The 57671-nt window shown below is 73.2% G+C and carries 46 protein-coding genes and 1 pseudogene (2 of these 47 only partly in view); 21 read left to right on the top strand and 26 right to left on the bottom strand.

Going from position 1 to position 57671, the window contains the following annotated elements; translation table 11 throughout:
* Together OG776_RS12220 and OG776_RS12215 are read right to left on the bottom strand one after the other, a co-directional pair.
* Nucleotides 1-2917: the 5' end (the start) of an SDR family NAD(P)-dependent oxidoreductase gene (locus tag OG776_RS12220; RefSeq protein ID WP_329320591.1), read on the bottom strand. It extends 4343 nt beyond the left edge of the window; 2917 of the gene's 7260 nt are visible here — the first part of the coding sequence; the start codon lies at nucleotides 2915-2917; its stop codon lies beyond the left edge, outside the window.
* Between the two features lie 301 nt (nucleotides 2918-3218).
* Nucleotides 3219-3419 carry a hypothetical protein gene (locus tag OG776_RS12215; protein WP_329320589.1) on the bottom strand — a complete coding sequence of 67 codons (201 nt, stop codon included), beginning with the start codon at nucleotides 3417-3419 and terminating at the stop codon, nucleotides 3219-3221.
* A 795-nt stretch (nucleotides 3420-4214) separates the two neighbouring features.
* Between OG776_RS12215 and OG776_RS12210 the strand changes: the two genes are divergently transcribed.
* A complete protein-coding gene (locus OG776_RS12210) occupies nucleotides 4215-5249 on the top strand; it encodes a cation diffusion facilitator family transporter (RefSeq protein ID WP_148012698.1) in 1035 nt (344 codons plus the stop codon).
* A 150-nt stretch (nucleotides 5250-5399) separates the two neighbouring features.
* Here OG776_RS12210 and OG776_RS12205 read toward each other — a convergent pair whose 3' ends face one another.
* Complete coding sequence (locus OG776_RS12205; RefSeq protein ID WP_329320586.1) at nucleotides 5400-6698, bottom strand: cation diffusion facilitator family transporter; 1299 nt, start codon at nucleotides 6696-6698, stop codon at nucleotides 5400-5402.
* A gap of 92 nt (nucleotides 6699-6790) precedes the next feature.
* Between OG776_RS12205 and OG776_RS12200 the strand changes: the two genes are divergently transcribed.
* Together OG776_RS12200 and OG776_RS12195 are read left to right on the top strand one after the other, a co-directional pair.
* Nucleotides 6791-7150: an ArsR/SmtB family transcription factor gene (locus OG776_RS12200; RefSeq protein WP_187286118.1), complete on the top strand. Its 360-nt coding sequence runs from the start codon at nucleotides 6791-6793 to the stop codon at nucleotides 7148-7150.
* Between the two features lie 42 nt (nucleotides 7151-7192).
* Nucleotides 7193-8035, top strand: a complete 843-nt coding sequence (locus OG776_RS12195; RefSeq protein ID WP_329320583.1) for an alpha/beta fold hydrolase — start codon at nucleotides 7193-7195, stop codon at nucleotides 8033-8035.
* Nucleotides 8036-8152: 117 nt separating this feature from the next.
* On the opposite strand, the gene OG776_RS12190 is transcribed toward OG776_RS12195, so the two are convergent.
* Nucleotides 8153-9313: a magnesium and cobalt transport protein CorA gene (locus OG776_RS12190; protein ID WP_329320581.1), complete on the bottom strand. Its 1161-nt coding sequence runs from the start codon at nucleotides 9311-9313 to the stop codon at nucleotides 8153-8155.
* Nucleotides 9314-9469: 156 nt separating this feature from the next.
* On the opposite strand from OG776_RS12190, the gene OG776_RS12185 reads away from it, so the two are divergent.
* Entirely contained in the window at nucleotides 9470-10807 is a 1338-nt protein-coding gene (locus OG776_RS12185) for a winged helix DNA-binding domain-containing protein (protein WP_329320579.1), read from the top strand.
* A 106-nt stretch (nucleotides 10808-10913) separates the two neighbouring features.
* On the opposite strand, the gene OG776_RS12180 is transcribed toward OG776_RS12185, so the two are convergent.
* The 3 genes from OG776_RS12180 to OG776_RS12170 all read right to left on the bottom strand — a co-directional run bounded on the left by OG776_RS12180 (nucleotide 10914) and on the right by OG776_RS12170 (nucleotide 16011).
* Nucleotides 10914-11705 (bottom strand): S1 family peptidase, encoded by a 792-nt coding sequence (locus OG776_RS12180; protein ID WP_148007338.1) that lies wholly within the window; start codon nucleotides 11703-11705, stop codon nucleotides 10914-10916.
* A gap of 374 nt (nucleotides 11706-12079) precedes the next feature.
* Nucleotides 12080-14920, bottom strand: coding sequence for an AAA family ATPase (locus tag OG776_RS12175; protein WP_443077264.1), 2841 nt, complete (start codon nucleotides 14918-14920; stop codon nucleotides 12080-12082).
* Between the two features lie 251 nt (nucleotides 14921-15171).
* On the bottom strand, nucleotides 15172-16011 hold the full coding sequence (locus tag OG776_RS12170) for a helix-turn-helix transcriptional regulator (RefSeq protein ID WP_329320577.1): 840 nt from the start codon (nucleotides 16009-16011) through the stop codon (nucleotides 15172-15174).
* Between the two features lie 101 nt (nucleotides 16012-16112).
* On the opposite strand from OG776_RS12170, the gene OG776_RS12165 reads away from it, so the two are divergent.
* A complete protein-coding gene (locus OG776_RS12165; RefSeq protein WP_329320574.1) occupies nucleotides 16113-17792 on the top strand; it encodes an AMP-binding protein in 1680 nt (559 codons plus the stop codon).
* Nucleotides 17789-19405 carry an AMP-binding protein gene (locus OG776_RS12160; RefSeq protein ID WP_148013139.1) on the top strand — a complete coding sequence of 539 codons (1617 nt, stop codon included), beginning with the start codon at nucleotides 17789-17791 and terminating at the stop codon, nucleotides 19403-19405. Before OG776_RS12165 ends, OG776_RS12160 begins: the two co-directional genes overlap by 4 nt.
* 61 nt (nucleotides 19406-19466) lie before the next feature.
* Here the strand turns inward: OG776_RS12160 and OG776_RS12155 are convergent.
* Nucleotides 19467-19871: pseudogene (locus OG776_RS12155) on the bottom strand (hypothetical protein); the annotation flags it as partial.
* A 1110-nt stretch (nucleotides 19872-20981) separates the two neighbouring features.
* Here OG776_RS12155 and gcl point away from each other — a divergent pair.
* Nucleotides 20982-22766, top strand: coding sequence for a glyoxylate carboligase (gene gcl, locus OG776_RS12150; RefSeq protein ID WP_148013138.1), 1785 nt, complete (start codon nucleotides 20982-20984; stop codon nucleotides 22764-22766).
* A gap of 219 nt (nucleotides 22767-22985) precedes the next feature.
* Here the strand turns inward: gcl and OG776_RS12145 are convergent, their stop codons facing one another.
* The 5 genes from OG776_RS12145 to OG776_RS12125 form a co-directional block, all read right to left on the bottom strand.
* On the bottom strand, nucleotides 22986-23597 hold the full coding sequence (locus OG776_RS12145; protein WP_148013137.1) for a TIGR04222 domain-containing membrane protein: 612 nt from the start codon (nucleotides 23595-23597) through the stop codon (nucleotides 22986-22988).
* Between the two features lie 186 nt (nucleotides 23598-23783).
* A complete protein-coding gene (locus OG776_RS12140) occupies nucleotides 23784-24008 on the bottom strand; it encodes a hypothetical protein (protein ID WP_148013136.1) in 225 nt (74 codons plus the stop codon).
* A 436-nt stretch (nucleotides 24009-24444) separates the two neighbouring features.
* The gene (locus OG776_RS12135; protein WP_329320569.1) at nucleotides 24445-25902 is read right to left on the bottom strand and encodes a catalase; all 1458 of its coding nucleotides are present in this window, start codon (nucleotides 25900-25902) and stop codon (nucleotides 24445-24447) included.
* 185 nt (nucleotides 25903-26087) lie between these two features.
* Nucleotides 26088-26978, bottom strand: coding sequence for a 2-hydroxy-3-oxopropionate reductase (locus OG776_RS12130; RefSeq protein ID WP_329320567.1), 891 nt, complete (start codon nucleotides 26976-26978; stop codon nucleotides 26088-26090).
* A gap of 106 nt (nucleotides 26979-27084) precedes the next feature.
* Entirely contained in the window at nucleotides 27085-27945 is an 861-nt protein-coding gene (locus OG776_RS12125; protein WP_148013133.1) for a TIM barrel protein, read from the bottom strand.
* Between the two features lie 417 nt (nucleotides 27946-28362).
* Here OG776_RS12125 and OG776_RS12120 point away from each other — a divergent pair, with 417 nt between their 5' ends.
* The 6 genes from OG776_RS12120 (at nucleotide 28363) to OG776_RS12095 (ending at nucleotide 34195) form a co-directional block, all read left to right on the top strand.
* A complete protein-coding gene (locus OG776_RS12120; protein WP_148013131.1) occupies nucleotides 28363-28731 on the top strand; it encodes a helix-turn-helix domain-containing protein in 369 nt (122 codons plus the stop codon).
* A 404-nt stretch (nucleotides 28732-29135) separates the two neighbouring features.
* Nucleotides 29136-29651, top strand: coding sequence for a 2-oxo-4-hydroxy-4-carboxy-5-ureidoimidazoline decarboxylase (gene uraD / locus OG776_RS12115; protein ID WP_148013130.1), 516 nt, complete (start codon nucleotides 29136-29138; stop codon nucleotides 29649-29651).
* Nucleotides 29648-30046 (top strand): hydroxyisourate hydrolase, encoded by a 399-nt coding sequence (gene uraH / locus OG776_RS12110; RefSeq protein WP_148013129.1) that lies wholly within the window; start codon nucleotides 29648-29650, stop codon nucleotides 30044-30046. The genes uraD and uraH overlap by 4 nt, the downstream gene beginning before the upstream one ends.
* 7 nt (nucleotides 30047-30053) lie before the next feature.
* A complete protein-coding gene (gene pucL / locus OG776_RS12105) occupies nucleotides 30054-31001 on the top strand; it encodes a factor-independent urate hydroxylase (RefSeq protein ID WP_148013128.1) in 948 nt (315 codons plus the stop codon).
* 125 nt (nucleotides 31002-31126) lie between these two features.
* Nucleotides 31127-32506 (top strand): 8-oxoguanine deaminase, encoded by a 1380-nt coding sequence (locus tag OG776_RS12100; protein ID WP_148013127.1) that lies wholly within the window; start codon nucleotides 31127-31129, stop codon nucleotides 32504-32506.
* A 357-nt stretch (nucleotides 32507-32863) separates the two neighbouring features.
* Nucleotides 32864-34195 (top strand): nucleobase:cation symporter-2 family protein, encoded by a 1332-nt coding sequence (locus OG776_RS12095; protein ID WP_329323698.1) that lies wholly within the window; start codon nucleotides 32864-32866, stop codon nucleotides 34193-34195.
* Nucleotides 34196-34293: 98 nt separating this feature from the next.
* Here OG776_RS12095 and OG776_RS12090 read toward each other — a convergent pair whose 3' ends face one another.
* The 4 genes from OG776_RS12090 to OG776_RS12075 all read right to left on the bottom strand — a co-directional run bounded on the left by OG776_RS12090 (nucleotide 34294) and on the right by OG776_RS12075 (nucleotide 38274).
* Entirely contained in the window at nucleotides 34294-35112 is an 819-nt protein-coding gene (locus OG776_RS12090; protein WP_148013126.1) for a chitosanase, read from the bottom strand.
* 388 nt (nucleotides 35113-35500) lie between these two features.
* Nucleotides 35501-36154, bottom strand: a complete 654-nt coding sequence (locus OG776_RS12085) for a hypothetical protein (RefSeq protein WP_148013125.1) — start codon at nucleotides 36152-36154, stop codon at nucleotides 35501-35503.
* Between the two features lie 48 nt (nucleotides 36155-36202).
* Nucleotides 36203-36802, bottom strand: a complete 600-nt coding sequence (locus OG776_RS12080; RefSeq protein WP_148013124.1) for a histidine phosphatase family protein — start codon at nucleotides 36800-36802, stop codon at nucleotides 36203-36205.
* Nucleotides 36803-37065: 263 nt separating this feature from the next.
* Nucleotides 37066-38274, bottom strand: a complete 1209-nt coding sequence (locus OG776_RS12075; protein WP_329320557.1) for a pyridoxal phosphate-dependent aminotransferase — start codon at nucleotides 38272-38274, stop codon at nucleotides 37066-37068.
* An 85-nt stretch (nucleotides 38275-38359) separates the two neighbouring features.
* Between OG776_RS12075 and OG776_RS12070 the strand changes: the two genes are divergently transcribed.
* On the top strand, nucleotides 38360-38992 hold the full coding sequence (locus tag OG776_RS12070; protein ID WP_148013122.1) for a winged helix-turn-helix transcriptional regulator: 633 nt from the start codon (nucleotides 38360-38362) through the stop codon (nucleotides 38990-38992).
* A 383-nt stretch (nucleotides 38993-39375) separates the two neighbouring features.
* Here the strand turns inward: OG776_RS12070 and OG776_RS12065 are convergent, their stop codons facing one another.
* Genes OG776_RS12065 through OG776_RS12055 form a run of 3 tightly spaced genes read right to left on the bottom strand, consistent with a single transcriptional unit; the run spans nucleotide 39376 to nucleotide 43003 of the window.
* Entirely contained in the window at nucleotides 39376-40191 is an 816-nt protein-coding gene (locus OG776_RS12065; RefSeq protein ID WP_148013121.1) for a hypothetical protein, read from the bottom strand.
* Complete coding sequence (locus OG776_RS12060; RefSeq protein WP_148013120.1) at nucleotides 40191-41456, bottom strand: VWA domain-containing protein; 1266 nt, start codon at nucleotides 41454-41456, stop codon at nucleotides 40191-40193. Before OG776_RS12060 ends, OG776_RS12065 begins: the two co-directional genes overlap by 1 nt.
* A 44-nt stretch (nucleotides 41457-41500) precedes the next feature.
* Nucleotides 41501-43003: an IucA/IucC family protein gene (locus OG776_RS12055; RefSeq protein WP_148013119.1), complete on the bottom strand. Its 1503-nt coding sequence runs from the start codon at nucleotides 43001-43003 to the stop codon at nucleotides 41501-41503.
* A gap of 102 nt (nucleotides 43004-43105) precedes the next feature.
* On the opposite strand from OG776_RS12055, the gene OG776_RS12050 reads away from it, so the two are divergent.
* The gene (locus tag OG776_RS12050; RefSeq protein ID WP_148013118.1) at nucleotides 43106-44689 is read left to right on the top strand and encodes an IucA/IucC family protein; all 1584 of its coding nucleotides are present in this window, start codon (nucleotides 43106-43108) and stop codon (nucleotides 44687-44689) included.
* Nucleotides 44690-44808: 119 nt separating this feature from the next.
* Here OG776_RS12050 and OG776_RS12045 read toward each other — a convergent pair whose 3' ends face one another.
* Nucleotides 44809-46038 (bottom strand): cytochrome P450 family protein, encoded by a 1230-nt coding sequence (locus tag OG776_RS12045; RefSeq protein WP_329320552.1) that lies wholly within the window; start codon nucleotides 46036-46038, stop codon nucleotides 44809-44811.
* 259 nt (nucleotides 46039-46297) lie between these two features.
* Here OG776_RS12045 and OG776_RS12040 point away from each other — a divergent pair, with 259 nt between their 5' ends.
* Entirely contained in the window at nucleotides 46298-47212 is a 915-nt protein-coding gene (locus OG776_RS12040) for a HipA family kinase (RefSeq protein ID WP_329320550.1), read from the top strand.
* Entirely contained in the window at nucleotides 47209-47499 is a 291-nt protein-coding gene (locus OG776_RS12035; protein ID WP_148013115.1) for a SelT/SelW/SelH family protein, read from the top strand. Before OG776_RS12040 ends, OG776_RS12035 begins: the two co-directional genes overlap by 4 nt.
* 4 nt (nucleotides 47500-47503) lie before the next feature.
* Here OG776_RS12035 and aceB read toward each other — a convergent pair whose 3' ends face one another.
* Together aceB and OG776_RS12025 are read right to left on the bottom strand one after the other, a co-directional pair.
* A complete protein-coding gene (aceB, locus tag OG776_RS12030; RefSeq protein WP_329320546.1) occupies nucleotides 47504-49129 on the bottom strand; it encodes a malate synthase A in 1626 nt (541 codons plus the stop codon).
* Between the two features lie 187 nt (nucleotides 49130-49316).
* Entirely contained in the window at nucleotides 49317-49916 is a 600-nt protein-coding gene (locus OG776_RS12025; RefSeq protein ID WP_148013113.1) for a nucleotidyltransferase family protein, read from the bottom strand.
* A 199-nt stretch (nucleotides 49917-50115) separates the two neighbouring features.
* On the opposite strand from OG776_RS12025, the gene OG776_RS12020 reads away from it, so the two are divergent.
* Nucleotides 50116-50430, top strand: coding sequence for a DUF5955 family protein (locus OG776_RS12020; protein WP_148013112.1), 315 nt, complete (start codon nucleotides 50116-50118; stop codon nucleotides 50428-50430).
* 194 nt (nucleotides 50431-50624) lie between these two features.
* Here OG776_RS12020 and yczR read toward each other — a convergent pair whose 3' ends face one another.
* Nucleotides 50625-52100: a MocR-like transcription factor YczR gene (gene yczR / locus OG776_RS12015; protein ID WP_329320544.1), complete on the bottom strand. Its 1476-nt coding sequence runs from the start codon at nucleotides 52098-52100 to the stop codon at nucleotides 50625-50627.
* Between the two features lie 378 nt (nucleotides 52101-52478).
* Complete coding sequence (locus tag OG776_RS12010) at nucleotides 52479-53294, bottom strand: IclR family transcriptional regulator (RefSeq protein ID WP_148013111.1); 816 nt, start codon at nucleotides 53292-53294, stop codon at nucleotides 52479-52481.
* A 295-nt stretch (nucleotides 53295-53589) separates the two neighbouring features.
* On the opposite strand from OG776_RS12010, the gene allB reads away from it, so the two are divergent.
* On the top strand, nucleotides 53590-54912 hold the full coding sequence (gene allB, locus OG776_RS12005; protein ID WP_148013306.1) for an allantoinase AllB: 1323 nt from the start codon (nucleotides 53590-53592) through the stop codon (nucleotides 54910-54912).
* Between the two features lie 199 nt (nucleotides 54913-55111).
* Nucleotides 55112-56227 (top strand): allantoicase, encoded by a 1116-nt coding sequence (alc, locus tag OG776_RS12000; RefSeq protein ID WP_329320542.1) that lies wholly within the window; start codon nucleotides 55112-55114, stop codon nucleotides 56225-56227.
* A 133-nt stretch (nucleotides 56228-56360) separates the two neighbouring features.
* Here the strand turns inward: alc and OG776_RS11995 are convergent, their stop codons facing one another.
* The gene (locus tag OG776_RS11995; protein WP_148014923.1) at nucleotides 56361-57365 is read right to left on the bottom strand and encodes a magnesium transporter CorA family protein; all 1005 of its coding nucleotides are present in this window, start codon (nucleotides 57363-57365) and stop codon (nucleotides 56361-56363) included.
* 241 nt (nucleotides 57366-57606) lie between these two features.
* Between OG776_RS11995 and OG776_RS11990 the strand changes: the two genes are divergently transcribed.
* Nucleotides 57607-57671 carry the beginning of a DMT family transporter gene (locus tag OG776_RS11990; protein WP_148014925.1) on the top strand. Its footprint extends 841 nt past the window's final position, so the window shows 65 of its 906 coding nt (coding positions 1-65); the start codon lies at nucleotides 57607-57609; its stop codon lies beyond the right edge, outside the window.

Here is a 57671-nt window from a genome sequence, read left to right as displayed (position 1 = left end):
CGAGCCCGACCTCGGCGGGCGAGACCCCCGCGTTGCGGTAGGCCCGGGTCAGCGCGTTGTACTGGCCCTCGGGCCGGGGAGCGGTCAGGCCCAGCGCCCGGCCGTCGCTCGCGCTGCCGACGCCCTTGATCACCGCGTACACCCGGTCGCCGTCGCGCTCGGCGTCGGCCAGCCGTTTGAGGACGACGCAGCCGACCCCCTCGCCGAGGGCGATGCCGTCCGCGGAGCTGTCGAAGGGCGCGGAACGCCCGGAGGGCGACAGGGCGTGCGCGGAGGCGAAGAGCAGGTAGTCGTTGATGCCGTTGTGCAGATCCGCGCCCCCGCACAGCACCAGGTCGCTCGTCCCGGCGGTCAGTTCCTTGCACGCCACGTCGACCGCGGTGAGCGAGGACGCGCAGGCCGCGTCCACGGTGTAGTTGGCGCCGCCCAGGTCGAGGCGGTTGGCGATCCGGCCGGCGATGACGTTGGCGAGGATGCCGGGGAAGGAGTCCTCGGTCAGCCGTGGCAGCCGCTCGTCCAGCGCGGGCGGGAGGGCGCCGAGATAGGAGGGCAGTACGGAGCGGAGGGTCATCGCGTTGGACAGGTCACTGCCCGCCTCGGCGCCGAACACGACGGAGGCGCGGGCCCGGTCGAAGGGCCGGCTGCCGTAACCGGCGTCCTCCAGCGCCCGGCGCGCGGCCTCCAGGGCCAGCAGCTGCACGGGCTCGACGGCGGGCAGCGAGGCCGGCGGAATCCCGTACCGCAGCGGCTCGAAGGGGATGGCGGGCAGGAAGCCGCCCCACCGGGACGGGGTCTTCTCGCCGGTGCCGGAGCCGTCGGCGGAGTGGTAGAGGCCGGCGTCCCAGCGGGTCGCGGGCACCTCGGTGACGGAGTCCTCGCCCGCCAGCACATTGGCCCAGAAGGTGGCGAGGTCGGGGGCGCCGGGGAACATGCAGGCCATTCCGACGACGGCGATGTCCAGCGGTGCGGGGGAGGACACGGTGGCCGGCCGTCCGAGGCCGAGGGCGGCCAGCCGGTCCGCCAGGAAGGCGGCGGCCCCGGTGGTCACGGAGGCGTGCAGGGCGGCGACGGTGGTGACGGCCGAGCGCAGCACGGCCACTTCACCGGCCATGAACATGCCCTCGGCGAGCTGTCTCTCCTCACCGACCTCGCGGAGTTCGCCCCCGGCCCGCTCGATCCCCTTGCTGGCCAGCCGCAGCCGGCCCACGTTGAGCCGCTCCAGTCGTTCCCAGGCCTCGCGGCCGGGCACGGCACGGTCGGCCAGGTCCTGCTTGACGGCCGCGAACTCGTCCGTGAAGGGGCTGCGCACACAACGGGTGGCGTGACCCGGCGCGGTCTCCAGCAGATCCGTGCGTTCGGCGGCGACCATCTGACGCTGGAAGAGCGGCAGTACGGCGCCCGCGCTCACCGCCTCCTCGGTGAAGAGATAGGCCGTGCCCATCAGCACGCCGACGGAGGCACCCCGGGCGCTCAGCGGTGCGGCGAGGGCGGTGACCATCGCGGACGACCGCTCGTCGTGCACCCCGCCCGCGAAGAGCAGCCGCAGTTCGGCCGCCGTGCCCTGCTTCGCCCCCGTCAGGAAGTCGTCCAGCACGCCGAGTTGAGCCTCCCAGAGCGGGAAGCTGTTGCGCGGTCCGACGTGTCCGCCGCACTCGGCGCCCTCGAAGACGAACTTGCGCGCACCCGCGTCGAGGAACTGCTTCAGCAGGCCCGGGGACGGCACGTGCAGGAAGGTGGCGATGCCCGCCTCCTCCAGCGCGGCGGCCTGCGCGGGACGGCCGCCCGCGATGATCGCGTGGGAGGGACGGATCTCCCGGACGACGGCGAGCTGCGCGGCCTTGATCTCCTCGTCCGCGAACCCCAGGACGCCGACGCCCCACGGCGCGTCGCCCAGCGCGTCCCTGGTCCGCTCCAGGACGGCGCGGGTCTGTCCGGCGTCGGAGAGCGCGAGCGCGACGAAGGGGAGCGCGCCGTGTCCGCTCACCGCGGCGGCGAACGCGGCCTGGTCACTGACCCGGGTCATCGGCCCCTGCGCCAACGGCAGTTCGGTGCCGAGCGCACGACCGCCCGCACCGGTTCCGCCGAGGGCGGGACCGGCGTCCCGCAGGGCGTCGAGGACGGCGTCCCGTACGCCGCGCACGGCCGCGCGGACGGTGCCCCAGCGTTCCTGGAAGCGGGCCGCGAGGAAGCCGTCCTGACCGATCTCGGGGGCCGGGGCGCCGTCCGGCGCGCCCCGGCGGCGGACGACGCGGCGGCCCGCCTCCACGGTGGTCTCGGAGCCGTCGAGTCCGGCCAGCAGGGCCCGGGTCCCGGCGGGCAGCCCCGCCTCCGCCTCGTCGAGCAGGGCGAGCTGGATGTCCAGGACGACCCCGGCCCCGCCGCCCGCCACGACGGCCGCCGCGGTGTACGGTCCGGCGCCGCCCCAGGCCCATACGGGCAGATCTGACCCGTCGTCGCCCAGCAGCCGCTGCATCAGGACGAAGGTGCTCAGCTCGCCCACCGAGCCGCCCGCCTCGTGGCCCCGGGCGATCAGTCCGTCCGCGCCGGCCGCGGCGGCCCGTGACGCCTGCTCGTGGCCGGTCACCTCGACGAGCACGCGTCGGCCGGGGAAGTCCGCGGGGGCGCAGGAGGCGTCGTCGGTCAGCAGCACGGTGTGCGCACCGGCGGGGAGATCCCGCGCGGGGAAGGCGCCGGTGTCCCGGAGCCGTACGCCGAAACCCCCGGGTGACCATTCCGCGGCGAGCGCGAGTTCGCCGGCCGCCCGGCGCCCGCCCGAGGTGAGGTCCAGCACGCCCAGACCACCGGCGCGCGTGGCGGCGGCGGTGACCCGTGCCGACGGGACGGCGAACGGGTTCACGGCGATGACGAGGTCGTCGGCGGCGAGCGGGCCGGATGTATCGATATTCGGGACAGGCACGCGAACGCTCCAATATCACACGGGAGTGAGGAATGGTGGGGGAGAGCGGAGAGCGCTTGCGCTTCACAAGAGGCCGCGGCCACTGCGAAGCACGCTCATGCTTATTGCGCATCCGCGTGGAAGTCAAACTCTCAAGGAGGCAGGTGTTACCGGACGTAACGCTGCTGACGCGATGGCTTCGGATTCCCGTGTGCTGGGGCAACAGGTGCTTTGTTCCTGGGTAGTTGAGCGGCTGGTCGACCGCCGTTCGGACGCTGGTCGCCCGCGGGGTCGGCCTGCGGAAATGACTCCTGACGAAAAGTCAAAAGGTGCCGCGCGAGGGCTCGCGCGGAAACGTATTGTTTCCCTCGATGTAAATTGAATCCTTCAACAGTTCCGCCCCGGATAATCGGAATTCGCGCCGGGCAAAAGGGTCTGATTCATCACTTGGGTGTGAATAGCCGCGATTCGTACCCGTCAGTAGGTTGGCTTGTTGAGGACCGTCCTCGGCGCTGTGGATCATGCTCTTTCGGCACCCGGATCCACTCGTGCGGACGGCCCGTCCCGGCCGGTCCGTCGGCGGCGGGAGGGGCGGTGACCGGAGGGGCGTACGGGGTGTCCGGGGACGGCCCGCTCCCGCGCGCCCCGGCGCGGGTTCCGGCGGCCCGGCGGAACCCGCGCCGGGCCGCCGCGCTCCCGGCCCGTGAGACCAGCTCACGCAGGGTGTCGTCAGGTGTTCCCTCCCGCACCGCGCCGAACGGAGCGGCGCCGTCCGCCGGACCGGGCGGCACGCCTCCGGACGGCCGACCCCGGGGCGGCCTGAGGCGCGGCCCTCCGGGCCGGGGCGGGCCCGAGGCCCGCGGCTCCCGCGGAGAACGGCGCGAACTCGCCTCCGTGGAGCCCGTGGGAGATGGGGTTTCCGGTCATCGGAGGGGCTACGGACACCGGAGAGGCGCCGGCGGACCGTCATCGGATGCCGCCCGCGCGTGACAGGTGCGTCGGCGCCGGGTCAGGGGTCCGTCCGCGGCGGGTCCCCGCCTCTCGTCCCGGGCGCGCGCCCGCCGGCGCCCGGCCTCACCCCCGCGCTGTGCCCTCGCCTTCCGCCACCGGGTGCTCGGCGGCGGTGGCCGGGGCCCGGCCGCGGGAAGGGCCGCCGACCGGCCGACCGTCGGCGGGTGCCGGGTGTGCGGCGCGTCGCCGCAGGTCGAGGCCGCCCCACCGAAGATGACAACGGTGACCGGTGCAGCCTTTGCCGAATGCCCGGAGGTGCGTTTCACTTCGATCGAGGCACCGGACGCACAGGGGGAACACGGACAGCATGAGCGCTCACGGCCATGACCACGGATCCGGGCACGCGCAGGGGCACGGCCCGGGGGGTCATGGCGCCCACTCGCACGGTGTGTCCGCGGGTGCGGACGGCCGCTGGCTGGCGATCGCCCTCGCCCTCATCACCGCGTTCATGGCGGTCGAGGTCGTCGTCGGTGTCCTCGCCGGGTCCCTGGCCCTCATCTCCGACGCTGCGCACATGCTCACCGACGCCGCGTCCATCGTGCTCTCCCTGATCGCCATGCGGCTCGCCGCGCGCCCGGCCCGCGGCGGATTCACGTACGGACTCAAACGCGCGGAGATCCTCTCGGCCCAGGCGAACGGACTGACCCTGCTGCTGCTCGGGACGTGGCTCGCGTACGAGTCCGTGCGCCGGCTCATCGACCCGCCCGCGGTCGAGGGCGGCCTGATGCTCGTCACGGCGCTCGTCGGTATCGCCGTGAACGTGGCCGCCACCTGGTGCATCTCCCGGGCCAACCGCTCCTCGCTCAACGTCGAGGGCGCCTACCAGCACATCCTGAACGATCTCTTCGCCTTCATCGGGACCGCGGTCGCCGCGCTGGTGATCGTCCTGACCGGCTTCGGCCGTGCCGACCCGATCGCCACGCTGATGGTGGTCGCCCTGATGGCGAAGGCCGGGTACGGGCTCCTGCGGGATTCCGGCCGCATCTTCCTGGAGGCCGCGCCCGCGGATGTCGACCCGGACGCGCTCGGTGACCGGCTCGTCGCGCTGCCCGCCGTCGTGGAGGTCCACGACCTGCATGTCTGGCAGATCACCTCCGGCCAGGCGGCCCTGTCCGCGCACGTCCTGGTCGAACCCGTCGGCGACTGCCACGCCGTCCGCCGGGACCTGGAGGAACTCCTGCGCCAGGACTACGGCATCACGCACACCACGCTCCAGGTCGACCACGCCTCGGAGCAGGTGCTTCAGGTGGCGCTCCCCGGGGAGCGCCCGCGTCTCGACGACCCCGGGCACTGCGAGGAGGCCCACGGGCCGGTGCACCGCGAGGAGCCGCACGAACACTGAGCGGGCGGGCCTCCACGGGATGCCCGGGCCGGGGTGCGACTCGGTGATCCGGCGCGTCGTCGTCACCGGCGGCCGGACGGCGGGCTCATTCGTCGGGCGGGTCCGAGACGTGCTCGGGCGGGCGGGACGGGGCCCGGTCCGGTGATCCGGTCAGGCCGGGGCGCGATCGGTCCGGGGCTGACCGGCCGGTGCGCGGAGGTGCCCTGTAGGGCGATGCGACACGGGGTGATCCGACAGGGAGGGATCGGACACGGGGGGATCCGACATGGGGTGATCCGACATGGGGTGATCGGACACGGGGCGAACCAACGTGTGGTGTGGCGACATGTGGTGGGCCAGGGCCAGGTGTGGATCGGCCTCGCCGGGAGCGACGGCCGGATCGGCGTGCACCAGCGCGGCGTCGAGTTTAGGCACCGCGTGCAGCAGCGCGTGCTCGCACGCGACCGCCACCGTGTGCGCCGCGCGGACGGACAGCTCCCCGTCGACGACGACGGCGACCTCCGCGCGCAGCCGGTGTCCGATCCAGCGCAACCGCAGTTCGCCCACCGCGCGCACGCCGTCGACCGCCAGCAGCGCCGTCTCCGCGGAGTCGACGAGGGCCGGGTCGACGGCGTCCATGACGCGCCGGAAGACCTCGCGGGCGGCGTCCCGCAGCACGAGCAGGATGGCCGCCGTGATCAGCAGGCCGACGATCGGGTCCGCCGAGCGCCAGCCGAGCGCCGCGCCGCCCGCGCCGAGCAGGACGGCGAGCGAGGTGAACCCGTCCGTACGGGCGTGCAGACCGTCGGCGACCAGGGCGGCGGAGCCGATCTCCCGGCCGACCCGGATGCGGTAGCGGGCCACCCACTCGTTGCCGGCGAACCCGGCGAGGGCAGCGGCGGCCACCACGGGGAGGTGCTCGACGTCCCGCGGGTCGAGCAGCCGGTCCACGGCGGCCCAGGCGGTGAAGACCGCGGACGCGGTGATCGTCAGCAGGATGGCGAGCCCGGCCAGGTCCTCGGCGCGTCCGTAGCCGTAGGTGAAGCGGCGGTTGGCGGCGCGGCGGCCCAGGACGAACGCGATGCCGAGAGGGACGGCGGTGAGCGCGTCCGCCGCGTTGTGCACGGTGTCGCCCAGCAGCGCGACCGACCCGGAGGCCACCACGACGGCCGCCTGGACGAGCGCCGTGGCACCGAGCACGGCCAGTGAGACCCACAGGGCGCGCATGCCCCGGGCGGAGGACTCCAGTGCCACGTCCACCTTGTCCGCCGCCTCGTGCGAGTGCGGCGCGAGGAGGTGCCGCAGCCGGTGGCCGAGCCGCTGCCACCGGTGGACCGTCGGCCCCGGTGCGACGGGAGGGTGCGGACGCGGATGTCCGTGCTCCCGCTCGTCCTCGTGGCCGTGCCGGAGGGTGTCGCCGTGCGGGTGGGCGTGGCCGTGCGGGTGGTGGTGTGCGGGGCGGTGGCTCACGAGGGTCCCCTCTCCGGGCCGTCCGGTACGCGGGCGGGAAGGCGGCGCGGCAACGGTGGACACGGCCGCGCCCACTCCTCCATTATGTGCATATGAGCGCACGCATGCATCTGTCACCTGCCACCGATGCGCACCCGCGTACACCGGGCGAGGAGCAGTTCGCCCTCGCCGCCGAGCTGCTCGCCCTGCTCGGCGACCGCACCCGTCTGATGCTGCTGCACGCGCTCGCCGGGGGCGAGGCCGACGTCACCACGCTCACCCGGGCCTGCGGTGCCGCCCGTCCGGCCGTCAGCCAGCACCTGGCCCGGCTGCGTCTCGCGGGACTCGTGACCACCCGCAAGGAAGGCCGCCGGGTCGTCTACGCCCTGCGCGACGGCCACCTGCGCCGGGTGGTGGACGAGGCGCTCGGCCTGGCGGACCACAGGATCAGCGACCGCCCCGTACACGACTGACACGTCCGACGGCCCGCGGCCCGAAGGGAGACGTCCGAGACCATGGCCACCGAGGTGACCGAGAGCGACCTGGACCTGCCCGGCGGGCGCCGGCTGCACGTCTACGACACCGGCGGGGCCGGGACCCACCGCCTGGCGGTCGTGTGGCACCACGGCACACCGAACATCGGAGCGCCGCCCGCGCCGCTCTTCGCCGCCGCCGAGCGCCTGGGCGTCCGCTGGGTGTCGTACGACCGTCCCGGTTACGGCGGATCGACCCCGTCGCCGGGCCGGACGGTGGGGTCGGCCGCCGCCGACGTCACCCTGGTCGCGGACGCGCTGGGCCTCGGCCGTTTCGCTCTCATGGGTCACTCGGGCGGCGGCGCGCATGCCCTGGCGTGCGCGGCCCTGCTGCCGGAACGGGTGCTCGGCACGGTGAGCGTGGCGGGTCCGGCTCCCTTCGGAGCCGAGGGCCTCGACTGGTTCGCGGGCATGAACGAGTCCGGCCGGGCGTCCCTGACGGCGGCGCTCGCGGGCCGGGAGGAGAAGGCGCGCCACGAGGCGCGAGCGACGTACGACCCGGACATGTTCACCGCGGCCGACCACGCGGCCCTCGCCGGTGAGTGGTCCTGGTTCCACGAAGTCGTCGGGCCCGCCGTCGAAGGGGGGCCGGACGGACTGATCGACGACGACCTCGCCCATGTCGCCCCTTGGGGGTGCGACCCACGGTCGGCCGAGGGTCCGGTGCTCCTCCTGCACGGCGGCCGGGACCGTGTGGTCCCCTCCTCCCACGCCCGGTGGCTGGCGAGCCGGTGCCCCCGCTCGGAACTCGCCCTGCACGCGGCCGACGGTCACCTCTCGGTCCTGCGCCATGCCGTCGCCGCGCTGGAATGGCTGGCGGGGTGACGAGCGGACCGGGACAGCCCTCAGCGCGTCACGCGCGAGGGCGGCCCGTCGCCCGGGACGGGGACCTCCCGGCTCCGGGCCGGCGGGATCCGCGGGGTGCGTGACGCGGGACAGCCCTCAGAGCCAGTCCCGGCGTTTGAAGACGAGGTACAGACTCACGCACACGACGCCCATCAGCCCGATCGCGAAGGGGTAGCCGAACCCCCAGTGCAGCTCGGGCATGTGGGAGAAGTTCATGCCGTAGATCGTCCCGACCAGGGTCGGGGCGAACAGGATCGCCGCCCACGACGAGATCTTCTTGATCTCCTCGTTCTGTTCGAAGCCGGCCTCGGCCAGGGCGCGCATCTCGGCGTTCTGCTGCTGGGTCACCAGGGTCGCGTTGACGGTGAGGATGTCGGCGAGGGCCTGGCGGAAGCCGTCGACGCGCTCGCTGGTGTGGGTGACGTGGTCGGCGACGTCGCGCAGGTAGCGCTGCAGCTCCTCGTCCGTGCCGTACTTGGCGAACCCGGCCATCAGGGCGTGCAGCATGCCCACGAGGGGGCGGGTGGCGCGCTGGAACTCGACCATCTCGCGGGAGAGTTCGTAGATGCGGCGGGAGACCGCGGGGTCGCCCCGGAAGACCTCGGTCTCGATCTCGTCGATGTCGTTCTGGACTCCGGAGACGACGGGCACGTACCCGTCGACGACGGAGTCGAGGATCGCGTAGAGGACGGCCTCAGGGCCGAGCTTCAGCAGCTCGGTGGTGTCCTCCATCCGGCGCCGCACCGCGGAGAGGTCGGGCGCCGCGCCGTGCCGGACGGTGATCAGGAAGTCGGGGCCCACGAACACGTGCAGTTCGCCGAAGTCGACCTCCTCCAGCGCGTCCACGTAGCGCGCGGCGCGCAGCACGACGAAGAGCGTGTCGCCGTACCGCTCCAGCTTCGGACGCTGGTGCGCCTCCATGGCGTCCTCGACGGCGAGCGGGTGCAGGTCGAACTCGGCGGCCAGGGAGAGGAGTTCGGCCTCGGTGGGGCGGGCCAGACCGATCCAGGCCATGCCGTCCGGCTGGTCGCGCAGTTCTCTGAAGGTGTCGGCGAGGGACGCGGGCGTCGAGACGCGCACGCCGTCGCGGTACAGGGCCGCCTGGACGACGCTGCCGGTGTCGGGGATCTCCGGGGGCGGCGGGTCGGTGCGGGGGGCCGGGGGTGCGGCGGGGGGTGTGGCCGGCGCGGCGAGGGTGCGCCGCCAGACCGACTTCTTGCCGTTCCTGGCGGCCGGGCGGGGGCGTCGCTCGGACATTGCGGCTGCCTCCCCTGCGGGTCCGTACATGTGTGTGATCAACGAGCAGGATATACGGGTCGAATGCCACGTGAAGGGGGCGGGCGCCCCGACCCGGCACGGATACGCCGGTCCTTGCGGACCGAAGGTGTCCGCAAGGCACGTCAGCATGAGCCCATGACGAGGACGAACGGGACGACGGCGGACTTTCCTGAGGCGCGGGGCCCCGGGACCCAGGGCACGGAGGCGCACGGCACCGAGGCCAACGGCGGCGGTACGCCGTCGAGCGCGCGGGCGACGACACGGGCGCGGGCGAGCGCACGTGGGCGGGCCGAAGCACGGACCGGTGTGACGGCCGGTGTGACGGCCGACGCGCAGGCCCGGCCGGAGGTCCCGTCGACGGCGCGCGCACGCGGGGCGTCGCCCACCGTGCCCGTGCTCGGCCCCCGCGCCCTCAACCGCGCGACCCTGGAGCGCCAGCACCTGCTGCGCCGGTCCGCGGCTCTCGGCGCCACGCAGGCCGTCGCCCATCTCGTCGGCCTCCAGGCGCAGAACGTGAAACCGCCGTACTACGCCCTGGCCGCCCGTATCGAGGGTTTCCGTCCGGAAGATCTGTCCACGGCGATGGCGGATCGGGACGTCGTCCGGATCGTCACCCTGCGCTCCACCCTCCACACGCACACCGCAGCCGACGCGCTCTCGCTGCGCCCGCTCGTGCAGGCCGCCCGGGACCGGGAACTCCACGCCTTCCGCAAGGGGCTCGCCGGTGTCGACCTGGAGCGGCTCGCCGTGATCGGCCGGGAACTGGTAGAGGCCGAGCCGCGCACCATGGGGGAGCTGCGGGAGGCCCTGCTCGCGCACTGGCCGGACGCCGACCCGTTCGCGCTCTCGGTCGCCGCGCGCTGCCGGCTGCCGCTCGTCCAGGTCACCCCGCGCGGACTGTGGGGCCGCAGCGGCCGGGTCGCGCTGACCACGGCCGAGCACTGGCTGGGCCGCCCCGCCGCGCCCACGCCCGCCCCCGACGCGACCGTGCTGCGGTACCTGGCCGCCTTCGGGCCCGCCTCCGTCCAGGACCTGCAGACCTGGGCGGGCCTGACCCGGCTCCGGGACGCGTTCGAGCGGCTGCGGCCCCGGCTCGTCACCTTCCGCGACGAGAAGGGAACCGAGCTCTTCGACCTCCCGGACGCGCCCCGCCCCGACGCGGACACCCCGGCCCCGCCGCGGTTCCTGCCCGAGTTCGACAACCTGCTCCTGGCGCACGCCGACCGCTCCCGCGTGGTGCCCGCCGCGCTCAAGGGAAGGACCTGGGCGGGCAACCAGGCGTACCGCACCCTGCTCGTCGACGGATTCCTGGCGGGCGTGTGGCGGCAGGACGGGAACGTCCTCACCGTCGAGCCCTTCGGCGTCCTCACCAGGAGGGAGCGGGACGAGGTGGCGGGGGAGGCGGAGCGGATGCTCCGGGCGATGTCGGGCGACGGGTCCTACGACATCCGCTTCGGGACCGTCACGGAGTAGCCGCCGGCGGTCCGTGGGGTGGAACAGGGGGCGTTGCGGGCCGCTCGTGGAGGCCCGCAACGCCCCCTGGTCGGTGCCTGAGCGATGCTCAGGAGCTCTGTGGTGTCTACGAGTCGACCTGTGCCGTCACCAGGTCCGAGAAGGACGTCAGGCGGGTGTAGACACCGGGGTGGCCGGCCTCCGCGCAGCCGTTGCCCCAGGACGTGATGCCGGCCAGCACACCGCCGACGAGCAACGGGCCACCGCTGTCGCCCTGGCAGGTGTCGGTGCCGCCGTTCGGGTAGCCCGCGCAGACCATGTCGGAGGCCACGTAGCCGGAGCCGTACGAACTCCTGCAGCCGGCGTCCGAGACGATCGGGACGGTCGCCGTGCGCAGCCGGTCGGAGGAGGCGCCGTTCTCCGAGGTGGTACCCCAGCCGACGATGCGGGCGGTGGTGCCGGCCGCGTACACGCGGGTGTCCGTGGCGCTGACGTACGCCGCCGGGGTGTACGGCATCGACGTCGACAGGGTGAGCACGGCCACGTCGTCGCCGCTGGTGGCGTCCGTGTAGCCGGGGTCGACCCAGATCCTGCTGACCTCGCCGACGGTGCCGTTCGTACCGTCGAGGTACGTCCTGCCGCCGACGACGCGGACACTGCCGGCCGTCTCGCCGGCCATGCAGTGGGCGGCGGTGACCACCTTGTTCGCGGCGACCAGCGTCCCGCCGCAGAACTGGTGCTGCGAGGCGTCCGTGATCTGCATCATGAACGGGTACGCGGCCGTGGTGGTCGTCGTGCCTCCGACGATCGGCTGCGGGGCGGCGACGGCGCCCGGTGCGCACAGCAGAGCGGTCGCGGCGGCGGCAGCGGCCGCCGTACAGAGAGCGGCCGCCCTGGTGGCGCGGTTGAGGCCGGACATGGAACTCCTCGGAATCTGCCGGTGGGGGGACGCACGGGCGTGGGGGGTCTACACGGCGTCCGCGGGCGGCCGCCGTGTGCCCGGGCGAGCGGCACGACGCTCACGCTAGAAGCGGGAGCGTCACGCCTCCAAGGGGGGAACTCCCTAGCGGAGTCGGGGAGGGAAAACCCTTGGCCGCGCGGACCGGGGTTTAGCGTAAGGTCCGGCCCCTCCGCTCGGCGCGCGCCGCCCTGCGGGGCGTCCTCAACACCCACCGGACGGCCCGATCCGCCCTGCCCACGATGTACATGACGACGCGTCAGCGCGTCAGCACACGGACGGGCGCACACCGGTGCGAGCCCGACGCCCGGCGGACGGCACTCCCGTCCGCGGATTCACCCGTTCCGGCGTCCCGCCGCCAACCGGACGATGTCCACCCGTGAGCGGATCCCCAGTTTCCGGTAGACCCGGGTGAGGGTGGCCTCCACCGTCTTCACGCTGATGAACAGGCGCGCCGCGATCTCACGGTTCGTGGCGCCCTCCATGACCAGGGCGGCGACCTGACGCTCCGTCACCGCGAGGCCGTCGAGCGCGGCGGGCGCCGGCACGGCCGGCAGGAGTGCCGCGGCGGGCGCCGACCCGGTCACCGTCGCGGCCGTCGCCGCCGCCTCCACCTGACGCAGCCAGGGCAGCGCGCGGCAGCGCCGGAACAGGCGGGTCGCCTCGTCGTACGAGGTCGGGCCCGGCCGGTGGGTGCGCACACCGGCCAGGGCGTACGCGGCGCGGGCCTCCTCCAGCCCGTAGCCCAGCTTGCCGAGCCGGTCCTGTGCCGCGGTCAGCTGCCGTACGGCGGGCTCCTGTTCGCCGCGCGCCGCGCGGACCAGCGCCTCGGCCCGGTCGAGCACCGCGAGCACGCTCTCGCGGCCGAGCCGCAGGGCGCGGGCCCGCGTGGCGTCGATGACGTCCTGCGCCTCGACCGTTTCCCCGATCCGCACGAGCGCCTCCGCGAGGTCGCCGTGCCAGCGGCCCCGGGCGGGGTCGGTGATCCCGAGCCGCTCCTCCAGTTCCCGCACCCGGCGCAGCGAACGGACCACGGCCGCCGAGTCCCCGGCGACCAGCTGGGCGTGTCCGAGCGCGCCGAGGGCGCGCGAGAGGTAGACGAGGTCGCCGTCGTCCTCGGCGCGGTCCACGGCCTCCCGCGCGAGCCCGAGCGCCCGGTCCACGTCACCCCCGGCGGCCTCCGCGAGCGAGGTGAACATGGCGGTCGCCGCCTCGCCGATCCCGGTGTCCCGGGCCAGCCGCAGGCTCTCGCGGGCCAGGTCCAGCGCCCGCCCGCAGTGCCCGGAGCGCAGCTCGGTCTCGGCGAGCCCGCGCAGGAAGTGCAGTTCGCTCTCGACCATCCCGCGCCGCCGCACCTCGCGCAGCAGCGCGGTGATCGTGGTGCGCGCCTCGGCGAGCTGATCGCCCATGATCAGCCAGCGGAAGCGGACGGCACCGGCGCCGTTGTGGTCGCACGCCACCCGGGGGTCCTGCGGCTCGCGCAGCGCCCGTTGGATGGTCGCGGGAGCGGCCGGGTGCCCCATCAGGGTCTCCATCTGCGCCTGGAACCCGAGCGCGAGGAGTTCGGTGGGCCGGTCCCCGGCGCGGGCGGCGAGCTGCGCGGCGATGGCGGCCTCCTCGCGGCCCTTGGTCATCTCGCCCTCGACCAGCAGGGCCCGCCAGGCGAGCTGGTAGCGCACGAGCGCGAGCAGCCGGGGGTCGTCACCCGCGTCCTCCAGCGCCTGCGGGAAGACGGCGTCGACCTCGGCCATGGCCTGTCCGGCCGCGTCGATGACGACCATCCAGGCCCGTACGCGGTCGGCGGGCGTGGTGACCCGGCGCAGGGCGTCGCGGGCGATGTCCCGGGAGAGGTCGGACTCCCCGGCGGTGAGCGCGTCCTCGGCGGCCTGCAGCCGGCGTTCGTCCGGGCCGGGCTCGGCGTCCACGGGCGTGTGCCGGGCGGCGAGCAGGCCGAGTCCGGCGGCGACCGACGGCGCGCCGCGGTCCCGGGCCGCGGCCGCCGCCTCCCCGAGCCGCGCGGCGACCTGCGGATCGGTGCCGGTCGTGGCGAGGGCGAGGTGCCGGGCCCGCTCGATGGGGTCGGAGGCCGCCGTGGACAGCGCGACGTGCGCGGCCCGGCGTTCGGCCGCGGTCGCCTCCGCGTACAGGGCGGCGGAGATGAGGGGATGCGCGAAACGGATGCCCGGTGTCTCGCGCTCGGTCGCCAGCAGCCCGAGCGAGGCCGCGTGCGCGGTCTCCGCCTCGGCGTCCTCGCGCCCGGCGGCGTGCAGCAGCGCCACCGTCGGCCTGGCCCCCGCGCTCGCGACGAGCAGGGTGCGGCGGGCCTCCGCCGAGAGCATCTCCAGACGGCTGAGGACGAGCGCGCGCAGCGAGGTCGGTACGGGCAGCGGTTCACCCGGACTCGGCCGGGTCGGGCTCTCGGCGAGCGCGCGGCCCAGCTCCAGGGCGAAGAGCGGGTTGCCGCCGCTGGTGCGGTGGATGTCCCGGACGGTGGAGCGCGACAGCCCGGTGTGGCCGCGGTGGCCGAGGAGTTCGGCGGTCTGCGCCCGGGAGAGCGGGTTGAGCCGTACGGCCAGGGTGTTCGGCGGGGACGCGCGTAGAAAGCGGTCCTGCTGTTGCTCCGGCGGGTCCGTGTCGGTGCGCACGGCGCACAGCATCCGTACGGGCATCTCGCCGAGCCTGCGGGCGGCGAAGCCGAGCAGCTCGGCGCTGGCGGGGTCCAGCCACTGCAGGTCGTCGGCGACGATCAGGACGGGGCCCCGCGAGGCCAGTGCCCGCAGCACGGAGAGGACCGCGAGCCGCAGGGCGAGCCCGTCCCGCTGCAGGGTCGACTCGCCGCGGCCGGTGAGGGCCGACTCCAGCGCGGTGCGCTGCGGGGCGGGCAGCCGGTCGGAGACCGTGTCGACCACCAGACCGAGCAGGTCGGTCAGCGCGAGGAAGGGCAGATGCGATTCGGACTCGGTCGCGGAGCAGCGCAACACGGTGTGCGCCGATTCGGCGCTTTCCGCGGCCAGCGCGCGCAGGACGGTCGACTTTCCAATTCCGGCGGGGCCGTGCACCAGCAGGCTGCCTCCGCCGGAGAGCTGCTCGCGCGCCGCGGCGAAGAGCTCCTCCCGGCCGATGACCAGGTCGGGGCGGGATCTTGCAGGTTCCTTGAAGTCCCCTCGCACGGTCACCGCTCCCCTCGCATGTCGTGTCCGGGCCAATATTAGGCAATGACTCTTTGAATATCGGACTCTCGGGGTGGTGAGGGAAATAACAGGGGCTATGCATAGGGTATTTCAGGCCGCGCACGCCTGAATGGAATGCTCCGGACGCCCCCGCCGCGGGGGACGCCCTCCCCGCCTCCCGCACCCGGCCTCCCACACCTCGACCCCCGCCTCCCGCACGCCGACCCCCGGGCGCCCGCCCCGGGAAGGAGCCCGTCCTAGGGCAGCAGTCCCGCCCGCCGTGCCGCGATCACCGCCTCCCAGCGCGTGTGGGCGCCGAGCTTACGCATCGCCGACCGCAGATAGCCCTTGACCGTCTCCGGCCGCAGCCCCAGCCGCTCGGCCGCGCTCCCGTTGGTGGCCCCGGCCGCCACACAGACCAGGACGTCCACCTCGCGCGGGGCGAGCCCGACCTGCGGCGCGCCGGACCCGGGAGCCGCCGCGCCGGCCAGGCGCCCGCACACGTCGAGGAGTTCGGCCCGCAGCGCCGGGTCGGCGATCCGGGGGGCCAGCGCCCGCAGCGCCCCGTGCGCCTCCCGCACCTCCTCCCACGCGGCGCCGCCCGCCACCGGCCCGGGCTCCCGCGCGAGGGCCAGCAGGCCGCGCGCCTCGTCCCGTACGACCAGCGCCTGCTCCACGTCCCGGGCCGCCGCCACGGCCGCGCCGAGCGTGCGGTCGCCGAGGGGCTGCGCCGTCCGCAGCGCGCCGTACAGCACCCCGCGTACCCGCCGGCGCACCACCACGGGCACCGCCAGCACGGAGCACAGCCCCTCGGTGGCGACCGCGACGTCGTACTCGTGGCTGATCTGCCGTGAGGCCGGGTAGTCCGTCACCGCGCAGGGCCGCGCGAGGGCCACCGCCTTGCCGCCCAGCCCGTTGCCCGAGGACACCGCGAGCGCGCTGAGCGCGGGCGTCGCCGTGCCGCTGAGCTCGCTGATGCGCACCCGCGCGCGCCCGGGCTCGACCAGGCCCCCGAACGCGACCGGCAGCCCCGTGGCACGGCGCAGCCGCACCAGTGCGGCGCGCATCTCCACCGCGTCGGCCGCTTCTGCTGCCACCTGTTCGCCCCCTCGTCGTGGCGCACCCCCGTTCGGGGGTAGTGATACCTCCCACACGGAATACACGATGTTAGGCGGTGGTCCGGCAACGAGGAGGACACATGACGGTGACGACGGACGCGACGGAGCGATTCCGTGCCGCGCGGGACTTCCTGCTGGAACACCGGGAGGACTACGCGACGGCATACCAGGGCTTCGAATGGCCGCGCCCGGAGACCTTCAACTGGGCGCTCGACTGGTTCGACGTCATCGCCCGGGACAACGACCGCACAGCCCTGCACATCGTCGAGGAGGACGGGGCCCGCGCCGAGTTCTCCTTCGCCGCGCTGTCCGAGCGCTCCGACCGCGTGGCGAACTGGCTGCGCGCGCGGGGCGTCCGCGCCGAGGACCGGATCCTGGTCATGCTCGGCAACCAGGCCGAACTGTGGGAGACGGCCCTCGCCGCGATGAAGCTGCGCGCCGTCGTCATCCCGGCGACCACCCTGCTCGGCCCGGCCGACCTGCGCGACCGCGTCGCCCGCGGCCGGGTCCGGCACGTGATCGCGCGCGCCGAGGACACCGGGAAGTTCGACGAGGTGCCCGGCCGCTTCACCCGGATCGCGGTCGGCGGTCGGCGGCCCGGCTGGCAGTCGTACGAGGAGGCCTACGCGGCCGACGCGGCCTTCGAGCCGGACGGGGCGACCCACGCGGACGACCCGCTGATGCTCTACTTCACCTCCGGCACCACCGCCCGTCCCAAACTCGTCGAGCACACGCACACGTCCTACCCGGTCGGCCATCTGTCGACGATGTACTGGATCGGGCTCAGGCCCGGTGACGTGCACCTCAACATCTCCTCGCCGGGCTGGGCCAAGCACGCCTGGTCCAACCTCTTCGCGCCGTGGAACGCGGAGGCCACCGTCTTCATCCACAACTACACGCGCTTCGACGCGGGCCGGCTGCTCACCGAGATGGACCGGGCCGGGGTCACCACCTTCTGCGCCCCGCCCACCGTGTGGCGGATGCTCATCCAAGCCGACCTGACGCAGCTGCGGACCCCGCCCCGCGAGGCCGTCGCCGCGGGCGAGCCGCTCAACCCCGAGGTCATCGAACAGGTACGGCGGGCCTGGGGCGTCACCGTCCGGGACGGGTTCGGGCAGACCGAGACGGCCGTCCAGATCTCCAACAGCCCCGGGCAGCGGCTCAAGACGGGGTCCATGGGACGGCCCAGCCCCGGCTTCCGCGTGGAACTCCTCGACCCGGTCTCCGGCGCGCCCGGCGTGGACGAGGGGGAGATCGCGCTCGACCTGTCGGGCGGGCCGGTGGGGCTGATGACCGGCTACCACGGCGACCCGGACCGCACCGCGGAGGCGATGGCTGGCGGCTACTACCGGACCGGTGACATCGGCGCGCGGGACGCCGACGGCTACATCACGTACGTGGGCCGGTCCGACGACGTCTTCAAGGCCTCCGACTACAAGATCTCGCCCTTCGAGCTGGAGAGCGCGCTGCTGGAGCACGAGGCGGTGGCCGAGGCCGCCGTGGTCCCGGCCCCCGACGAGCTGCGGCTCGCCGTGCCGAAGGCGTACGTCGTGCTCGCGGCGGGCCACGAACCCGGCCCCGACCTCGCCAAGGTGCTCTTCGAGCACTCGCGTACGGTCCTCGCGCCCTACAAGCGCATCCGCCGCCTGGAGTTCGGCGAGCTGCCGAAGACGGTGTCGGGCAAGATCCGCCGGATCGAGCTGCGCGAGGCCACGGCCGCGGGCTCGGACGCCGAGTACCGCGAGGAGGACTTCCGGTGACCGAGGCCGCTTCCTACACGCACGGCACGAGCCCCACCGCCCTGCTCGGTGACACGATCGGGGCCAACCTGGACCGGACGGTGGCGGCCTGGCCGGACCGGGAGGCGCTCGTCGACGTGCCCTCCGGAAGGCGCTGGACGTACGCCGAATTCGCCGCCGACGTCGACGAGTTGGCGTCGGCACTGGTCGCCTCCGGCATCGCCCGGGGCGACCGGGTCGGCATCTGGGCGGTCAACTGCCCGGAGTGGGTGCTCGTCCAGTACGCCACCGCCCGCATCGGCGCGGTCATGGTGAACATCAACCCCGCCTACCGCACCCACGAGGTCGAGTACGTCCTCCGGCAGGCCGGCATCGCGCTGCTCGTCGCCTCCCTCCGCCACAAGACCAGCGACTACCGGGCGATGGTCGAACAAGTGCGGCGCAACTGCCCGCAGTTGCGCGAGACCGTCTACATCGGCGACCCGAGCTGGGAGGCGCTGACCGCGCGCGGCACCGCCGAGTCGCGCGCGGAGCTGGGGACCCGGGCGAGCGGGCTGTCCTGCGACGACCCGATCAACATCCAGTACACCTCGGGGACCACGGGCTTCCCCAAGGGAGCCACCCTCTCCCACCACAACATCCTCAACAACGGCTATTTCGTGGGTGAGTCGATCGCCTACAGCGAGCAGGACCGTGTCTGCGTGCCGGTGCCCTTCTATCACTGCTTCGGCATGGTGATGGGCAATCTCGCGGCGACCTCGCACGGCGCCTGCATCGTCGTCCCGGCCCCGTCCTTCGACCCCGTGGCGACGCTGCGCGCGGTCGAGGAGGAGCGGTGCACCTCGCTGTACGGTGTCCCGACCATGTTCATCGCGGAGCTGAACCTCCCCGACTTCGCGGCGTACGACCTGTCCTCACTGCGCACCGGCATCATGGCGGGCTCGCCGTGCCCGGTCGAGGTGATGAAACGGGTGGTCGCCGAGATGCACATGGCCGAGGTGTCCATCTGCTACGGCATGACCGAGACCTCGCCGGTCTCCCTGCAGACCCGGCGGGACGACGACCTGGAGCACCGCACCGGCACCGTCGGCCGGGTCCTGCCGCACCTGGAGGTCAAGGTCGTCGACCCGGTGGACGGCGTGACCCTGCCCCGGGGGACCGCGGGCGAGCTCTGCACCCGGGGCTACAGCGTGATGCTCGGCTACTGGGACGAACCCGAGCGGACCGCCGAGGCCGTCGACCCCGGACGCTGGATGCACACCGGCGACCTCGCCGTGATGCGCGAGGACGGGTACGTGGAGATCGTCGGCCGCATCAAGGACATGATCATCCGAGGCGGCGAGAACATCTACCCCCGGGAGATCGAGGAGTTCCTCTACGCCCATCCGAAGGTCGCCGACGTCCAGGTGGTCGGGGTGCCCCACGAGCGGTACGGCGAGGAGGTGCTGGCCTGCGTCATCGCCCGCGACCCGGCGGACCCGCCGACCCTGGCGGACCTGCGCGCCTTCTGCGAGGGCCGGCTGGCCCACTACAAGATCCCCAGCCGCCTGCGGACCCTGGAGTCCTTCCCGATGACGGTGTCCGGCAAGGTACGCAAGATCGAACTGCGCGAGACGTACGCGGACCGCGACTGAGCTCGCCGCCCGGCCCGCCGGAGGGTGCGGGCCGGGGCTCCCGGTGTGTCGGGAGCCCCGGTCAGGCTTCGGTGGCGACGAATTCCTCCGCGGGGGCGTTGACCGGTTGGGGGGTGCCGGTGAGGTCGAGGACGAAGAGGGGGATCCCGAGCAGGTCGGCGCGGGAGCGCGCGTCGTCCGAGTAGCCGGCCAGCGAGAAGTAGACGCACCGCGCGGACTCGCTCATCGCGGTCAGCCACAGGCACTCGACGTCGCGCAGCGAGGCGGGGCGGACCGTCGGGTCCACCTGGGCCACGACACCCCGGGCCGCGAGTCCGATCCCCGACGGCGGTCGCTGGTCGGCCCTGCGGATGTCGTGGTGACCGAGCCACCGCAGATACAGCACGGCCGCGGTCACGGCGTCCCGCGCGGTGCGGATGGTGACGGGCCGGAACGCCGGGCGGGGTGCCGGAGCGGAGGCCGCCGGGGCCTTCGGGGGCTGGTCGCCGCCGCGCCGGGCGCTGTCCGGAGCGGGGCCGTCGACGGACGGGCCGCCGTCCGGGACCGCGCGGTCGGCGGAGATGCCGCCGTCCGCGTCCGCGTCCGAGCCGTCGGCGGAGACGCCGGTGCGTGGGGCCGGGTTCCCGGCGGGGGCCGGATTCACCGGGGCGGAGCCGTCGGCCGGGGATGTGTCCACCGGGGCGGAGCCCGTGACGGAGCGGCCGTCGCCGGTGAACGCCGGATCGGCGCGCGGGCCGGGGGCCGGCGGCGTCGGCTCGGCGGGCCCCGGCACCGCCGCGCGCGCCGCGGGCGTCCCGGCGGTGTGCGGCTCGTCGGCGCCGGGCGGGTCCGACGGGCGCACGGGCGTCTCGTCCCGGCCGGCACCCGGCGCGACTCCGGCAGTCGGCGCCTGCCGTACCCCGCCGCGCCGTGCCCCTCGTACCGGGATCCGCAGCACGGTCCCGCACCCGCAGCCGAGTTCCGGGTGCGGCCACTCGTCCTCGCGGCCGCAGGCGTCACAGGGCAGCGTCACCCAGTCGTCGTCCCAGACGCGGTGCGTCACGGGTACGGGGTCGGCGAGGCGGTCGAGCGGGGGAGTGACGAGGACACCGCACACGCACGGGTACGACGACGCGGCGAAGAGGTGCTCGCGGCGGCAGGCCGGGCATCGCACCGGCACGCTCTCGGCCATGGCCCACTCCAGGACGTCACGTCGGGACAGCGCGTCCATCGTCCTCCAGCGAGGGGGTCGCCGGCAGGGAAACGCCCGGACCGCCCCCCGCTCGCGCGCCCGGCTCCCCGCAGCAACTCTCCCCGCCGCTCCCCGCTGCGTCGCTTCCCGCCACGTCACTCCGCGCGTCCCCCGCCGGGCCGCCCGGGGCCGGGCCGGGCGGCCGCCCTTGACGCTCTCCGGCCCGCCACCTACATTGCTTCCAGATAGTAGAAGTTGGTTTCCGTAATGCGGAAAACATGCGGAGTGGGTGACCGTTCCGCACGCGAACCGGAACCGACGTCACGCACGGATCACCACCGGAACCACCAGCTCTCCGCGGGGCGCGACGGAGCGCGAATCCGACAGCCGAAGCAGGAGTACTCCATGGCTCGTATGACCGCTGCCCGCGCGGCAGTCGAGATCCTCAAGCGCGAGGGCGTCAGCAAGGCGTTCGGCGTCCCCGGCGCGGCGATCAACCCGTTCTACGCGGCCCTGCGGGCCGCCGGGGGGATCAGCCACACCCTCGCCCGGCACGTCGAGGGCGCCTCCCACATGGCGGAGGGCTACACCCGGACCCACCCGGGCAACATCGGCGTCTGCGTCGGCACGTCCGGACCGGCCGGCACCGACATGATCACCGGGCTGTACTCCGCCCTCGGTGACTCGATCCCGATCCTGTGCGTCACGGGCCAGGCCCCGACCGCGGTGATCCACAAGGAGGACTTCCAGGCCGTCGACATCGCCTCGATCGCCCGGCCGGTCACCAAGATGGCCGTCACCGTCCTGGAGGCCGCGCAGGTCCCCGGCGTCTTCCAGCAGGCCTTCCATCTGATGCGCTCGGGCCGACCGGGTCCGGTCCTCATCGACCTGCCCGTCGACGTCCAGCAGACGGAGATCGAGTTCGACCCCGAGACGTACGAGCCCCTCCCGGCGTACCGGCCCTCGGCGACCCGCGCCCAGATCGAGAAGGCGTTCTCCCTCCTCGTCGCGTCGGAGCGGCCGCTGATCGTCGCCGGCGGCGGTGTCATCAATGCCGACGCCTGTGAACTACTCGTGGAATTCGCCGAGTTGACGGGCATTCCGGTCGTCCCGACCCTCATGGGCTGGGGTGTACTGCCCGACGACCACGAACTGAACGCCGGCATGGTGGGCCTGCAGACCTCGCACCGCTACGGCAACGCGACCTTCCTGGAGTCCGACTTCGTCCTCGGCATCGGCAACCGGTGGGCCAACCGGCACACCGGCAGGCTGGACGTCTACACGGCGGGACGCACCTTCGTGCACGTCGACATCGAGCCCACCCAGATCGGCCGGATCTTCGCCCCGGACTACGGCATCGCCTCCGACGCGAAGGCCGCCCTGGAGCTCTTCGTGGAGGTGGCACGGGAGGCCGGGGCGGCCGGCCGGCTGCCCGACCGCTCCGACTGGGCAGCCTCGGCGCAGGAGAAGAGGGCCACCCTCCAGCGCCGTACGCACTTCGACGACATCCCCATCAAGCCGCAGCGCGTCTACGAGGAGATGAACAAGGCCTTCGGGCCGGAGACCCGGTACGTCTCCACCATCGGTCTCTCGCAGATCGCCGGCGCCCAGATGCTGCACGTCTACCGGCCGCGGCACTGGATCAACTGCGGCCAGGCGGGCCCGCTCGGCTGGACGGTCCCGGCCGCCCTCGGGGTCGCCCTGGCCGATCCGGACGCACAGGTCGTCGCCCTCTCCGGCGACTACGACTTCCAGTTCATGATCGAGGAACTGGCCGTCGGCGCGCAGCACCGGATCCCGTACGTCCATGTCCTGGTGAACAACTCGTATCTGGGCCTCATCCGGCAGGCGCAGCGCGCGTTCGACATCGACTTCCAGGTCAAGCTGGAGTTCGAGAACGTCAACTCGCCCGAACTCGGCGTCTACGGCGTCGATCACGTCAAGGTCGTCGAGGGACTCGGCTGCAAGGCGATCCGGGTCACCGATCCGGCCGACCTGGGCGCGGCCTTCGAGCAGGCCAAGAAGCTCGCCGCGGAGTTCCGGGTGCCCGTGGTCGTCGAGGCGATCCTGGAGCGGGTCACGAACATCTCCATGTCGACGACGAACGACATCGGAAACGTCGTCGAGTTCGAGGAGATCGCGACCGAGCCGGCCCACGCGCCGACCTCGATCAGGACGCTGAAGGTCTGACCCGCGGCGCGTCGCCCGACGCCCGCACCGGCCCCGCGGCCCCGCCCTCCGTGCCCGGAGGCGGGGCCGTCGCCCTCAGCCCGACGGAACGTCAGTACATGGTGCAGTAACAGGAGTTGAGCGACCAGGTCATCGCACGGCCGGTCCGTCCGGGGGCGTCCGCGCGGTGATCGGTACCCGGACGCGCCGGCGGGTCCGTCCACCCGGCCGCGGGTGCGGTCAGGCGGGTCCCGAGTCCGAGCCGCCTCCGCCGTCGGTGTAGTTCGCGCCGCTCCCGCCGCCCCAGGAATGCGGCAGCAGCCCCTTGTCGGCCGTGCCGCCGCGCCCCAGCAGCCCCGCGTCCGGGGCGAAGCGCGGCTCCAGGACGGTGAGGGCCGCGTCGCCGTACAGGGCGACCGCGAGGAGCACGTCGTGTCCCGACAGGCCCTCCCGGCCGGTGGGCAGGGGCCGTTCGGCCCGGATCCGCCGCAGGAGACGCCGGGCGCCGAGGGTGGGGCCGGGAGGGAAGGTCCTGAACGTCCTGGCCCGGGTCGGCTCGGACCGCAGCTCCGCGAGCGCCTTGCGCACGGCGGTCCGCCGCAGCAACTCGCCCATGCCGGCGGGCCGGTAGAGGGACGCGTGCACCGCACGCTCCAGTGGATGCGCCGTGCGCGCCGACGGGTGCTCCCTCGACGGGGTCACCCGCGAGGTCCGCATCGTGCCCGGCCGGCCCGCCTCGACGGCGCCCCGCAGCCGCAGGGCGAGCACCGCGACGGTGACGGCGGCGCGGGGCCCGCCCCGCACCAGGGCGACGGTGTACGGATCCGGTTCCTCCGGCCTGCCGTCGCCCATGGCGCCCCCCCGTCCCGCGTCCGTCATGGGGCCCGCCGCCCCCGTGCCGGCGGGCCCCGTGTGCCGAGGATGTGCCCTCGCCGGGGGGTGGGTGAAGCCTCCGGAGCGTTGTTCAGAGCTTGATTTGAGGGTTCCGTAGGCGGCGTACGTCCGGTGGCGTACCGGGGAGCCGCGCGGTGCGGGTCGTCACTCGGGCGGGTGCTCCGACAGCCCCGGCCAGTCGTCCGGGCCCCCGCCCTGCCAGTCGATGATGTCGGTCTCCTCGACCTCGATCTCGTCCAGGTCCGCCTGCCGCAGGATCTCGACGACGTCGTCGAGGTGATAGGCGATACCGAGCGTCTCGTCCCCGGCGGTGACCCGCCGCGACCCGTCCAGCCCTGGGGCGTGCACGACGATACTGGGATAGTCCATGCCACCAGGCTGCTGCCGGCGGGGCGGACGCGCACGCCGGCACGGCCGAGCAGGGAGCGCCGGACACGGACGACGGGTCCGTGTCCGGCGCTTCGGTGCCGGTGAGGTGCGTGGGTGGCGGCGGGGGCGTTCTGGTGTCCGTCCGACGGCGCGAGGCTGGGCGTGACAGCGCGGTCGCGCCGCCGGACGGGGCTCGGGCCCACCGTTGTCCTGGGGCCGTGGGAGGGCGCACGCACCCGTGAGGCGGGGCGAGGTGGGGCGGGGACCGCGGCGGATGCGACGGGCCCGGGGCTTCCTTCCCTCAGGTCGAGAAGGAGCTCCGGGACCCTGACCACCGCACTGGCTCGCATGCCGCCGCGGTCCCGGTCCTGCCCGGACGGCGCCGTACCACCCCTCATCCGGGTCCGGCGCCGCCGCGGGCGGCTGGAGTGGAGGCTCAGTCCTCGCGCAGGGCGCGGACCGCCTCCGCCACTCGGTCGCCGTAGGACGGGTCGGCCGCGTGGAAGTGGGCGAGGTTCTTCTCGACGACGTCGTCCCGGGAGACCTGCGCGAGGCCGTCGGCGATGTTCGCCACGAGACGGGACCGCTCGTCCCGCGACATCAGCCGGTACAACTCGCCGGCCTGGAAGAAGTGGTCGTCCTTGGTGTGGAGCGGGGCCTCGTGGGTGCCCGTGTGACCGTGCACCGCGAGCGGGGCCGACAGCGGGCGGCCGGTCTCGACCGGGCCGTCGTAGGAGTTGGGTTCGTAGTTCTTCGCCGCACGGCCCCGGCCGCCCGGTGCCATGAGGCCGTCGCGGCCGTAGTTCCGCGCGGACGTCGCCCTCGGCGCGTTCACCGCGAGCAGTGTGTGGTTCACGCCCAGCCGGTGGCGCTGGGCGTCCGCGTACGCGAACAGGCGGCCCTGGAGCATCTTGTCGGGAGAGGGGCCGATGCCCGGGACGAAGTTGTTCGGGGAGAACGCGGCCTGTTCGACCTCGGCGAAGACGTCGTCGGGGTTGCGGTCCAGGACGAGTCGTCCCACGCGGCGCAGCGGGTGGTCCCGGTGCGGCCACACCTTGGTGACGTCGAAGGGGTTGAAGCGGTAGTCGGCCGCCTCCGCCGCGGGCATGATCTGCACATACAGCGTCCAGGACGGGTGCACACCCCGTTCGATGGCCTGCAGCAGGTCCGTCTGGTGGGAGGCGGTGTCCCTGCCGGCGAGCTCCCGCGCCTGCTCGCTCGACAGCGAGCGCACTCCCTGGTTCGTCTTGAAGTGGTACTTGACGAAGAAGGCCTCCCCGGCGGCGTTCGTCCACTGGTAGGTGTGCGAGCCGTAGCCGTTCATGTGACGGTACGAGGCCGGGATGCCGCGGTCGCCCATCAGCCAGGTCACCTGGTGCGTGGCCTCCGGGGAGTGCGCCCAGAAGTCCCAGACGTTGTCGGGTTCCTGCCTGCCGGTGAACGGGTCGCGCTTCTGGGAGTGGATGAAGTCGGGGAACTTGACCGGGTCCTGCACGAAGAAGACGGGTGTGTTGTTCCCGACCAGGTCGTAATTGCCCTCCGCGGTGTAGAACTTCACCGCGAAGCCGCGCGGGTCCCGGACCGCGTCCGCGCCGCCGAGGCTGTCGGCCACGGTCGAGAAGCGTACGAACAGCTCGGTGCGGGCGCCTGCCGTGCCGAGGAAGTCGGCGCAGGTGAAGTCCGTGACGTCGTCGGTCACCTCGAAATGGCCGTACGCGCCCGAGCCGCGGGCGTGCACCACACGCTCCGGGATGCGCTCACGGTTGAACCGGGCGAGCTTCTCCAGCAGGTGCTGGTCCTGGAGGAGCAGCGGGCCGCCGACGCCTGCGGTGGCGGAGTTCTGGTTGTCGGCGACCGGGGCGCCGGACTCGGTCGTCAGCACGCGCTTCGACATCGTGACCTTCCGTACGAGAGGGCAGCGGGGCCGGCGGAAACCTTCTTCCGCCATGTGGACCGACCGCTTCGTGGAGCCTGGATTTGGGGTCCATGGACGTCAACAGTTTGTTGAAGTCGATTCCGGGCGATGCCGCCGCCTGGGCGCGACAGGACAGGTGTCGGCGGCGGCACCGCCCGGAAGTCTCAGAGCTGCGCGCCGGAGAGGCGCTCGACGGCCCGCAGCAGGGCCGAGTGGTCCAGGCCGCCGTCGCCCTGTGCGCGCAGCGAGGCCACCAGCTGGGCCACCGCGGTGCCGACCGGCAGCGCGGCGCCCACGGCGCGGGCCGCGTCCGTGACGATGCCCATGTCCTTGTGGTGCAGGTCGACACGGAAGCCCGGCTTGAAGTCGCGGCCGAGGAAGTTGTCCTTCTTGCGCGTCAGCACGGTCGAGCCGGCCAGGCCGCCGTTCAGCACGTCGAGCGCCGCCCGCAGGTCCACGCCCGACTTCTCCAGGAACACCACGGCCTCGGCGCACGCCTGGATGTTCACGGCGACGATCAGCTGGTTGGCGGCCTTCACGGTCTGGCCCGAGCCGTGCGGACCGCAGAGCACGATGGTCCGGCCGAGCGCCTCGAAGATCGGTTCGGCCGCGTCGAAGTCGGCCTGCTCGCCGCCGACCATGATGGACAGCACCGCCTCGACGGCTCCGGCCTCACCTCCGGACACCGGCGCGTCGAGGACGCGGACGCCCCTGTCCGCGGCGGCCCGCGCGAGGTCCACGGAGGTCCGCGGGGTGATCGACGACATGTCGACGAGCAGCGCGCCGCGCCGCACGTTCTCCAGGATGCCGTCGGGTCCGTAGGCGATGGCCTCGACCTGGGGGGAGGCGGGCACCATCGTGATCACCACGTCGGCGTCGCGGACGGCCTCGGCGATCGATCCCGCCGCCGTGCCGCCGGCCGCGGCCAGCCGGTCCAGCTTGTCCTGCTCCAGGGTGAACCCGGTGACGTCGTACCCGGCCTTGATCAGGTTCTCCGACATCGGGGAGCCCATGATACCGAGCCCGATCCACGCGACCTTCGGGAGTGTGCTCATGAGGGTGCCTTTCTGACTTCTCTGCCGGGGCCTTCCCGGACGTTCCCGTGGTGTCCCCGCGGGGCGGACGGGACGGCCGGGCGGCCCCGTACGGGTGGGGTGCCGTTCAGCGGGCGGCGGCCCGGGCCTCGACGGGCAGCCAGTCGAAGGCCTCGGCGCTCGGGCGGTCGCCCGGCTTGTACTCCAGGCCGACCCAGCCCTGGTAACCGGCGTCGCGCAGCTGTCCGAGCAGGTCGTCCAGCGGGAGCGTGCCGGTGCCCGGCGCGCCGCGGCCGGGGTTGTCGGCGATCTGCACATGGCCGGTCCTCCCGGCGTACGCGGAGATCGCCCGCGGCAGGTCCTCGCCGTTCATGGACAGGTGGTACAGGTCCATGAGGAATCTGGCGTTGCCGAGGCCGGTCGCCTCGTTCACCCGGTCGACGACGGCGACCCCGGCCGCGGCGCTCACCAGGGGATAGTCCGGGGACTCCGGCCGGTTGAGCGTCTCGATCAGCAGGACCGCGCCGATCCGGTCGGCCGCCCGCGCCGCGAGGACGAGGTTCTCCAGCGCGAGCGCGTCCTGTTCGGCCGGGTCCACGCCCGCGACGCGATTGCCGTACAGGGCGTTGAGCGCCCCGCAGCCCAGTGACCGCGCGAAGTCCGCCGCCACGTCGATGTTGGCGCGGAACCGCTCCGACTCCTCGCCGGGGATCGACAGCGCTCCCCGGTCGGGGCCGGGGAGCCGCCCGGCGTAGAAGTTGAGGCCCGTCAGCCGGACGCCCGCGTCCTCGATCGCCCGCTTGAGGGCGTCCAGTTCGGCCGGCGGCGGGGTGGGGGAGTCGATCCAGGGCCACCACAGTTCGACCGCGGTGAAACCGGCCGCCGCGGCGGCCGCGGGGCGTTCCAGGAGCGGGAGTTCCGTGAAGAGGATCGACAGGTTGACGTTGAAGCGCTGCTCTGCGGCCGTGCTCGATGCGAAACCGGTCATGGACTCGGCGCCCCCTTCCGTGTCGACAGGTTCGGCCGGCGTTCACTCCGGCCAGTGGATTCCGTATTGTGGAAGTTCTCTTCTGCTTAATGGAAGATTGCCGTCGGGTCTCCGGGCTTGTCAAGAGGGGGCTGCCGGAGAATCGACGCCGAGCAGTAGGTTGAGCGGGTGCGATTGAGAGTGGAGTTCACGACCGAGCCCTTCGATCTCGACGAGGCGCCGCCGCACGCGCTGGTCGCCCGTGAGGTCATCGAGGCGGCCGCGCTGGACGCCGTGGACGTCGGCCCGTTCGGCAACACCGCGGAGGGCGGGTCGGAGGCCGTGCTCGACGCGGTCGACGCGCTGCTGCGCAAGGCCCTGGCCGCCGGTGCCACGCGCGTCTCGCTGCAGGTGAACGTGGTCGGGGGGGGGCGACAGGTGACCGGCGCCGGGGACGAGCCCTTCGTCGCCGCGGTCAAGCCGCTGGTCGACGCCATGGGGGGCGAGATGCTGGCGCCCGGTGAGGCCGGGCCCGACGACGTCGTGCTCTCCTGGGAGGGTGCCGAGGTGGTCGCCGTGCGTCTGCCGCAGCTCGCCGACTCGCTCGATCACATCCTGGCCGCCCTGGAGCGCAAGCACGGCAAACCCCTGGCCGAGCTCGACCGCAGGACCAAGCAGGAGGTCGTACGGGTGCTGGAGGCGCGCGGAGCCTTCTCCGTGCGGCACGGCGTGGAGACCGTGGCGGGCGCGCTCGGGGTGAGCCGCTTCACCGTCTACAACTATCTGAACCGGGAGAAGCAGGCCTGAGGGAGGCCCGGTGTGCCCGAGGGGGCGGCCGATTCGAAGGAGCCGGCCGGTCCGCAGGGCATGGGAGGCCGGTGGCCTGAACTGGGCGGGCGGCCAGGACGGAGGCCGGTGGCCCGAAGTGGGCGGGCGGCCGAAGCGGACGCCGGTGGCCCGAGTGGGCGGGCGGTCCGGAGGCGCGGGAGTGTCTGCGGGGGCGGCGGACGCCCCGGCCGGCGAAGACCCGCAGGCCCAGGGCGCGCCGGACCCCTCTCCCCGGGCCGGCGGCCCCCCGTGGGCCCGCCGCCGTCCGGATCACCCGGACGGCGGTTTTTGTTACCCGGATTTTTCAACAAAGTGTTGACGCGGTGTTTTCGAGGGCGTTAGCTGTCCGCAGCCCGTCCAGCACAAGGCCACGGAGGCATCCCGTGACGTCGACTACGACACCCGGTGGTCTCGCCCGGTTCAACGCCCTGGAGGAGCCGGCGGCCCACGCCGCACTCCTCGAGGTCTGCGCCTCGGAGGCCTGGGCACGCGGACTGCTCGCCCGGCGCCCGTACCCCACCCCCGACGCCCTGTTCGCCGCGAGCGACGCCGCCACGGCCGCGCTGTCCACGGCGGACCTGGCGGAGGCGATGGCCGGACACCCGCCGATCGGGCGGCCGAGACCCGGCGACCCGACCTCCTCCCGGGAGCAGCGCGGCATGGCCGGCGCCTCCGCGGAACTCAGGGCGGAGATGCTCGAACTGAACCTGGCCTACCAGGAGAGGTTCGGACATGTCTTCCTGATCTGCGCCACCGGCCGCACCGCCGAGCAGATGCGCGACGCGCTCGCGGAACGCCTCGGCAACGCACCCGGGCGGGAGTACGAGATCGTCCGCGTCGAGCTGACGGCGATCAACCGCATCCGCCTCGGCCGACTCCTGGAGGAAGAAGAGGTATGAGCACCGACACCACGGCTTCCGTGTCCACGCACATCCTGGACACCAGCGCCGGCCGCCCCGCCGCCGAGGTCGCCGTGCGGCTCGCGGCCCGCTCCGGCCGCGACGCCGGCTGGCACCCGCTCGGCGGCTCCGCGACCGACGCGGACGGGCGGTGCAAGGACCTGCCGGCACTGCCGGAGGGGACGACCCACGTACGGCTCGACTTCGAGGTCGAGGCGTACTTCGAGAAGAAGCAAGCCGAGGCGCGGCAGGACGCCCCCGCGAACCGGGACAGCGCTACGGGCGGAGTGTTCTTCCCCGAGGTGGCGATCACCTTCGCCGTGACACCGGGCGAGCACTACCACGTACCGCTGCTGCTCAACCCGTTCGGCTACTCCGTTTACCGAGGGAGCTAGCAGACACATGACGGACACCCCCCGACCCGCGCGCCCTGTGGTCCTGGGACAGAACCAGTACGGCAAGGCCGAGAACCGGGTCGTCAGGATCACCCGCGACGGCGCCACCCATCACATCAAGGACCTCAACGTGTCCGTGGCGCTCAGCGGCGACATGGAAGAGGTCCACTACTCCGGATCGAACGCCAACGTCCTGCCGACGGACACCACCAAGAACACGGTGTACGCCTTCGCCAAGGAGTACGGCATCGAGTCCGCCGAGCAGTTCGGCATCCACCTCGCCCGGCACTTCGTGACCAGCCAGGAACCGATCGGCACGGCACGCATCCGGATCGAGGAGTACGCCTGGGAGCGCATCGAGACCTCGGACGCCAACTCCCGGTTCATCGGCGCCGACGAGGTCAAGCACTCCTTCGTGCGCAAGGGCCAGGAGACCCGGGTCACCCAGGTCACCTTCGACGGACGGACCTGGGAGGTGGTCTCGGGACTGAAGGACCTCGTCGTGATGAACTCGACGAACTCCGAGTTCTGGGGCTTCGTCAAGGACAGGTACACGACGCTGCCCGAGGCGCACGACCGCATCCTGGCCACCCAGGTCTCCGCCCGCTGGCGCTTCAACTGGAGCGGCGACGAGCAGAAGATGCCCACCTGGGAGAAGTCCTACGACCAGGTCAGGAAGCACATGCTCCAGGCCTTCGCGGAGACGTACTCCCTGTCGCTGCAGCAGACCCTGTACCAGATGGGCGCGCGCATCATCAACAACCGGAGCGAGATCGACGAGGTCCGCTTCTCCCTCCCGAACAAGCACCACTTCCTCGTGGACCTCTCGCCGTTCGGGCTGGAGAACGACAACGAGGTCTACTACGCCGCCGACCGGCCCTACGGGCTGATCGAGGCGACGGTCCTGCGGGACGGCTGCGAACCGCGCATCCCGGTCGACCTCACCAACCTCTGACCTCCACCGGTGCCCCGCCGCCCGGGGGCACCCCTTCTCCCTCGGCACCCGCGGCGCAGGCGGCCGCGGCACTCAAACCTCCTGGGTCCTGCCGTGCCCTCTCCACAGAGCGAAAAGGACGCATCATGGCAGCAGCCCGGCGCATCGTCATCGAGAACTGTTCGATCGCGACCGTCGACGCCGACGACACCGAGTACGCCACCGGGCACATCGTCGTCGCCGGTGACCGCATCGAGTCCCTCGGCGCGGGCAGCGCACCCGACGGGCTGGAGAACGTGGTCCGCCGTGTCGACGGCACCGGCCATCTGGCCACCCCCGGCCTGGTCAACACCCACCACCACTTCTACCAGTGGATCACCCGCGGACTGGCCACCGACCACAACCTCTTCGACTGGCTCGTGGCGCTGTACCCCACCTGGGCGCGCATCGACGAGCAGATGGTGTACGCGGCCGCCCAGGGCTCCCTCGCGATGATGGCCCGTGGCGGCGTCACGACCGCCATGGACCACCACTACGTCTTCCCGAAGGGCTCCGGAGACCTGTCGGGCGTCATCATCAGGGCCGCCCGCGAGGCGGGTGTCCGCTTCACCCTGGCCCGCGGCTCCATGGACCGCAGCGAGAAGGACGGCGGCCTGCCGCCCGACTTCGCCGTCGAGACCCTCGACGGCGCCCTCGCCGCCACCGAGGCGACCGTCGACGAGTACCACGACGCCTCCTTCGGCGCCATGACGCAGATCGCCGTCGCCCCCTGCTCGCCATTCTCCGTCTCCACCGAACTCCTCACACAGGGAGCGGAGTTGGCGCGGCGCAAGGGCGTGAGGCTGCACACCCACGGGTCGGAGACCGTCGAGGAGGAGCAGTTCTGCAAGGAGCTGTTCGGCCGAGGCCCCACCGACTACTTCGAGTCCACCGGCTGGCTCGGCGAGGACGTGTGGATGGCCCACTGCGTCCACATGAACGACTCCGACATCGCCGCCTTCGCCCGGACGCGGACGGGCGTCGCCCACTGCCCCTCCTCCAACGCCCGCCTGGGGGCCGGGATCGCGCGCGTCCCCGACCTGCTCGCGGCCGGCGTCCCGGTCGGCCTCGGCGTCGACGGAACCGCGTCCAACGAGTCCGGCGAACTCCACACCGAGCTGCGCAACGCCCTCCTCGTCAACCGTCTCGGCGCCCACCGGGAAACCGCCCTGAACGCCCGGCAGGCCCTGCGCCTGGGCACCTTCGGCGGCGCGCAGGTCCTCGGCAGGGCGGCCGAGATCGGCTCCCTGGAGCCGGGCAAGCTCGCCGACCTGGTGCTGTGGCGGCTGGACACCCTGGCCCACGCGTCGATCGCCGACCCGGTCGCCGCGCTGGTCCTCGGTGCGGCGGCGCCGGTCACCCTCTCCCTCGTCAACGGTCTCCCGGTCGTCGAGAACGGCCGGCTGCTGAACGTCGACGAGGACGCCGTCGCCCGCTCCACGCGGGCGGAGGCCCAGCGCCTCGCGCGGATCGCCGCGCGGGCCTGAGCCGTCGAAGATCTCCGGCCGAGGGGGACGGCCCTCGGCCGGAGGCCCCGGGCCCGAGCGGGGTCCGGGGCGGCCGTCTCCGGCGGGCGCGCACGGACGTGCGCGCCCGCCGGAGACGCCCACCGTCACCCGCACACCCCGGCTCGGACGGCCTCCGCCGTCCGCCGCGGGCGCGACGGGTGGCGGCCCTCGTCCCGGTCCCGCACGACCGCGCACCACCTCCCTGACACCCGCGTCGGAGCCGACGCGCAACCGACCGGAGGAGCCGCCGTGGCCGCCCCATCGACGCCCAGCAACGAGGCACTACCGCACAACGGGTCGAAGCACCCGGTCGACGAGAAGCTCCCGCCGCTCAGAATGGCGGCGAGCGGCCTCCAGCACGTCGCCGCCATGTACGCGGGAGTCGTCGCCCCGCCCCTGATCGTCGGCGCCGCCGCGGGGCTCTCCGGCGGCGAACTGACCTTCCTCACCGGCGCGTGTCTGTTCACCGCGGGCCTCGCCACCTTCCTCCAGACGCTCGGCTTCTGGAAGATCGGCGCCCGGCTGCCGTTCGTCAACGGGGTCACCTTCGCCGGTGTCGCCCCGATGACCGCGATCGTCGCCTCCACCGACGACAGGAGCGACGCCCTGCCGATCGTCTTCGGCGCGGTCGTCGTCGCGGGCGTCCTCGGCTTCGTCGCCGCCCCCTTCTTCAGCAGGGCGGTCCGCTTCTTCCCGCCCGTCGTCACCGGATCGGTCATCACCCTCATCGGTGTCTCCCTGCTGCCGGTCGCCTTCGGCTGGGCGCAGGGCCCCGACCCGGCGGCGCGCGACTACGGTTCGCCGACCTCGCTGGGCCTCGCCGCCACGACCCTCGTGATCGTGCTGCTGCTGCGCCGCTTCACCCGCGGTTTCGTCAAACAGGTCGCCGTGCTCCTCGGTCTGGTCGCCGGCACCCTCGTCGCGATCCCGCTCGGCGTCACGGACTTCACCCCGGTCGCCGACGCCGACCTGGTGGGCTTCCCGACCCCCTTCCACTTCGGCGCCCCGCAGTTCCAGCTCGCCGCGATCCTCTCGATGTGCGTGGTCATGGTGGTCTCGATGACCGAATCGACCGCGGACATGCTGGCGTTGGGCGAGATCGTCGACCGTCCGGCCGACGAGCGGACCATCGCGGCGGGTCTGCGGGCCGACACGCTCGGCTCCGCGCTCAGCCCGCTCTTCAACGGGTTCATGTGCAGCGCCTTCGCCCAGAACATCGGCCTCGTCGCGATGACCCGCATCCGCAGCCGGTACGTGGTCGCCACCGGCGGCGGCTTCCTGGTCCTGATGGGCCTGTGCCCGGCGGCGGCCTCACTGATCGCGGTCGTACCCCGTCCGGTGCTCGGCGGCGCGGGTGTGGTCCTCTTCGGCTCGGTCGCCGCCAGCGGCATCCAGACCCTCGTACGGGCCGGTCTGGACAAGGACGACAACGTCCTGATCGTCGCCGTGTCGCTGGCCGTCGGCATCATCCCGATCACCGCGCCCGGCTTCTACCACGCCTTCCCGCAGACCGCGCGGATCGTCCTGGACTCGGGGATCTCGACGGGTTGCGTGACCGCCGTCGTCCTCAACCTGGTCTTCAACCACTGGGGCAGGCGGCGTGACGCGGACGAGGTCACCCACCCGATGGAGGTCGGCGAGGACCTGAAGACCGCTCCGGCGCACTGACCCCGCGGACACCACCACGGGTCCGACGGGCGGCCCGGCAGCGCGCGCGGGGCGCGGCACCACGAGTGCCGCGCCCCGCGCCGTCGGGTCCGGGACCGTCAGCCGATGTGGTAACTGTCGCCGTACACCTTCCAGTCCAGCGGTGTGTTCAGGTTGAGGTTCCGGTTCTTGACGAACACCCGCTGCTCGGTGTCGACCCGGGTGGTGTCGGAGTGCGCCTCCTCCTGCTTCATCGCCCAGACCCGGGCGTCGAGGAAGGCGTTGAGGTAGGTCACCTCGTCGCCGCCCTGGGCCGGGGTTTTCGCCTTGGCCAGCGCCCGCTTGCGGATGCTGCTGAAGCTGGTGCTGTCCGAGCCGTCGCCGTGCATGACGATGGCGTCGTAGTAGGTGAACTGCCCGAGCACGCCGATGCCGTCGGCCTTGCCCTGCTGGACGGCGGGGTTGAAGTAGACCCGGTCCCGCTCGTCGTTCTGGGCCTGCTGGAACGCCGTGTCCTGGGCGGCCTTGCGCCAGTCCGCGGGGAACCCGGGGTCCAGCCCCTGGTGCGAGTCGCTGCCGTCCACGTTGCGCAGCGCGGGCAGGTACTTGGCGAGGACGTTGCCCGGCTTGCGCTGGGTGTACAGCTCGACGAGGTCGAGCATGTCGCCGGTGCCCGAGCAGAAGCCGATGATCCCGGCCGTGTAGCCGCGCCCGTCGCCGATGTCCTCGATGTACTTGTACTGCGCCTTCCAGTCCAGCGAGGAGTTCTCCGCGCTGGAGACGAGCTTCATGGCGATCTCCTTCTTCGCCGGGTCGTCCAGGCCGACGGCCGCGGCACCGCTCGCGGACTGCGCCGCGAGGACCGGAACCGCCACCAGGGACGCTCCGAGGAGAGCGAGCAGGGTGCGTCGTGACGTGTGGGTGTGGGGGGTGCGCACGGTACCTCCGATGAGGGGAGTGAGGCGTCCACTTACTGTTAGGAAGGTTTCCTACCAGAGATTGAGCGCGGCCGATACCCGTCAGGAGGAGAGGAGTTGGCGATACCTCTCGGCCAACGCCCCCTAAAAGCAGGCAGTTTGGGCATTCGGTCGATCACCGCGTGAGGGGTGCGCGGCGCGGCCGGGCCGGGCGTCCGGTGAGGGCGTGAAGCAGGGACGCCCGGACCGCGACCGGCCCCGGCAGGAACGCGATCCCGGTCGCCGCGTCCCGCGCGGTCCACGGCGTCCGGTACCGGCGGGAGCCGTCCGGCGTGTGGTCCACTCGCGGCGCTCGGACCCCGGGGGCCGGATCGGCGCCCGTCGCATCGCCCGGGTGGCCGGTGTGCCCTCAGACGCGCCGGGGGGACGCCAACACGTACCGCACGCCGGTACGCGGCTCCGTGTACTCGCCGGTCTGCCAGCCCGCCTTCTCCAGGGTGGCCGCGCAGGCCCGCAGCGCGTCGGGACCGGGTTCGTGGACGGCGACCGCCTCCGGCTGCGGGGTCGCCCGTACCCGGTAGCCGCCGTCCCCGGCGTCGGCGCCCGCCGGGCGGTGCCCGGCGGCCTCCAGGGCGAGCGCGGCGGCCTGCACCAGATGCGTGCGCTCCCACCCGCACGGCCGGTCCACGGCACCGTCCGGATGGGTCATCCGGCGCAGCTCCAGGAGCCCCTGCCAGGCTCCGCGCACCTCTCGCAGACGGGCGGGGCCGGGCGCCGGGGCGTCCTCGCCGCCGATCCGCGCGGCGAACACCCCGGCGTCGGCGGCCGGCGGTGCCGGGCTTTCCGGGGGCGTCCCGAGGGAGCCCGGGAGCGACTCGGGGATCTCCCGGACGCGATGTCCGGCGGGTGTCAGGAAGTGGTCGTGCGGGGGACGCGGATGGCGGAAGGCGAGCCCGCGCCGCACCAGCGCCGCGAGCTGCCCCTCCGTGCCCTTCAGCCGGCCGCTGACGGGGTCGGCGGCGTCGATCACACGCCGCTGCGCGGCGGTCGGCGGTCGTGTCATGGCGCGCTCCTTCCCCCGGGCCCGGCCGGTGCCCGTCCCCCCCGAAGACTACGAGGAGGGTCTGACATTCCAGCCGGCGACCACGTGGCGGCGGTGCTCGGTGCTCAGCCGGCTCACGGTCCCGGTGGCGAGCTGGAACAGCGCGCCGGCCTCGGCGGGCAGTCCCAGCCGCCGTGCCGTCAGCACCCGCAGGAAGTGGCCGTGGGAGAAGACGGCGACACTGCCCTGCACCTCGGCGAGCGCCGCGTCGATCTTGGCCAGCATCCGTTCCGCGCGCGCCCCGACCTGCGCGGGGCTCTCGCCGGGATGCTCCGGAGGTCCGGGCGCGACCCCGTCGTCGAAGAGGAACCAGTCGGGCCTGGCCCGGTGGATCTCCACGGTCGTCACCCCCTCGTACCCGCCGTAGTCCCACTCGCACAGGTCCGCGTCGATCCTCGCCCCCTCGACCCCGGCCAGCCGCGCCGTCTCCCGCGCCCGCTGCATCGGACTGACGAACGCCGTGGAGATGTGGTACGAGGCGATCAGCGGGGCCAGCCGCCGCGCCTGCTCGCGGCCGTTCTCGGTCAACGGGATGTCGGTCGATCCGGTGTGCCGCCCGGACAAGGACCACTCGGTCTCGCCGTGCCGCACGAGAAGGAGGTCGCCCATGCTTGTGGTTCCTCTGCTCGCGGAAGGTTCACGCGGGCCGAACGGCCCGACGCTCCGGGGCCGCCCGGCGGGCCGGGACCCCGGCCCGTTCCCAGGCTACGAGCCCGGACCTCCGACTCCGTGGACGCGCACGGGTGGGGCGTGGCCGTCAGGAGCTCCGGGGGCTTCCGCGGCACGGACGGACGCGGGCGGGCGGTCCGGGGCGAGGCGGGGGCGCGCGAAGGCCGGTCCCCGGGGCCGGGCCGGGCGGCCGGCACCCGCCGCTACTGGCGGTACCCGCTCAGGAAACGCCCGATCCGGCTGATCGCCGCGTCCAGGTCGTCGGCGTGCGGGAGGGTGAGGATGCGGAAGTGGTCGGGGCGCGGCCAGTTGAAGCCGGTGCCCTGGACGACCTGGATCTTCTCGCGGAGCAGCAGGTCCAGCACGAACCGCTCGTCGTCGTGGATCGGGTGCACCTCGGGGTCGATGCGCGGGAAGGCGTACAGCGCGCCCTTCGGCTTGACGCAGGAGACACCCGGGATCTCGTTGAGCTTCTCCCAGGCCCGGTCGCGCTGTTCGCGCAGCCTGCCGCCCGGCGCGGTCAGTTCGTGGATGGACTGGCGGCCGCCGAGCGCGGCCTGGATGGCGTACTGGGCGGGCGCGTTGGCGCACAGCCGCATGGAGGCGAGCATCGTCAGGCCCTCCAGATAGTTCCGGGCGTGCTGCTTGGGGCCCGTCACCACCAGCCAGCCCGAACGGAATCCCGCCACCCGGTAGGTCTTGGACAGCCCGCAGAAGGTCAGGACCACCAGATCGGGGGCGAGCGCGGCGGCCGAGTGGTGGACCGCGTCGTCGTAGAGGATCTGGTCGTAGATCTCGTCGGCGAAGACCATCAGGCCGTGCCGGCGGGCGAGGTCGAGGATGCCCTCGATGATCTCCTTCGGATAGACCGCGCCGGTGGGGTTGTTCGGGTTGATGATGACCACCGCGCGGGTCCGGTCGGTGATCTTCGACGCCATGTCGGCCAGGTCCGGGTACCAGTCCGACTGTTCGTCGCAGAGGTAGTGCACCGCCTTGCCGCCCGCGAGCGTGGTGACGGCCGTCCAGAGCGGGAAGTCCGGTGCGGGGATGAGGACTTCGTCCCCGTCCTCCACCAGGGCCTGCACCGCCATGGAGACGAGTTCGGAGACGCCGTTGCCGAGGAGGACGTCGTCGACGCCCACCTCCAGACCGCGCTCCTGGTAGCGCTGGGCGACGGCCCTGCGGGCGGAGAGGACACCGCGCGAATCGGTGTACCCGTGCGCCTGGGGCAGCATCCGGATCATGTCCTGGAGGATCTCCTCCGGCGCCTCGAAACCGAAGAGCGCGGGGTTGCCGGTGTTGAGGCGCAGCACGCTGTGGCCTGCCGCCTCCAGTGCGTCGGCGTGCTCGATCACCGGGCCGCGGATCTCGTAACAGACCTCGCTGAGCTTGCTGGACTGCCGGAACTCCATGCGCTGCGCCCTCCGGTTCGTGGTGATGCTTGGTTTTACCAAGTGGACGCTTGGAAAGTCCAACAACATGTCTAGACTGCGTCGCATGTCACCTCGCCGAAGCTACGACCAGTACTGTTCCGCGGCCCGCGCGCTCGATGCCGTCGGTGACCGCTGGACCCTCCTGATCGTCCGCGAACTGCTCGGCGGCCCGCGCCGCTACACCGATCTGCACGCGGATCTGCCCGGCGTGAGCACGGACGTCCTCGCCTCCCGGCTGAGGGACATGGAGCGCGACGGGCTGACCACGCGGCGCAGGCTGCCGCCGCCGGGAGCCGCCTACGTCTATGAACTCACCGGACGGGGAACGGAGTTGCTTCCGGTTCTGCAGGCGCTCGGGGAATGGGGCGCGCCCGCTCTCGGCGAGCGCGGGGCCACCGACGCCGTGCGGGCGCACTGGTTCGCGCTGCCGCTGCTGCGGGGCCTGGCGGGGGAGGGTGAGGGGCTGGTCGAAGTCCGGCTGGACGAGGGCGAGTTCCACGTGCGGCTGGGCGCGGCGGACGCTCCGGTCTACGGCGACGGGCCCGCCCCGGAGGAGCCGGACGTCCGGCTGTCGCTGGACACCGAGACCTGTACGGCGGTGAGCCGCGGAACCTCGACCGTGCGGGAGGCGGTGCGTACCGGACGCATCGGGGTGACGGGGGAGAGCACGCTCGCCAAGGTGCTGCGCGGGGACTGAACACCGGCGCGCGGCACGGCGGTCCGGCGAGTACCCGCGGGCCCGGGTGCCCGCGCGGTGACGGGGGCGCGCCGCGCCGGCCGGACACTTCCAGCGCGTTCGAAACCCTTGCGGGCGGCCGGGCGGCGGCCGCAGGGTGGCAACCGCGGGTGGCCCGCCGGTCGTCACGGCGGTGGGCCGCACGGGCGCGGGGCGTCCCGCGCGCCGCGCGCCGGACCGGGGCCCGGACGGGGGACGGGCCGACGGGACGGGGCCCGCCGTGCCCTGGGGGGAGCACGGTGGGCCCTCGCCGTCCCGCGGACGCCTGTGCGGTCGTACGGGCGGGCCCGCGCCGTCTTCCGAAAACCGGTCCGCCGTAAGGGCGTTCGCGCCGTACCGGGGCGCTAGACGCCCGGGGGCACCCGGGAGGGCCGCCCCGACCCGCGGGTCAGCGCGTAACCGCCGATTCCCGCGAGCGCCGCGAGGACGCCGCCGATCGCGGTCCACACCCAGCGGTCGGACCACCAGCCGGACGTCCACCCGTCGTCGGGTTCGATCGACGACAGCGCGGTCTTCTTCGAGCCGGAACCGGAACCGGACTCCTCGGCGCTCGTCGCGATCCCGGGCACCAGCGGCTTGCCCAGTGAACCGTCCACCGCGGCCGAGCCGCCGATGTCCTTGGAGTCGACCCGGACCTCCGCGCCCACCGGCAGGCCCAGTTCGGACGCCGGAAGGCCGGTGGCCGTCAGCCGGACGTAGTAGGTGCCCGGCAGCGGGTCGTCGGCCCAGGTCTCCGACCAGGCGCGCACGGTGCGCAGGGTGCAGGACAGCCGCACGGTGGCCGTGTCCTGCGCGGCCGTACGCGTCTGCGCGCCGTACTGGCACGCCTGGCGCCGCCGCAGCCCGTCGTACACGTCCACCTGCCAGGTCTCGGCGGCCCCGCGCGTGGACGCCTCCGGGAGCTTCACCGTCGCCTTCACGGTGGGCCGTTGACCGGCGTCCGCGGGGAACGACCAGTACAGGTAGTCGCCCGCGGACCCGCTGGCGGTGGCCTGCGTGCCCTGCTCGATCTCGGTCGCCGTACGGAACGACGTGCCGGCCCGGGTGGGCGCGCTGTCGTCACCCGACGGACTCGGGGTGGGCGAGGAGTCGGCGACGGCGGGCGCCGCGGCGACCCCGAGCAGCAGCAGAGCCGTGGTCAGGACTCGTGGGAAACGCATCAGTTGGTCCTCCAGACCGCGATCCGCAGGCGGGAGATCCAGCCCCACAGCACACCCGCGAGGAAGCCGACGACCACCAGGGCGCCGAGCAGCCACCAGCCGCGCCCGAGGCCGAAGGAGGCCACGTCGCTCGCCTGGTCCGGCCCGTCGACGACGTCGACCGTCAATTCGAGCGGCATGCCCGGCGTGGTCTTCACGCCGCTCGCCGCCGAGAAGGAGTTGGACACCTGCAGACACACGGTCTCGGCCGGGGCGTCCTCGTCGTCGCTCTCCGCCTTCGGATAGCGCAGACCGGTCGAGATGACGTCGGTCCGGCCGTTGCCGGCCGCCTCGCCCCGGACGATCTCCCGTCCGTGCACCGTGACGGCGCGCAGCAGCACTCCGTAGTCGGGGTTGACGGCACGGTCGGCCGCGACGCTCACCGAGGCGCGCAGTTCCTTGCCCGGCGCGACGTCCACCCGGTACCAGCGGTGCTGGGCGAACTCCTCGCGGTCGGTGTACAGCCCGGACTTCAGGGCCGGTGCCCCGGTGCAGGCGCCGGAACCCTCGACGGCGATCGGCGTCGCCACCGGGTCGGCCGCCCGGTCCACCAACTGACCGACACGGTCGGTGAGTTCTTCCTTGTGCTGGACCGAGGTGTAGGTGCCCCCGGTCGCGTCCGCGATACAGCTGAGCTGGTCGCGGGTCTTCGCGTCGGGCACCAGCCCGAGCGTGTCGATGGTGAGACCGACTCCCTTGGCGGCGATCTCCCGCGCCACCTCGCAGGGGTCGAGCGGCTGACAGGTGTCCTCGCCGTCGCTGATGAGGACGATGCGCCGGGTGCCGTCGCCGCCGTCCAGGTCGGCGGCGGCCTTGAGCAGTGCGGGACCGATCGGGGTCCAGCCGGTGGGCGTCAGGGTCGCGACGGCGGTCTTTGCCTCCGTGCGGTCCAGTGTTCCCACCGGGTACAGCTGGGCGGTGTCCTTGCAGCCCGTCTTGCGGTCGTTCCCGCGGTAGTTGGCGCCGAGGGTGCGTATGCCGAGCTGGACCTCCTCGGGTGTCGCGTCGAGCACCTCGTTGAACGCCTGCTTCGCGGCGGCCATCCGTGATCCGCCGTCGATGTCGTTCGCCCGCATCGAACCGCTGACGTCCAGCACGAGTTCGACCTTGGGGGCGGCCTGCGCCGCCGTTTCGTCGGCGACCGCTCCGGCCGGGAAGGCGATCCCGGCCGTCAGAGCGGCGAGCAGGGCGCAGACTCCCGCCGCCAGCCGTTGTCTTGTGATCATCGCCGGATCCTATTGATCAAAGGTGCCGGGCTTCAAAACGATCTTCAGGAGGCGCGGCCGGTGAACGGGTTGGGAAGGCACGCCCAGAGGTCCCCGGGAGTCCCGGGCTCGAGCCTCATCAGGGTCAACGCCTTGGTCGGCAGGGGCTCGTCGAGCAGCGCCGCGAGATCCGCGGTGCGCGGCAGGTCGTCCACCGCGCTCCCCAGATCCTCGCGCAGCGCGGCCGCGGAGCCCGCCGTGGCGCCCAGCGCGCCCGCGACCAGCGAGCCGAACAGCTTCCGGCGCAGCGTGGTCGCGTCGTCCGTGACGATCCGTCCGGACATCCGGGGGGCGGCGATGCCGTGACGGGCCAGCCGGAGCGGGCTGACGCGGATGTCCGCCAGATCGCGGTAGACGAGCCGCAGCGGCTCACCCTCGGCGGACAGCACGACGAGGAGGTTCTGCCCGTGTGCCTCCAGGGCCACCCCCAGGTCGAGGAGGCGCAGCCCGACGGTGAGCGCGAGACGGGCGAACCGTGCCGTCCAGCCCGGCGACCGGGGCAGCCCGGTGGCCGCGAGGGCGGCGACCGGGACGACGCGCTCACCGGTGCGGGCGTACAGGTCCGGCGCCTCGCGCAGCACCGCCGCCAGAGCGGGGGAGTGGGCCGAGACGGCACCCAGGGTGCGGGTCACGTGCAGCAGGCCGTCCGTGCGGGCCGCGATGTCCTCCGCGAACGCCGAGACCGTCGCCGACGTCTCGATCGAGTAGACCGAGATGTCCCGGACGGAGGAGGTGAGCCGGGCGCTCAGCGCCGTCTTGACGTGCGGCCCGTCCGGCAGCGCCAGCGTCCGCAGCGACATCAGCGGATGAGCGGAGAACCCCTCCTGGTGACCCCGGTCGAGCACGTGCGCCGCCTGCCAGGGATGCACCGGGATCAGCACCCGGTCCTCGTCCCGCAGCCACTTGGGCCACTCGCCGCGCACCAGGCAGTCGTCCACGGGCACCAGGCCCAGCTCCACCACCGGCCGGTGCTCCGGTCCGTAGGCCAGCTGCTCGGCCACCGAGAACCCCGGCCGGGAACGGCAGTTGGGATGGTAGGGGTGCCCGTCGACCACCCGCTGCTCCCACTCCCAGCTCACCGCGGGTTCCCCGCCGGACCGGCCGGACTGAGCGCGGGACAGGGCCAACGAGGCGACACTGTGGCCGAGTTCGGTGGCGAAGACGGAGGCGTGCGGGACGGCCAGGGCCGTCACCAGCCGGTCCGGCCGGTCGTACGGCCGCTCGTCGAGCCGTAGTCCGGTGACGTACGCGGAGGTGGCGTACGGGTCGGCAGGCGGGCCGTGCAGCCGCCGCCCGTCGACGAGGTGCAGCGTGAGACCCTCGCGGCCCCGCTCGCGGCGCGCGATCCACGGCATCGGCTCATGGGCGAGCGCCCGCCACAGCCGGGTCAGCACGGCGGCCCGGGCGCCGGGAAGGCCGGCCGCGTACGCCGCCGACAGGTCCGGGCGCACGGTGCTCAGTTCGTCGCCGAGCGCGGCCTCGGCCTCGGGCAGGGGAAGACGGTGCACGGTCGGGCTCCTCGGATGTGGGGACCGCGGCGCGGTCGCCCGCGCCGACAGACATAATGATCACCGGTGCACCGTAGGGAACGAACGGATCGTGTGGACTCCATGCCGCCCAGACTGCCTCCGCCCGCCGGGAGCGACGGAAATGGTGAGGACACCGCCGACGCGTACGCCTCGGCGCCGCTGCTCAATTGTCTGCTGCGGGAGGTGGCGGAACCCGCCGGGGACCCCGGCACCTTCCGGCTCCGGGCCAGTGGCAGGCTGATGCGGGTGCGGGGCAGCCGGCGGCCGCGCGCTCCCGAGGTGTTCACCGACGGCGCCTGGCGGCGGCTCGGCCACGCCGCGCTCGTGGCGCTCACGGCGGAGGAGCTGCGCCTGTTCACCGGTCTGTCCAACTCCGAGCTGCCCGCGGAGATGACCGACAGCCGGGACACGGTGGCCGCGCTGCTCGCCGCGCGCTCCGTCGCGAAGCCCCCGGACGACCCGTACCTGCGCTCCGAGCAGTCCCTGATCACCGGGCATCCGTACCATCCGGCGCCCAAGGCCCGCGGCGGCGGCCCCGCGGCGGACTGGCTGCCGTACGCGCCCGAGGCGTACGCCCGCTTCCCGCTGGAACTGCTCGCCGTGCGCGAGGACGCGGTGGCCGAGGAGGGCGACACGACTCCGCTCGACGTCCTCGGACCGGCACCGGCCGGCTACCGGCTGCTGCCGGCCCACCCTTGGCAGCTCGGCCTGGTCGGCTCCCGGCCGGCGATCAGGGCCGCCTTCGCCGACGGCAGGCTGGTCCGCCTCGGCCGCACGGCCCGCCCGCTGTGGCCGACCGCGGCCATCCGTACGCTGTACGCCCCCGAGGACGACCTCTTCGTCAAGTTCAGCCTCGACGTGCGCATCACCAACGACATCCGCCGGCTGTGGCGGCACGACCTGCTGAAACTGCGCCGCACGGACGCCGCGACCGCCGCGGCCTTCACCGCCGTGTCCGGACCGGCGGACACCCGCGTCGACCGCGTCCCCGGGGGGCGCCCCTCCGTCGGCCGTGCCCCCGGCCACCGCGCCGCCTGGCTGAGCGACCGGGGGTACCGCACCGCCGACTTCGCCTTCGAGGAGCTCGCCGTCCTCGTCCGCGACGGGCTGCGCGGCCACCTCGCCCCGGGCACCACCGCGCTGCTCGCGGCCGCTCTCGTGGAGGGCTTCGAGGGCAGCCCCCTCGACGCTCTCACCGACCCGTCCGCGTGGTGGGCGGCGTATCTGCGCCAGGTCGTACCGCCCGTGCTGGAGGCGTTCGCACGGCACGGCGTGGTGCTGGAGGCACATCTGCAGAACACCCTGGTGGCCGTGGACGCGGAGGGGACACCGGTCCAGGCGCTGTTCCGGGACGCGGAGGGCGTGAAGCTCCTGACGGACGTGGACCGGGCCGCCGGGTGGGAGCGGCTGGTCTACTGCCTGATCGTCAACAACGTGACCGAGCTGGCCGCGCTGCTCGCGGAGCGGCACCCGGACTGGGACCCCTGGCCCGCCGTACGGGCCGAACTGGCGGCCCACGGCCTGCCCGGCATCGCGGACGCGATCACGGACCTGCTCACCGCCCCCACCCTCCCCGGCAAGACGAACCTGCTGCTCCGCTGGACCCGCGCGGACGGCGCGGACGCCCGCTACCACCCGCTGCCGAACCCGCTCGCGCGGGGCTGAGCGGGTCCGCCGGCGCGGCGCTGAACAGGTTGCTCGCGCGGGGCTGAACGGGTCCGGTGGCGCGCGGCCACCCACCACCCACCGATCAGCCGTGTGAACAACGCTTCGGGTCGATACACCTAGGCCGTGGCGGGAGCGGGGGTGAAGGTGACCGGCAGGCTCACCGGGCCGCGCATCAGACCGACGGGTATCCACGGGACGTCGTCCGGCCGCACCGCCGTGGCCAGATCCGGGAAGCGGCGCAGGAGCGTTCCGATGCCGACCTCCGCCTCCAGCCGGGCCAGCGGCGCGCCGAGGCAGTGGTGGATGCCGTGGCCGAACGACAGGTGACGGACGTCGGGCCGGCCCACGTCGAGGACGTCGCGCTCCGCCGCCATGGCCGGGTCCGCCCGTCCCACCGAGGTCAGGGCCACCACGACCGTGCCGCCGCGCGGTATGCGCGCGCCGCCGAGGGTGATGTCCTCGGCCGCGTACCGCATCGGCGTGAACTCGACCGGCGGATCGAACCGCAGTAACTCCTCGACGGCGCCGGGCAGCAGCTCCGGCCGCTCGCGCAGCCGCCGGGCCTGTCCGGGGCGGTGCAACAGCGCCACCATGGCGTTGCCCAGGAGATTCACCGTCGTGTCGTGACCGGCCACCACCAGCAGGTTCGCGGTACCCACCAGCTCGGCCATCGACAGCCGGCCGTCCCGCTGGTCGTGCACCGCGGTGAGCGCGGACAGCAGGTCGTCACCGGGCGAGCGCTTTTTCTCGGCGACGAGTTCGGCCAGATAGCCGTTGAGGCTGACGAAGGCCTCCCGCTGCTTCTCGGCCTTCGAGCCGAGCGCCTGGGACGTCCAGGCGCGGAACGAGGCACGGCCCTCCTCCGGTACGCCCAGCAGTTCGGAGATGACCTGGACGGGAAGCGGGCCGGTGAACGACCGGACGAGGTCGGCGGCGCCCAGCGGCGCCATCGCGTCGGCGAGTCCCTCCGCGATCTCGGCGACACGCGGTCGCAGCGCCTCGATCCGGGGCCGGGTGAAAGCGGCCGCGACCAGACCCCGCAGCCGGGTGTGGTCCGGCGGATCGGCGTTGAGCATGTTGGCACCCAGGCCGGATTCCGGCCGGTGCGCGGTGAAGCCGACCGCTTCGAGCGCGTCGGCGGCCGGCGTCGCGTCCTTGAGCAGGGCGGGATGGGTCAGCGCGATCTTCGCCAGGTCGTGGTCCACCACCACCCAGGTGTCGAGACCGCGCAGGATCTGCGCCTTGTGGACGGGACCGCGGGCCCGCAGCTCCGCGTACCGCGCGTGCGCGTCGGCCTTGAAGGCGGCGTCCATCACGGTGAAGTCGTCGTGGTCGGTCGTGGTCATGTTCGTTCCTCCTGTCCAGGTGCGGTGTGCGTGCCGGGGCAGGGGGCCCGAGGTGACAGGGACATGGACGCCGGGTCGGCGGAAGAACCGCCGGTGGCCGCGACGGACGCCCGCAGGGGCGCGGGGAGCCGCACGGAGCCGGCGGGGCGGTGGCGGCGTCCACGAGCCGGCCGGGGCCCTCACCCTCGACGATCACACCCGACCACTATGCTCACCTCGCGCCGGGGGATGGGGCGCATCCGCCAGATAGCCTGGGAAAATGCTCAGAGAAGTGATCGCGCACCGCTACGTCGAGCCCCTGCACGAGGGCGGCTCGCTGCCGGGACTCGTCGAGGCCGACGACCTGGGCACGTACGTCGTGAAGTTCACGGGCTCCGCGCAGGGCCGCAAGGCGCTGGTCGCCGAAGTGGTCGTCGGTGAGCTGGCGCGCGCCCTCGGGCTGCGCTTCCCCGAGCTGGTCCTCGTGCACTTCGATCCCGCGGTCGCCGAGGACGAGCCCCACCAGGAGGTCCAGGACCTGCTGCGGGCCAGCGCCGGGGTGAACCTGGGGATGGACTTCCTGCCGGGCGCGCGGGACTTCACGCCGGAGGCCGCCAGGACCTTCGCCGTCGACCCGCTGGAGGCGGGCCGGGTGATCTGGCTGGACGCCCTGACGGTCAACGTCGACCGTACGGTGCACAGCTCGAACCTGATGATCTGGCCGACGCTCGGTGTCGCGCCGCCGCGCCTGTGGCTGATCGACCACGGCGCGGCCCTCGTCTTCCACCACCGCTGGGACGCCTCCGCACCGGAGAAGGCCTACGACTTCCGGCACCACGCGCTGGGCGGCTGCGCCCCCGACACCCGGGCGGCGGACGCCGAACTCGCGCCGAAGGTCACGGAGGCGCTGCTGCGGGAGGTCACGGCCCGGGTGCCGGACGCGTGGCTCACGGACGAGCCCGGGTTCGCGACCCCGGACGACGCCCGGGACGCGTACGTCGGCTATCTCCTCGCCCGGGTGAAGGCGTCGGCGGCCTGGCTGCCCACGGACTTCCCGACCCGCGAGCAGCTCGCCGCCGAGGACGCGGACCGGGCGGCGCGCACCGAACGGGGGCGTCCGAACTGGCTCAAGCGGGTGCCGGACCTGCACGGAAAACCGGCGGCGGAACAGGATTGGTCGGTGCATCTCGAATGACCACGACACCCTCTACCGGCGCGCACCGCGTGCAGATCGAGTACTGCACCCAGTGCCGCTGGCTCCCGCGCGCGGCCTGGCTGGCGCAGGAGCTGCTCACCACGTTCGAGACCGAGCTCGGCGAGCTGTCCCTCAAGCCCGGGACCGGCGGCGTCTTCGTCGTCCGGGTCGACGACGAGGTGGTCTGGGACCGCCGTGAGCAGGGCTTCCCGGAGCCGACCGCGGTCAAGCGGCTGGTACGCGACCGAGTGGCCCCGGGCAGGTCCCTGGGCCACTCGGAGCGATGACGGCTCAGCCGACGAGCTGCTCGTAGGCGGGCAGGGTGAGGAAGTCGGCGTAGTCCTCGTCCAGGGCCACCGTCAGCAGCAGGTCGTGCGCCCGCTGCCAGTTGCCCGCGGCGAACGCCTCCTCGCCGATCTCGGCACGGATGGCGGCCAGTTCCTCGGCGGCGATCTTGCGGGCGAGTTCCGGGGTGGCGCTCTCGCCGTTCTCGAAGACGACACCCGCGTTGATCCACTGCCAGATCTGCGAGCGGGAGATCTCGGCCGTCGCCGCGTCCTCCATCAGGTTGAAGATGGCGACCGCGCCGAGGCCGCGCAGCCAGGCCTCGATGTAACGGATGCCGACCTGCACGGCGTTGACCAGACCGGCGTACGTGGGCCGCGCGTCGAGCGAGTCGACGGCGATCAGGTCGCCGGCCGCGACCGACACGTCCTCGCGCAGCCGGTCCTTCTGGTTCGGCCGGTCGCCGAGGACGGCGTCGAAGGAGGCCATCGCGATCGGGACGAGGTCCGGGTGGGCCACCCACGACCCGTCGAACCCGTCCCCCGCCTCCCGGTCCTTGTCGGCCTTGACCTTCTCGAAGGCGACCTTGTTGACCTCCTCGTCGCGCCGCGACGGGATGAACGCCGCCATCCCGCCGATGGCGTGCGCGCCGCGCCGGTGGCAGGTGCGGACGAGGAGTTCGGTGTACGCGCGCATGAACGGGGCCGTCATCGTGACCGCGTTGCGGTCCGGCAGGACGAACTTCTGCCCGCCGTCACGGAAGTTCTTCACGATGGAGAAGAGGTAGTCCCAGCGGCCCGCGTTCAACCCGGAGGCGTGGTCCCGGAGTTCGTAGAGGATCTCGTCCATCTCGTACGCGGCCGTGATCGTCTCGATCAGGACGGTCGCGCGGACGGTGCCCCGGGGGATGCCGAGGTGGTCCTGCGCGAAGACGAAGACGTCGTTCCAGAGGCGCGCCTCCAGGTGGGACTCCGTCTTCGGGAGGTAGAAATACGGTCCCTTGCCGAGGTCGATCAGCCGCTGGGCGTTGTGGAAGAAGTAGAGGCCGAAGTCGACGAGCGCGCCGGGAACGGCGGTGCCGTCGGGGGCGCGGAGGTGACGCTCGTCCAGGTGCCAGCCACGCGGGCGCACGACGACGGTCGCGAGTTCCTCATCGGCCTTGAGGGCGTACGACTTGCCGGACCCCTGGTCCGTGAAGTCGATGTTCCGGGTGTAGGCGTCGATCAGGTTGACCTGGCCGAGGACCACGTTCTCCCAGGTGGGCGCGGAGGCGTCCTCGAAGTCCGCGAGCCACACCCGGGCACCGGAGTTGAGGGCGTTGACGGTCATCTTGCGGTCGGTGGGGCCGGTGATCTCCACCCGGCGGTCGTTCAGGGCCGGCGGGGCCGGGGCCACCTTCCAGGAGTCGTCCGCGCGGATCGCGGCCGTCTCCGGGAGGAAGTCGAGCGTGGAGGTGCGGGCGATCTCGGCGCGGCGCTCGGCGCGGCGGGCGAGGAGCTCGTCACGCCGGGGCGTGAACAGCCGGTGCAGCTCGGCCACGAAGGCGAGGGCCGCGTCCGTGAGGACCTCTTCCTGCCGGGGCAGGGGCTCGGCGTCGACGATGGCCAGCGGGGACGGCGCTGGTGCGGACATGAGCTGTCACTTCCTTCAGCGAGCGTGGCACCGGGTGCCAGGCGACCCGGGCAGGGCAGTGAGCGCCTGGAGAGCAGCACGGCGCTTCTGAACAGTGGATAGTAGTTTCCTCATGGTGGAAGTTCAATGATTTGTTGATGTCGAGATTCTCCGGGTCGAGGCACTGTGGCGCTCAGTGCCACGCCGCTCACTCAAGGTGTCCCAGATCGTCCTCCGTGTCGATGTCGTACGGGCGCGCCACGTCCCCGCACTCGACGAGGGTGATCCGCGCCTCCCGCTCCCTGAGATAGGCACGTGCCCCCCGGTCACCGGTCGCACTCGCCGCGACGCCGGTCCAGTGCGCGGCGCCGAAGAGGACGGGATGGCCGCGCGTACCGTCGTAGGCCGCCGAGACCAGGGAGGTGTCGTCCCGGTACGCGGCGAGGACCCGGGCGACCGCCAGGGGCCCGATGCCGGGCTGGTCGACCAGTGAGACCAGCGCCGCCCGCGCACCCGTGCCGTCGAGCGAACCGAGCCCGGCCCGCAGCGACGAGCCCATCCCGCGCTCCCACTCCGGGTTGTCGACGAGCACGCAGCCGTCGAGCCGGGCCCGCGCGCGTACGGCGGCGGCCTCCGCGCCCAGCACCACGTGGACCCGCGCGCAGCCGGCCGCGCGCAGCACGCCGACGGCGTGCTCCACGAGGGGGCGCCCCCGGTGTTCGAGCAGCGCCTTGGGCCGTCCGCCGAGCCGTCGTCCCCCGCCCGCCGCGAGAAGCAGCCCGGCCACCTGGTCTTCCCTGTGCGTCATACGTCCTGCATACCTGACCGGGCGTCGACCGCACGGTTTCGGGGGGCTGAATTTCGGTCCGCCCTGTGGCGCCCACCTCACCGGGTGGCGTTTACTGACCCGCGTCCCTCGGTGCCCGACCGACGCCCTGGGGCACGGGACATGCGGGCGTGCGGGCGAGACACTCGCGCACCGGGGTGTACGAGGGGGGAGAAGGGCTGTGTTGCGGAGCTTGGGGCAGAGGTCAGTGACCGGCAGCGACGAGGACCCGAGAGTGGCGGAACTGCGGACCGCCGTCTCCCGGCTGCGCCGTGAACTCGCGGTGCATCCGGTGGAGTTCCCCGACCGGGGCATCGCCGAGGACGAACTCGCGGCGCTCGCCGCGATGGCGCTCAGCGGCGTCCCCGAGATCCCGCGGCTGCGCCGCTCCCTGCTGCTGATCGCGGGCGCGATCGGCTCGGTCAGCGCGCTGGCGACCGGCCTCGCGGAGGTGCGCAGCGCGGTGGAACTCTTCGGACGCCCGCCGCTGCGGTAGCCGGACCGGCGGATTCGCGCGGGCGTCGCGGTGCCGGTGTCGCGGTGCCGGTGTCGCGGTGCCGGTGTCGCCGTGCGCGTCGGCCCGGTCGGTCCCGGCAGGCCGGTCCGGCCGGTGCGGGCGGGTGTCGTCGTGCGAGCCGGACCCGCCGGTACGGGCGGACGGCGCCGTGCGGAACGGGCGGGCGGGCGCGGTCAGGCGACCCAGCGGGGGCGTCCGGTGTCCGTGCCGGCCGCGTCGAGGCCGCCGTCCAGCGCGGTCGCGACCCGGCGTACCGCCTCGTCGAGCACGTCCGGCGCCAGGGTGTACGGGAAGCGCAGCCGGGACTCATGGGTGCCCGGGTCCGCGCCGAAGCGGGCGCCGCCCTCGATGCGCACGCCCCGCCCGAGGGCCGCGCGGGCCAGCGGCGAGGCGACCGGACGCCCCAGGTCGATCCAGAGGGACAGGCCGCCCGGCGGCGGCGTCCAGCGCCAGTCGGGGAGATGACGGCCCAGCGACTCCGCGAGCGCGTCCCGCTGGACCCGCAGCCGCGGCAGCCGCTCGGCCAGGACCTGCTCCGTCCGCGCCAGCAGGCCGAGAGCGACCAACTGGTCCAGGACCGGGCCGCCCATGTCCGCCGGTACCCGCGCCGTCGCCAGCTCGGTGATCAGCCGCGACCCCGCCCGTACCCAGCCGACCCGCAGCCCGCCCCAGTGCGTCTTGCTCAACGACCCCACCGTGACGATCTGTTCGCCCGTCCCGCGCGGGGCGAGCGACGCGAACGGCACCGGCGGCGGCACGTCCAGCGCGATGTCCGTCATCGTCTCGTCGACGACCAGCCAGGTACCGGTCGCCCGCACGGACTCCAGCACCGCCAGACGCTGTTCGGCCGGCATCAGACACCCCGTCGGATTGTGGAAGTCGGGGATCAGATACGCCAGCCGGGGCGCCGCCTGCCGCAGCGCGCCGTCGATCAGGCCAGGGTCCCAGCCGTCCTCCGTGACCGGGACGGGGGTGGCGCGCAGACCGATGCGCCGCATCGTGTCGAGCGCGTTCGGATACGAGGGGTTCTCGACCAGGATCCGGTCACCGGGCCGGCCGAGCAGCCCCAGCGTCAGCGAGAGCGCCTGCTGCGCCCCGTTCGTGATGAGGATCTGGTCCGGCAGCGTGGGCAGGCCGCGCCGGGTGAACCGCTCGGCGACGGCGGCCCGCAACTCGCTGGTCCCGTAAGGGTTGTAGCCGGGCGTGGAAGCACGCGCGCGCAGCAGTCCGGACGCCTCCGCGAGAGCCTCCGCGAGCTCTGCCTCGGGCGCGCCGGGCGCCGCGACGGCCAGGTCGATCACCCCGTCCTCGGCGGGGAAGGAGGCCACATTGGCCGGACGGTGGCCGTCGGGCAGTTCCGTCCACGTCCCCGCGCCCCGCCTGCTGCGCGCGAACCCGTCCTCCCGCAACAGGTCGTACGCCGCCGTCACCGTGGCCCGGCTGACCCCGAGCGTCGAGGCGAGTTCGCGCTCCGCGGGCAGCCGGACGTGCAGCGCGATCCGGCCGTGCAGGAGCAGGGTGCGGACGCCGTCGGCGAGGGCGCGGTACCCGGGGCGCCCGCCGGTGTGGGGCGACGCGGTCAGCAGCCCGGCGAGCTGCCGGCTTCCGAGGGTCCTGTCCATTCCGTGGACGACCGGTCCGTTCGGCATGCCAACTCCCTCGCATTGGCCCTGTGGGGCAGGCCAATCAGCGTACAGACTCCGGAGGCGTGGGGGTGTCCCGGGGAGGGGCGCCCGGACAGGTGCGCGGGAAGGGGAGCGGAGCGATGCCGATCGGTGCGGGAGGCCTCCGTGGAAGGCGCGGCCGAAGTGATCACCGCTTCACCGACCGCCGGGAGCGTGAGCTGCAGCGGCGCGCGGAGGAGCGGATGCCGGGCGTGCCGCTGCGGGAGTGGACGCGCAGGCTGCTCGGGGTGTGCGGGGGCCGGCGGGAACGGCGTCCGCGGCGCGTGTCGTGAGGGCTCGCCGAGGGCCCGGCCCCCGCACGGCCCTTACCCGGCACGGAGGGGTCCGGGCGGCGGGTCCGGGTCAGGCGTTCGTGCCGGAACTGGCGAGGGCCTCCGACAGTTCCACGGCCACCTGTCGCAGCACGGGCACGATCTTCTCCGTCGCCGCGTCGGTGACCCGGCCCGCGGGGCCGGAGATCGAGAGGGCGGCGGCGGTGGGGGAGCCGGGCACGGAGACGGCGAGGCATCGCACGCCGATCTCCTGCTCGTTGTCGTCGACCGCGTAGCCGAGCCGGCGCACCTCCTCCAGCGCCGCGAGGAAGCCGTCCGGCGTGGTGATCGTCTTCTCGGTCGCCGCGGGCATGCCGGTACGGGCGAGCAGGGCGCGCACCTCGTCCGCCGGAGTGTCCGCGAGCAGCGCCTTGCCCACGCCCGTGGAGTGCGGCAGCACGCGGCGGCCGACCTCGGTGAACATCCGCATGGAGTGCTTGGAGGGCACCTGCGCCACGTAGACGATCTCGTCGCCGTCGAGCAGCGCCATGTTCGCCGTCTCGCCGGTCTCCTCGACCAGGCGCGCGAGATAGGGGCGGGCCCAGGTGCCGAGCAGCCGGGACGCGGACTCGCCGAGCCTGATCAGCCGGGGACCGAGCGCGTACCGGCGGTTCGGCTGCTGGCGTACGTAACCGCAGACCACCAGGGTGCGCATCAGCCGGTGGATGGTGGGCAGCGGCAGTCCGCTGCTGGCGGACAGCTCGCTCAGGCCGACCTCGCCGCCGGCGTCGGCCATGCGCTCGAGCAGATCGAAGGCGCGCTCCAGGGACTGGACACCACCGCTCGGCGCGGACGACTTGGCGGAGGCGTTTTGCGCTGGGGCGTCGCTGGCGCGGGACGTCGGCACGGCGCGGTCCTTTCGATGCTGACAGGCAGTGATGCAGCCTACCCGGGTGTCGGTTGACTCCTCGCTGGCGCATGACTACGTTCTGCTTTGTGGAAGTATAATTCCATTCTGTGGAAACATCCAGGGAGTGGGCGACGGGAGCGGGGTGAAGGGCGCGCTCTTGACGGCGGGGGGACGGGGGTGAAGACTCCTTCAACAGAACGTTGAATTCCGTTGCGTGGAGTGAACGGCGGCACGGAAGGCGACAGCGGCGGCGAGAGGGGTCCGGGTGTCCGAGGTCGGATGGGTCGAACTGATGCTGCGTTCGACGCGTGTCATCACTCCCGAGGGGACACGCGCCGCCTCGGTCGCGGTCGCCGGCGGCAGGATCACGGCCGTGCTCCCGCACGACGCCGAGGTGCCGCCCGGCGTCCGCCTGGAGGACTTCGGCGACGACGTCCTGCTCCCCGGCCTCGTCGACACGCACGTGCACGTCAACGACCCGGGCCGTACGGAGTGGGAGGGGTTCTGGACGGCGACGCGCGCCGCCGCGGCCGGTGGCATCACCACGATCGTCGACATGCCGCTCAACTCCCTCCCGCCGACGACGACGGTCGGCCACCTCCGTACGAAGCAGGACGCCGCCCGCGCAAAGGCCCACGTCGACGTCGGTTTCTGGGGCGGCGCCCTGCCCGACAACGTCAAGGACCTGCGCCCCCTGCACGACGCCGGTGTGTTCGGCTTCAAGGCCTTCCTGTCGCCGTCCGGGGTGGACGAGTTCCCGGAGCTCGACCAGGACAGGCTCGCCCGGTCCCTGGCCGAGATCTCCGGTTTCGGTGGTCTGCTGATCGTGCACGCGGAGGACCCGCACCACCTGGACGCCGCCCCTCACCGGGCCGGCCGGCGGTACGCGGACTTCCTCGCCTCACGCCCGCGGGACGCCGAGAACACCGCCATCGAGAACCTGATCGCGCAGGCCCGGCGGCTCGACGCGCGCGTGCACGTCCTGCACCTGTCGTCGTCCGACGCGCTGCCGCTGATCGCCGCGGCGAAGGCCGACGGTGTCCGGCTCACCGTGGAGACCTGTCCGCACTACCTCACCCTCACCGCCGAAGAAGTCCCGGACGGCGCCTCGGAGTTCAAGTGCTGCCCGCCCATCCGCGAGGCGGCCAACCAGGACCTCCTGTGGCAGGCGCTGGCCGACGGCACGATCGACTGCGTCGTCACCGACCACTCGCCGTCGACGGCCGACCTGAAGACGGACGACTTCGCGACCGCCTGGGGCGGCATCTCGGGCCTCCAGCTGAGCCTGTCGGCCGTCTGGACCGAGGCGCGCGGACGGGGGCACGGCCTGGAGGACGTCGTCCGCTGGATGTCCACCCGTACCGCGGGGCTGGTCGGCCTCGACCACCGCAAGGGGGCCGTCCGGGCGGGCCTCGACGCCGACTTCGCCGTCTTCGCGCCCGACGAGACGTTCACCGTCGACCCCGCCGCCCTGCACCACCGCAACCGGGTCACGGCCTACGCGGGCAAGACCCTCAGCGGGGTGGTGAAGTCGACCTGGCTGCGCGGCGAACGCGTGCTGTCCGAGGGCCGGTTCACCGAGCCGGCCGGTGTGCTCCTGTCCCGGAACGCCTAGGTCGTGTCCGCGGGCCCGTACCCGCGCCCGCCCCCGACCGGCAACCCCGCAGATCCGTACCTCCGGTGTCCGGATCCGGTAGATCCGTAACCCGTAGATCCGTAACCCGTAGATCCGTACCCCGTATCCGCTGTACCGGCTTCCGCACCCGCACGTGCGTCCCGCACCGGCCGACTCCCGAAAGGCAGACCTGATCATCGTGACGGCGATTCCCCGCTTCACCGGCGACGCGAACCCCTACGGCGGCGGCGACCCGTACGCCGACTACCGCACCGCCGAGTTCCCGTTCGCGCAGGACGCCGACCTTGCGGACCGGCGGCTCGGCGCGGGTGTCGTCGCCGCCAACGACGAGTTCTTCGCCGAGCGGGAGAACCTCCTCGTGCCCGGGCGCGCCGAGTTCGACCCGGAGCACTTCGGGCACAAGGGCAAGATCATGGACGGCTGGGAGACCCGCCGCAGGCGCGGGGCCTCGGGCGACCACCCGTGGCCCGCGGCCGAGGACCACGACTGGGCGCTGGTCCGCCTCGGCGCGCCCGGCGTGATCAGCGGCATCGTCGTCGACACGGCCCACTTCCGGGGCAACTACCCGCAGGCGGTGTCGGTCGAGGGCGCGTCGGTGCCCGGCTCCCCGTCTCCCCGGGAACTGCTGGCGGACGACGTGAAGTGGACGACCCTGGTCCCGCGCACGGCGGTCGGCGGTCACGCCGCGAACGGATTCGCCGTCGACCTCGGACAGCGCTTCACGCACCTGCGGGTCAACCAGCACCCCGACGGCGGCATCGCCCGCCTGCGCGTCCACGGCGAGGTCGTCCCCGACCCGGCGTGGCTCGCCGCGCTCGGCACCTTCGACGTCGTCGCCCTGGAGAACGGCGGCCGGGCCGAGGACGCCTCCGACCGCTTCTACTCGCCCGCCGCCAACACCATCCGGCCGGGGCGCTCCCGCAAGATGGACGACGGCTGGGAGACGCGCCGCCGCCGCGACACCGGCCACGACTGGATCCGCTACCGGCTCGCCGCCCGGGCCGAGATCCGCGCCCTGGAGATCGACACGGCCTACCTGAAGGGCAACAGCGCGGGCTGGGCCTCCGTCTCCGTCCGGGACGGCGAGGACGGCGCGTGGACGGAGATCCTCCCCCGTACCCGGCTCCAGCCCGACACCGACCACCGCTTCACGCTCGCCGAGCCCGCCGTGGGCACGCACGCGCGCGTGGACATCTTCCCGGACGGCGGCATCTCCCGGCTGCGGCTGTTCGGCTCGCTGACGCGGGACGGAGCGGCGGCCCTGGAGGCCAGGTACCGGGTGCTCGGCGGCTGACTCCGTCCGGTCCGGTCTTGTCCGGCCCCGCGCGCCGTCCGCGGGGCCGGCGTGCGGGCGCCCCGGCGTGCGGGGCCGGGGCGTGGGGGGCCGGGCGCTGAGGGCCGGGTGTCGAGGCCCGGGCCGTGGCGTGTCAGAGCTGGTCGTCGGCGGTGTCGTGGGGCCGGCTGTCCTTCAGCTGCCGCCAGTGCGTGCGGTAGAGCACGTAGTAGAGCGCGGCGACCACGGACACCGCCTGCAGGCCCAGACCGAGCGCGAGGAAGGAGTCCTCGGTGTCGAGGCGCTTGGTCAGGAAGGTGAAGTTCATGCCGAAGAACCCGGTCAGGAACGACAGCGGCAAGAAGATCATCGAGACGATGGTGAGCCTGTTGATCACCAGGTTCTGCTGGTCGGCGACGATCGACGAGTAACTGCCGGCCGCCCGCCGGGTCGCGTCCCGCAGCGACTCGATCTCCAGCAGGACCAGCTGCACCGTGTGCTCGTGCAAGCTGTTCATCGCCCGTCGCTCCTCCGGAACGCCGTGCGCGGTCATCCTCCGGCGCACCAGGACCTCCTGGACCACCGACGCGTACGGCAGGAACGCGCGATGCAGCCGGGCCGCGCGCCGCCGCAGCCGGGCCAGCGCCTGCGCCTGCCGCGGCTGCCGCTCCTCGAACATCGCCTCCTCCAGGTCCTCGACCTCCAGATGGGCCTGCGTGACGGCCCGGCGAAAGCTCTCCAGGACGCCCTGCAGGATCAGATAGAGCGCGGTGACCGAGTCGGCGGGCCGCTCGTGCCGCAGCCGTGCGACGAACGTGTCGATCAGTTCCATGGAGCCGTGGTGGACCGTGATGACGTGGTCCTCGTCCCCGTGGATCTGCACATAGGCGATGCGGTCGCCGCAGACCACGGGAACGATGCCCGCGACCGCTCCCTCGTGGAACTCGGCGCGGGCGTGCTCCCGCCGTTGGCCGAGCCACTCCCAGATCTCGTCGTCCAGCCCGAGCCGTTGCGACAGCGGCCCGCCGTCGGGCGGGGGCTCCTCGCCCAGGTCGATGTCCACGATCACGAAACCCGAGGCGCTCAGACGTTCGCGGGCCCCGCGCAGATCCGTGCGCACGACGACACCCTCCGGCATCGACACCACCGATACGATCATCGTCCCTCACCGTGGATGACGCGCCCGATCGCGACGCAGGACGCCTCGCAGGTGCACACTGCGACGTCCACCGCACAGTACCGCCGAAGTCCCCGCGCACGGCCGAACGGGAAACCGCCGTGTCCCCGCGCGGCGGACGGGATCCGTGGCCCTCCCGCGATTCCGCCGGTACGGTGATCGTTCCCCCGTGAGAGCCGGTGCCGTCTCCACGTCCGCGCCCGTCCCGCTGGAGACCGCTCCCATGTCGACGATCGCCGTACCCGGTACCCTCGCCCCCCGACGCGCGTGGCGCACCGACCTGCCGCT

This window comes from Streptomyces sp. NBC_01689 (genome assembly GCF_036250675.1).
GTDB lineage: Bacteria > Actinomycetota > Actinomycetes > Streptomycetales > Streptomycetaceae > Streptomyces.
This window is presented reverse-complemented; position numbering and strand designations above follow the sequence as displayed.

Excerpts from the sequence above, each read along its gene's own strand:
- OG776_RS12215 (WP_329320589.1), bottom strand. The coding sequence starts at position 3,419 with ATGATCCACAGCGCCGAGGACGGTCCTCAACAAGCCAACCTACTGACG.
- OG776_RS12210 (WP_148012698.1), top strand. The coding sequence starts at position 4,215 with ATGAGCGCTCACGGCCATGACCACGGATCCGGGCACGCGCAGGGGCAC.
- OG776_RS12200 (WP_187286118.1), top strand. The coding sequence starts at position 6,791 with ATGAGCGCACGCATGCATCTGTCACCTGCCACCGATGCGCACCCGCGT.
- OG776_RS12195 (WP_329320583.1), top strand. The coding sequence starts at position 7,193 with ATGGCCACCGAGGTGACCGAGAGCGACCTGGACCTGCCCGGCGGGCGC.
- OG776_RS12190 (WP_329320581.1), bottom strand. The coding sequence starts at position 9,313 with ATGTCCGAGCGACGCCCCCGCCCGGCCGCCAGGAACGGCAAGAAGTCG.
- OG776_RS12185 (WP_329320579.1), top strand. The coding sequence starts at position 9,470 with ATGACGAGGACGAACGGGACGACGGCGGACTTTCCTGAGGCGCGGGGC.
- OG776_RS12180 (WP_148007338.1), bottom strand. The coding sequence starts at position 11,705 with ATGTCCGGCCTCAACCGCGCCACCAGGGCGGCCGCTCTCTGTACGGCG.
- OG776_RS12165 (WP_329320574.1), top strand. The coding sequence starts at position 16,113 with ATGACGGTGACGACGGACGCGACGGAGCGATTCCGTGCCGCGCGGGAC.
- gcl (WP_148013138.1), top strand. The coding sequence starts at position 20,982 with ATGGCTCGTATGACCGCTGCCCGCGCGGCAGTCGAGATCCTCAAGCGC.
- OG776_RS12145 (WP_148013137.1), bottom strand. The coding sequence starts at position 23,597 with ATGGGCGACGGCAGGCCGGAGGAACCGGATCCGTACACCGTCGCCCTG.
- OG776_RS12140 (WP_148013136.1), bottom strand. The coding sequence starts at position 24,008 with ATGGACTATCCCAGTATCGTCGTGCACGCCCCAGGGCTGGACGGGTCG.
- OG776_RS12135 (WP_329320569.1), bottom strand. The coding sequence starts at position 25,902 with ATGTCGAAGCGCGTGCTGACGACCGAGTCCGGCGCCCCGGTCGCCGAC.
- OG776_RS12130 (WP_329320567.1), bottom strand. The coding sequence starts at position 26,978 with ATGAGCACACTCCCGAAGGTCGCGTGGATCGGGCTCGGTATCATGGGC.
- OG776_RS12125 (WP_148013133.1), bottom strand. The coding sequence starts at position 27,945 with ATGACCGGTTTCGCATCGAGCACGGCCGCAGAGCAGCGCTTCAACGTC.
- uraH (WP_148013129.1), top strand. The coding sequence starts at position 29,648 with ATGAGCACCGACACCACGGCTTCCGTGTCCACGCACATCCTGGACACC.
- pucL (WP_148013128.1), top strand. The coding sequence starts at position 30,054 with ATGACGGACACCCCCCGACCCGCGCGCCCTGTGGTCCTGGGACAGAAC.
- OG776_RS12100 (WP_148013127.1), top strand. The coding sequence starts at position 31,127 with ATGGCAGCAGCCCGGCGCATCGTCATCGAGAACTGTTCGATCGCGACC.
- OG776_RS12095 (WP_329323698.1), top strand. The coding sequence starts at position 32,864 with ATGGCGGCGAGCGGCCTCCAGCACGTCGCCGCCATGTACGCGGGAGTC.
- OG776_RS12085 (WP_148013125.1), bottom strand. The coding sequence starts at position 36,154 with ATGACACGACCGCCGACCGCCGCGCAGCGGCGTGTGATCGACGCCGCC.
- OG776_RS12080 (WP_148013124.1), bottom strand. The coding sequence starts at position 36,802 with ATGGGCGACCTCCTTCTCGTGCGGCACGGCGAGACCGAGTGGTCCTTG.
- OG776_RS12075 (WP_329320557.1), bottom strand. The coding sequence starts at position 38,274 with ATGGAGTTCCGGCAGTCCAGCAAGCTCAGCGAGGTCTGTTACGAGATC.
- OG776_RS12070 (WP_148013122.1), top strand. The coding sequence starts at position 38,360 with ATGTCACCTCGCCGAAGCTACGACCAGTACTGTTCCGCGGCCCGCGCG.
- OG776_RS12065 (WP_148013121.1), bottom strand. The coding sequence starts at position 40,191 with ATGCGTTTCCCACGAGTCCTGACCACGGCTCTGCTGCTGCTCGGGGTC.
- OG776_RS12060 (WP_148013120.1), bottom strand. The coding sequence starts at position 41,456 with ATGATCACAAGACAACGGCTGGCGGCGGGAGTCTGCGCCCTGCTCGCC.
- OG776_RS12050 (WP_148013118.1), top strand. The coding sequence starts at position 43,106 with ATGCCGCCCAGACTGCCTCCGCCCGCCGGGAGCGACGGAAATGGTGAG.
- OG776_RS12045 (WP_329320552.1), bottom strand. The coding sequence starts at position 46,038 with ATGACCACGACCGACCACGACGACTTCACCGTGATGGACGCCGCCTTC.
- OG776_RS12040 (WP_329320550.1), top strand. The coding sequence starts at position 46,298 with ATGCTCAGAGAAGTGATCGCGCACCGCTACGTCGAGCCCCTGCACGAG.
- OG776_RS12035 (WP_148013115.1), top strand. The coding sequence starts at position 47,209 with ATGACCACGACACCCTCTACCGGCGCGCACCGCGTGCAGATCGAGTAC.
- aceB (WP_329320546.1), bottom strand. The coding sequence starts at position 49,129 with ATGTCCGCACCAGCGCCGTCCCCGCTGGCCATCGTCGACGCCGAGCCC.
- OG776_RS12025 (WP_148013113.1), bottom strand. The coding sequence starts at position 49,916 with ATGACGCACAGGGAAGACCAGGTGGCCGGGCTGCTTCTCGCGGCGGGC.
- yczR (WP_329320544.1), bottom strand. The coding sequence starts at position 52,100 with ATGCCGAACGGACCGGTCGTCCACGGAATGGACAGGACCCTCGGAAGC.
- allB (WP_148013306.1), top strand. The coding sequence starts at position 53,590 with ATGCTGCGTTCGACGCGTGTCATCACTCCCGAGGGGACACGCGCCGCC.
- OG776_RS11995 (WP_148014923.1), bottom strand. The coding sequence starts at position 57,365 with ATGATCGTATCGGTGGTGTCGATGCCGGAGGGTGTCGTCGTGCGCACG.